This window comes from Nostoc sp. FACHB-190 (genome assembly GCF_014696905.1).
Classification (GTDB): domain Bacteria; phylum Cyanobacteriota; class Cyanobacteriia; order Cyanobacteriales; family Nostocaceae; genus Nostoc_B.
The window spans coordinates 1-57,671 of sequence record NZ_JACJQW010000040.1; the positions used below are offsets into that span (position 1 = coordinate 1).

At 40.4% G+C, this 57,671-nt stretch carries 48 protein-coding genes and 2 pseudogenes; 29 read left to right on the forward strand and 21 right to left on the reverse strand.

What is annotated here, in order from left to right:
- The 3 genes and pseudogenes from H6G28_RS29275 to H6G28_RS29285 all read left to right on the forward strand — a co-directional run.
- Positions 1–144, forward strand: a pseudogene (locus H6G28_RS29275) (photosystem II D2 protein (photosystem q(a) protein)); the annotation flags it as partial.
- A gap of 794 nt (positions 145–938) precedes the next feature.
- Positions 939–1,220: a 4a-hydroxytetrahydrobiopterin dehydratase gene (locus H6G28_RS29280; protein ID WP_190594080.1), complete on the forward strand. Its 282-nt coding sequence runs from the start codon at positions 939–941 to the stop codon at positions 1,218–1,220.
- A 368-nt stretch (positions 1,221–1,588) separates the two neighbouring features.
- Complete coding sequence (locus H6G28_RS29285) at positions 1,589–3,325, forward strand: iron uptake porin (protein ID WP_190594082.1); 1,737 nt, start codon at positions 1,589–1,591, stop codon at positions 3,323–3,325.
- 65 nt (positions 3,326–3,390) lie between these two features.
- Here the strand turns inward: H6G28_RS29285 and H6G28_RS29290 are convergent, their stop codons facing one another.
- From H6G28_RS29290 to surE, 6 genes are all read right to left on the reverse strand, one after another.
- Positions 3,391–3,555, reverse strand: a complete 165-nt coding sequence (locus H6G28_RS29290; protein ID WP_242048602.1) for a hypothetical protein — start codon at positions 3,553–3,555, stop codon at positions 3,391–3,393.
- Positions 3,545–3,799, reverse strand: a complete 255-nt coding sequence (locus H6G28_RS29295; protein WP_190594083.1) for a type II toxin-antitoxin system RelN family antitoxin — start codon at positions 3,797–3,799, stop codon at positions 3,545–3,547. Before H6G28_RS29295 ends, H6G28_RS29290 begins: the two co-directional genes overlap by 11 nt.
- Positions 3,800–3,881: 82 nt before the next feature.
- On the reverse strand, positions 3,882–4,790 hold the full coding sequence (locus tag H6G28_RS29300) for an AAA family ATPase (protein WP_190594085.1): 909 nt from the start codon (positions 4,788–4,790) through the stop codon (positions 3,882–3,884).
- Between the two features lie 108 nt (positions 4,791–4,898).
- Positions 4,899–5,936, reverse strand: coding sequence for a bifunctional riboflavin kinase/FAD synthetase (locus tag H6G28_RS29305; RefSeq protein WP_190594088.1), 1,038 nt, complete (start codon positions 5,934–5,936; stop codon positions 4,899–4,901).
- A gap of 298 nt (positions 5,937–6,234) precedes the next feature.
- A complete protein-coding gene (locus tag H6G28_RS29310; protein ID WP_190594090.1) occupies positions 6,235–7,119 on the reverse strand; it encodes an MBL fold metallo-hydrolase in 885 nt (294 codons plus the stop codon).
- 381 nt (positions 7,120–7,500) lie between these two features.
- The gene (gene surE / locus H6G28_RS29315) at positions 7,501–8,301 is read right to left on the reverse strand and encodes a 5'/3'-nucleotidase SurE (RefSeq protein ID WP_190594093.1); all 801 of its coding nucleotides are present in this window, start codon (positions 8,299–8,301) and stop codon (positions 7,501–7,503) included.
- 342 nt (positions 8,302–8,643) lie between these two features.
- Here surE and pheS point away from each other — a divergent pair, with 342 nt between their 5' ends.
- From pheS to H6G28_RS36450, 5 genes are all read left to right on the forward strand, one after another.
- Complete coding sequence (gene pheS / locus H6G28_RS29320; protein WP_190676203.1) at positions 8,644–9,636, forward strand: phenylalanine--tRNA ligase subunit alpha; 993 nt, start codon at positions 8,644–8,646, stop codon at positions 9,634–9,636.
- Between the two features lie 30 nt (positions 9,637–9,666).
- Positions 9,667–9,882 carry a hypothetical protein gene (locus H6G28_RS29325; protein WP_190594097.1) on the forward strand — a complete coding sequence of 72 codons (216 nt, stop codon included), beginning with the start codon at positions 9,667–9,669 and terminating at the stop codon, positions 9,880–9,882.
- Positions 9,879–10,163, forward strand: a complete 285-nt coding sequence (locus H6G28_RS29330; RefSeq protein WP_190594099.1) for a type II toxin-antitoxin system RelE/ParE family toxin — start codon at positions 9,879–9,881, stop codon at positions 10,161–10,163. Before H6G28_RS29325 ends, H6G28_RS29330 begins: the two co-directional genes overlap by 4 nt.
- 54 nt (positions 10,164–10,217) lie before the next feature.
- Positions 10,218–10,796: a Uma2 family endonuclease gene (locus H6G28_RS29335; RefSeq protein WP_190676206.1), complete on the forward strand. Its 579-nt coding sequence runs from the start codon at positions 10,218–10,220 to the stop codon at positions 10,794–10,796.
- 74 nt (positions 10,797–10,870) lie between these two features.
- Positions 10,871–11,080 carry a DUF4926 domain-containing protein gene (locus H6G28_RS36450; RefSeq protein ID WP_199332970.1) on the forward strand — a complete coding sequence of 70 codons (210 nt, stop codon included), beginning with the start codon at positions 10,871–10,873 and terminating at the stop codon, positions 11,078–11,080.
- Between the two features lie 161 nt (positions 11,081–11,241).
- Here the strand turns inward: H6G28_RS36450 and H6G28_RS29345 are convergent, their stop codons facing one another.
- The 4 genes from H6G28_RS29345 to mnmG all read right to left on the reverse strand — a co-directional run bounded on the left by H6G28_RS29345 (position 11,242) and on the right by mnmG (position 17,479).
- The gene (locus H6G28_RS29345; RefSeq protein ID WP_190676208.1) at positions 11,242–11,589 is read right to left on the reverse strand and encodes a hypothetical protein; all 348 of its coding nucleotides are present in this window, start codon (positions 11,587–11,589) and stop codon (positions 11,242–11,244) included.
- Between the two features lie 119 nt (positions 11,590–11,708).
- Complete coding sequence (locus H6G28_RS29350) at positions 11,709–13,151, reverse strand: RecQ family ATP-dependent DNA helicase (RefSeq protein WP_190676210.1); 1,443 nt, start codon at positions 13,149–13,151, stop codon at positions 11,709–11,711.
- Positions 13,152–13,970: 819 nt separating this feature from the next.
- On the reverse strand, positions 13,971–15,332 hold the full coding sequence (locus H6G28_RS29355) for a hypothetical protein (RefSeq protein WP_313950018.1): 1,362 nt from the start codon (positions 15,330–15,332) through the stop codon (positions 13,971–13,973).
- A gap of 224 nt (positions 15,333–15,556) precedes the next feature.
- Complete coding sequence (gene mnmG / locus H6G28_RS29360; RefSeq protein ID WP_190676212.1) at positions 15,557–17,479, reverse strand: tRNA uridine-5-carboxymethylaminomethyl(34) synthesis enzyme MnmG; 1,923 nt, start codon at positions 17,477–17,479, stop codon at positions 15,557–15,559.
- A gap of 259 nt (positions 17,480–17,738) precedes the next feature.
- On the opposite strand from mnmG, the gene H6G28_RS29365 reads away from it, so the two are divergent.
- Both H6G28_RS29365 and H6G28_RS29370 read left to right on the forward strand, forming a co-directional pair.
- Positions 17,739–18,584: a D-alanyl-D-alanine carboxypeptidase family protein gene (locus tag H6G28_RS29365; protein ID WP_190676214.1), complete on the forward strand. Its 846-nt coding sequence runs from the start codon at positions 17,739–17,741 to the stop codon at positions 18,582–18,584.
- A gap of 394 nt (positions 18,585–18,978) precedes the next feature.
- Positions 18,979–19,707, forward strand: a complete 729-nt coding sequence (locus H6G28_RS29370) for a DUF3800 domain-containing protein (RefSeq protein WP_190676215.1) — start codon at positions 18,979–18,981, stop codon at positions 19,705–19,707.
- Between the two features lie 463 nt (positions 19,708–20,170).
- Here H6G28_RS29370 and H6G28_RS29375 read toward each other — a convergent pair whose 3' ends face one another.
- On the reverse strand, positions 20,171–21,265 hold the full coding sequence (locus H6G28_RS29375; RefSeq protein ID WP_190676217.1) for a glutamate--cysteine ligase: 1,095 nt from the start codon (positions 21,263–21,265) through the stop codon (positions 20,171–20,173).
- 545 nt (positions 21,266–21,810) lie between these two features.
- On the opposite strand from H6G28_RS29375, the gene H6G28_RS29380 reads away from it, so the two are divergent.
- The 3 genes from H6G28_RS29380 (at position 21,811) to H6G28_RS29390 (ending at position 24,226) form a co-directional block, all read left to right on the forward strand.
- The gene (locus H6G28_RS29380; RefSeq protein WP_190676219.1) at positions 21,811–22,470 is read left to right on the forward strand and encodes a Mo-dependent nitrogenase C-terminal domain-containing protein; all 660 of its coding nucleotides are present in this window, start codon (positions 21,811–21,813) and stop codon (positions 22,468–22,470) included.
- Between the two features lie 92 nt (positions 22,471–22,562).
- Positions 22,563–23,591 carry a GTPase ObgE gene (obgE, locus tag H6G28_RS29385; protein ID WP_190594119.1) on the forward strand — a complete coding sequence of 343 codons (1,029 nt, stop codon included), beginning with the start codon at positions 22,563–22,565 and terminating at the stop codon, positions 23,589–23,591.
- Between the two features lie 83 nt (positions 23,592–23,674).
- Entirely contained in the window at positions 23,675–24,226 is a 552-nt protein-coding gene (locus tag H6G28_RS29390) for a Uma2 family endonuclease (RefSeq protein WP_190676221.1), read from the forward strand.
- Positions 24,227–24,236: 10 nt separating this feature from the next.
- Here the strand turns inward: H6G28_RS29390 and tnpC are convergent.
- Positions 24,237–25,687, reverse strand: a pseudogene (tnpC, locus tag H6G28_RS29395) (IS66 family transposase).
- Positions 25,688–25,898: 211 nt separating this feature from the next.
- On the opposite strand from tnpC, the gene H6G28_RS29400 reads away from it, so the two are divergent.
- Positions 25,899–26,918: a glutathione S-transferase family protein gene (locus H6G28_RS29400; RefSeq protein ID WP_190676223.1), complete on the forward strand. Its 1,020-nt coding sequence runs from the start codon at positions 25,899–25,901 to the stop codon at positions 26,916–26,918.
- Here the strand turns inward: H6G28_RS29400 and H6G28_RS29405 are convergent.
- The 5 genes from H6G28_RS29405 to H6G28_RS36605 form a co-directional block, all read right to left on the reverse strand.
- Entirely contained in the window at positions 26,902–27,672 is a 771-nt protein-coding gene (locus H6G28_RS29405) for a hypothetical protein (protein WP_190594124.1), read from the reverse strand. The genes H6G28_RS29400 and H6G28_RS29405 overlap by 17 nt on opposite strands.
- Positions 27,673–28,390: 718 nt before the next feature.
- On the reverse strand, positions 28,391–31,138 hold the full coding sequence (locus tag H6G28_RS29410) for a GAF domain-containing sensor histidine kinase (RefSeq protein WP_190676225.1): 2,748 nt from the start codon (positions 31,136–31,138) through the stop codon (positions 28,391–28,393).
- 324 nt (positions 31,139–31,462) lie between these two features.
- The gene (gene ybiA, locus H6G28_RS29415) at positions 31,463–31,948 is read right to left on the reverse strand and encodes a riboflavin biosynthesis intermediates N-glycosidase (RefSeq protein ID WP_190676256.1); all 486 of its coding nucleotides are present in this window, start codon (positions 31,946–31,948) and stop codon (positions 31,463–31,465) included.
- Between the two features lie 119 nt (positions 31,949–32,067).
- The gene (locus H6G28_RS29420) at positions 32,068–33,093 is read right to left on the reverse strand and encodes a Gfo/Idh/MocA family protein (protein ID WP_190676227.1); all 1,026 of its coding nucleotides are present in this window, start codon (positions 33,091–33,093) and stop codon (positions 32,068–32,070) included.
- Entirely contained in the window at positions 33,090–33,404 is a 315-nt protein-coding gene (locus H6G28_RS36605; protein WP_206758271.1) for a hypothetical protein, read from the reverse strand. Before H6G28_RS36605 ends, H6G28_RS29420 begins: the two co-directional genes overlap by 4 nt.
- A 78-nt stretch (positions 33,405–33,482) precedes the next feature.
- Between H6G28_RS36605 and H6G28_RS29425 the strand changes: the two genes are divergently transcribed.
- The 9 genes from H6G28_RS29425 to serS all read left to right on the forward strand — a co-directional run bounded on the left by H6G28_RS29425 (position 33,483) and on the right by serS (position 46,661).
- Positions 33,483–34,241, forward strand: a complete 759-nt coding sequence (locus H6G28_RS29425) for a DUF928 domain-containing protein (protein WP_190676229.1) — start codon at positions 33,483–33,485, stop codon at positions 34,239–34,241.
- Positions 34,242–34,324: 83 nt separating this feature from the next.
- The gene (locus tag H6G28_RS29430; protein WP_190676232.1) at positions 34,325–36,547 is read left to right on the forward strand and encodes a CHASE2 domain-containing protein; all 2,223 of its coding nucleotides are present in this window, start codon (positions 34,325–34,327) and stop codon (positions 36,545–36,547) included.
- 91 nt (positions 36,548–36,638) lie between these two features.
- Positions 36,639–38,042: a folate/biopterin family MFS transporter gene (locus H6G28_RS29435; protein ID WP_190676234.1), complete on the forward strand. Its 1,404-nt coding sequence runs from the start codon at positions 36,639–36,641 to the stop codon at positions 38,040–38,042.
- Between the two features lie 293 nt (positions 38,043–38,335).
- On the forward strand, positions 38,336–39,832 hold the full coding sequence (locus tag H6G28_RS29440) for a carotenoid oxygenase family protein (RefSeq protein WP_190676236.1): 1,497 nt from the start codon (positions 38,336–38,338) through the stop codon (positions 39,830–39,832).
- A 178-nt stretch (positions 39,833–40,010) separates the two neighbouring features.
- Positions 40,011–41,300, forward strand: coding sequence for a Glu/Leu/Phe/Val family dehydrogenase (locus tag H6G28_RS29445; protein ID WP_190594144.1), 1,290 nt, complete (start codon positions 40,011–40,013; stop codon positions 41,298–41,300).
- A 246-nt stretch (positions 41,301–41,546) separates the two neighbouring features.
- The gene (locus H6G28_RS29450; protein WP_190676238.1) at positions 41,547–43,430 is read left to right on the forward strand and encodes a CHASE2 domain-containing protein; all 1,884 of its coding nucleotides are present in this window, start codon (positions 41,547–41,549) and stop codon (positions 43,428–43,430) included.
- A 251-nt stretch (positions 43,431–43,681) separates the two neighbouring features.
- Positions 43,682–44,056, forward strand: coding sequence for a hypothetical protein (locus tag H6G28_RS29455; protein WP_190595113.1), 375 nt, complete (start codon positions 43,682–43,684; stop codon positions 44,054–44,056).
- 18 nt (positions 44,057–44,074) lie between these two features.
- Complete coding sequence (locus tag H6G28_RS29460) at positions 44,075–44,902, forward strand: FecR family protein (protein WP_190595112.1); 828 nt, start codon at positions 44,075–44,077, stop codon at positions 44,900–44,902.
- A 478-nt stretch (positions 44,903–45,380) separates the two neighbouring features.
- On the forward strand, positions 45,381–46,661 hold the full coding sequence (gene serS, locus H6G28_RS29465) for a serine--tRNA ligase (protein WP_190595111.1): 1,281 nt from the start codon (positions 45,381–45,383) through the stop codon (positions 46,659–46,661).
- Positions 46,662–46,876: 215 nt separating this feature from the next.
- Here the strand turns inward: serS and H6G28_RS29470 are convergent, their stop codons facing one another.
- Positions 46,877–47,683 carry a choice-of-anchor W domain-containing protein gene (locus tag H6G28_RS29470; RefSeq protein ID WP_190676240.1) on the reverse strand — a complete coding sequence of 269 codons (807 nt, stop codon included), beginning with the start codon at positions 47,681–47,683 and terminating at the stop codon, positions 46,877–46,879.
- A gap of 1,007 nt (positions 47,684–48,690) precedes the next feature.
- Between H6G28_RS29470 and patX the strand changes: the two genes are divergently transcribed.
- Together patX and H6G28_RS29480 are read left to right on the forward strand one after the other, a co-directional pair.
- Positions 48,691–48,930: a heterocyst-inhibiting protein PatX gene (gene patX / locus H6G28_RS29475; protein ID WP_190595109.1), complete on the forward strand. Its 240-nt coding sequence runs from the start codon at positions 48,691–48,693 to the stop codon at positions 48,928–48,930.
- A 316-nt stretch (positions 48,931–49,246) separates the two neighbouring features.
- A complete protein-coding gene (locus tag H6G28_RS29480) occupies positions 49,247–50,023 on the forward strand; it encodes a Uma2 family endonuclease (protein WP_190676242.1) in 777 nt (258 codons plus the stop codon).
- 167 nt (positions 50,024–50,190) lie between these two features.
- On the opposite strand, the gene H6G28_RS29485 is transcribed toward H6G28_RS29480, so the two are convergent.
- Complete coding sequence (locus H6G28_RS29485; protein WP_190595107.1) at positions 50,191–51,327, reverse strand: cob(I)yrinic acid a,c-diamide adenosyltransferase; 1,137 nt, start codon at positions 51,325–51,327, stop codon at positions 50,191–50,193.
- 375 nt (positions 51,328–51,702) lie between these two features.
- On the opposite strand from H6G28_RS29485, the gene fraC reads away from it, so the two are divergent.
- From fraC to H6G28_RS29505, 4 genes are all read left to right on the forward strand, one after another.
- Positions 51,703–52,257: a filament integrity protein FraC gene (gene fraC, locus H6G28_RS29490; RefSeq protein WP_190595106.1), complete on the forward strand. Its 555-nt coding sequence runs from the start codon at positions 51,703–51,705 to the stop codon at positions 52,255–52,257.
- A 46-nt stretch (positions 52,258–52,303) separates the two neighbouring features.
- On the forward strand, positions 52,304–53,335 hold the full coding sequence (fraD, locus tag H6G28_RS29495; protein ID WP_190676244.1) for a septal junction protein FraD: 1,032 nt from the start codon (positions 52,304–52,306) through the stop codon (positions 53,333–53,335).
- A gap of 141 nt (positions 53,336–53,476) precedes the next feature.
- Positions 53,477–54,247 (forward strand): ABC transporter permease, encoded by a 771-nt coding sequence (locus H6G28_RS29500; protein WP_190595104.1) that lies wholly within the window; start codon positions 53,477–53,479, stop codon positions 54,245–54,247.
- Positions 54,248–54,439: 192 nt separating this feature from the next.
- Positions 54,440–55,759, forward strand: coding sequence for a 2Fe-2S iron-sulfur cluster-binding protein (locus tag H6G28_RS29505; protein WP_190676246.1), 1,320 nt, complete (start codon positions 54,440–54,442; stop codon positions 55,757–55,759).
- Between the two features lie 221 nt (positions 55,760–55,980).
- Here H6G28_RS29505 and H6G28_RS29510 read toward each other — a convergent pair whose 3' ends face one another.
- The gene (locus tag H6G28_RS29510) at positions 55,981–56,730 is read right to left on the reverse strand and encodes a hypothetical protein (protein ID WP_190676249.1); all 750 of its coding nucleotides are present in this window, start codon (positions 56,728–56,730) and stop codon (positions 55,981–55,983) included.
- A gap of 5 nt (positions 56,731–56,735) precedes the next feature.
- On the reverse strand, positions 56,736–57,638 hold the full coding sequence (locus H6G28_RS29515) for a hypothetical protein (RefSeq protein WP_190595101.1): 903 nt from the start codon (positions 57,636–57,638) through the stop codon (positions 56,736–56,738).
- Positions 57,639–57,671: the final 33 nt, after the last annotated feature.

Here is a 57,671-nt window from a genome sequence, read left to right on the forward strand (position 1 = left end):
GCCGAAGACCCAGAATTTGAAACTTTCTATACCAAAAACATTTTGCTGAACGAGGGTATCCGCGCTTGGATGGCTCCTCAAGACCAGCCCCACGAACAATTTATATTCCCTGAAGAAGTGTTACCTCGCGGTAATGCTCTGTAAGATTTGAAGAAATTCATCACTATCTGACTTTTCATTTATCCTCTGCTCTTGGGCAGGGGATTTTTTTATGTTTAGCAAAGAAGGTGGTTTGTGGAGATTGGGTGTAAGGTTTTTGGATACATACACCCCTATACCCCTACCCTACACCCTTGATTTTTCATCTCACTGCGTTAGTCCTGGCATAAATTCTTTCTTCTTCAAAACACCGCTATCTTTCTAAAATTAATGTGTTATATTGATTCAAGGTAAAAGCCCAGAGTAATTACTCTGCCTTTTTGAAACTAAGTCCGCTTAGGCAATAAGGAGGTGATGCCCATGATAGAAAGTAGTAAACGCATGGGTCATCAGGTTGCAGTTAGCCGGCTGTGCGCCGGGGCTGTTCTCTAAAGTTAGCCATAGTTACATTGAGAAACTAAGTTATCTCAATTAACTAGGTAAGCCTGGGAGTTCCTCCCGGCAGTCTGGTTGCAACCTGAAGACCCGCTAGACCGCTCTGACATTAGGTCAACAGACCTAAAATCAGAGCGGATAGTTTTTTATAGGTACTTTTTGTTGCAGCTTATCGGAATACAGAATGGACTTACGCATAAATATTGTCTGTAAAGAATGAGTGCAGGGGTAACAGGGTATAGGGTATAAGGGTTTGGAAGAAGTACAACCCTACACCCCTAAACCCTCGAACCCTTCCCAAAACCCTGTATTTTTCGTCTAACTGCGTAAGTCATAACAGACTGGCTGGTCAAATCAATTATTTCAAAGTGTCCTGACAAAAATATCAACTGGGATTTTTTGGTATGTCACAACTACTAACTGAAGCAGAAATTCGAGAATGTGCCAACAGTTTGTCAGGTTGGAGTGTTGAAGGTAATCAGTTGCAGATCAAACTGATATTTAAAGATTTTGTGACAGCAATTGAGTTTGTGAACAAATTAGTCGAACCAGCAGAATTAGCTGGGCATCATCCAGATATAGAAATTTCCTATAACAAAGTCAAAGTAACGCTTACCACACATGATGCAGGTGGATTAACCCAAAAGGACTTTGACTTAGCATCTGTAATTTCTCAAATCAGTTAAAACCCTTTGTCCGGCGACATCTGGGGAAGGGAAATTGAGGAATGAGGGGTGCTGGGAAAATTGAAATACCCTAAACCTTACTCTTGCCTAGAAAAGACACAGGTTGGATTGTGACAGTTTAACAGGCGATCGCACCAAGCTTGTCATCTGCGACAAATGCTCTATAATAATAAGCTATAAAGGTATGTTTTTGCATAAGTTAATTACATCAATTTTTAACACTAAGTTAATCAGATGTTAGCTTTTCAAAAACTAAAATTGTAATAGTGGCACCAAACCTCATTAACGAAATTTCCAAAAATATCGTATTTTTGAGAAGAAGTGCAACGAAACAATTCTCTATACAAGGTGTGAGGAGAAAAGTAAAAATGTCTAATCTCTTGTGGAAATCACTCGTGGTTAGCCCCGCAGTTTTAGGAGCAACCCTACTCGTTTCAGCAACAGCGATTGCAGCTCCTAATGCCAGCACAGAAGTTTCAACAACTGAACAACCAGTTGCAGTAGAAGTTGCCCAACCAGAAATTTTGGCTCAAGCAGCACCTACTAACAACGACAGCAAAGTTTTAGACCAAGTTAACCGTTACAGCAACGAAGGCAAAACCAACAATTCGTTGTCTCAAGTAACTTCAGTATCTCAATTCTCTGACGTACAACCCACTGACTGGGCATTCCAAGCATTACAGTCTTTGGTAGAACGTTACGGTTGTATTGCTGGTTATCCTAACGGTACTTATCGTGGTAATCGCGCTCTTACCCGTTATGAATTTGCGGCTGGTTTGAACGCTTGTTTAGACCGCGTTAACGAATTAATCGCTACAGCTACAGCAGATTTAGTAACCAAGCAAGATTTAGCAACTTTACAACGGTTACAAGAAGAATTTTCTGCTGAATTAGCAACCTTACGTGGTCGTGTAGATGCTTTAGAAGCACGCACTGCTGAATTAGAAGCTAATCAATTCTCTACCACCACTAAACTCGTTGGTGAAGCAATCTTCGCTGTTAGCGATGTATTTGGTGGAAACAGTGGTGAAAGAAATAATACTGTCTTCCAAGACAGAGTACGTCTAGGCTTACAGACCAGTTTCACTGGTAGAGACGTATTGACAACTCGTTTGACAGCTAGTAACGCAACTCCCTTTACTCTGCAAAACAACGCTGGTACAGATATTAACAGCGCAGAGCCATTGCAAACTTACAACGTAGGTGGCACTGGTGGTAACAGCATTGTAGTAGATAGATTGACTTACGAAGCGCCTGTTGGCCCAGTTCAAGTTTACCTAGCTGCTGCTGGTGGTAAACACAGCCACTACGCTGCTGTTAACAACCCCTACTTCTTTGACAAAACCGACGGTGGTAATGGCGCATTATCCACTTTCTCCTCCGAAAACCCAATTTACCGTATCGGTGGTGGCGCAGGTATCGCCTTCAACATACCTTTTGGCCAAGGTGGCAGCATTATCAAGCCAAGTTCTATCACCGTAGGTTACTTAGCATCCGAAGCTGATAGTCCTACTTCTGGTGAAGGTTTGTTCAATGGTAACTATGCAGCTTTAGGACAATTGAACTTTGGTATTGGCGATCGCCTTGCAGTCGCTGCTACGTATGTCCACAGTTACAATGGTGCAGGTAGTTCTTTATTTGATAATGGTGAGCAAAATAACATTGCTACAGGTGTAGTAGGTACTAGTTTCGCCAATAATCTTCCGAACGCATCCTCAAGCAATTCCTACGGTTTGTCAGCAGCATTCAGACCTAGTGACAAATTATCTATCAGTGGCTTCATTTCTTACAGTGATGTCACAGGCTTTGGTGCAGGTGATGATAGAGAAGTTTGGAGCTACGGTGGTGGTATCGCACTGCCTGATTTTGGTAAGAAAGGTAACGTTCTGGGTATTTTCGGTGGCGTTCAACCTTATTCTATTGGCCGATTCTCAGTTTCACAGGGTAACAACGATCTGCCATTCCAAGTTGAAGGCTTCTACAAATATCGCGTCTCTGACAACATTTCCATCACTCCTGGTGTAATCTGGTTGTCTTCTCCTGGCCAGAACGACAACAATGATGACGCATTCATCGGTACTCTCAGAACAACTTTCACATTCTAAGAAGTTGAAAATCTTGAGATAGCTTTTACCCCGCCATCAGGCGGGGTTTTTTGTTGGCGCGTGAGTTACAAAATACTTGTAGGTGCTCCGACAATATTTCCTTGCTGTAGTTCCTCAATAATTGGTTGTACATCAGAGCGAATATTGCGAAATCTCTTTGAGAGGTCACGCAAATTTTGTTTATATTCAGGAGTTAAATCAATGAAGACTAATGGCTGTTCATTCGGCATCAATTCCCTCCCACATTTCGGATAGTGGTAGGCGTTGACCCGTTTTAGCTTGCTGTAAGGCTCTCCTTAAGCTGGCTTTAATTTCCTCAACAGGTGTATCATCAGGATCAACTTCTGCTGCTGTGTGTTCTGGAACTAACACAATCACCCGCACTTGATGAGGATAATTGATTTCCCGAATCGGCTGATCTAAGATTAAGTTGCCTTCAGAGTCAATTTTGCCAGTTACTTCGATCGCTTTCATTGCTATCCACCTCATTTGTTGGTGATCCTAACACGGGCAAATCCAAGCAGCGTAAGGAAATCGAAGTATATTGTAACTTTAGCTAAGGAATAGGCAGCGATCGCAATAATCTGTCTACAATAGTTTTGGCATTACGTCCTCCCCTGGGAATGAGGCGATGACAAAGAACGTAAGGCACTAAAAATTTTACATCATCGGGGATGGCATAATCACGCCCAGAAATAAATGCTAATGCTTGAGTTGCTTTTTGTAGAGCTACTGTTCCGCGCGGACTCACACCCAAAGTAATTTCTTCATCATGTCGCGTTGCCCTTACCAATTCCAAAATATATTCTTGTAAAGAAGCTTCTACTTTGACTTGAGAACAGATTTGACGCAATTGTTGTAACTCTGCCAAGCTAATACAAGGTTGTAACTCCGTCACATTTGCCCTTTGTTGGAGATTTTGCAACATTTGTAATTCTTCTTGCGCCGAAGGATAACCCAAACTCAAAGACAGCATAAATCTATCCATTTGAGCTTCTGGTAATGGGAAAGTACCTTGATATTCAATGGGGTTTTGGGTAGCAATCACAAAAAACGGCTGGGGAACTGACCGAGAAACACCATCAATTGTGACTTGATTTTCTTCCATTACTTCTAATAAAGCTGACTGAGTACGAGGTGTAGCGCGGTTAATTTCATCAGCTAGAAGTACATTAGCAAACACAGGCCCAGGCAGAAAGGTAAATTCACCAGTTTTGGGATTCCAAATATTCGTACCAGTAATATCTGTGGGAAGTAAATCGGGAGTGCATTGTAAGCGTTGAAATTTGCCATCTAAAGAACGCGCCAAAGATTTAGCCAGCAGCGTTTTACCCACTCCAGGAACATCTTCTAATAGTGCATGACCACCACTTAATAAGGCGACTAATACCAAGCGAATTGCCTCGGTTTTACCGACAATGGTAAGAGCGAGATTTTGAGTTAAAGCTTCAATTTGTTCTCTCATGCACCACAGAATGATTGAGGAATTGGCGATTAGGAACTGGAATGGAGAATAACCTATGCCTCATTCCCCACTCCCTGTTTTTCAGTATTCCCACTTCATCATCGGAAGTTAGCATTCTCCAGACAAAATTTTTTGAGCAATTTTACAGTCTCGGTGAATTTGTGTTTTCAAGGCTTCTAGAGACGCAAATTTTTGTTCTGGGCGTAAAAATTCGATGAGTTCTACAGTCAATTGTTTGCCGTATAAATCCCCAGACCAATCAAATAAGTGTACTTCTACGGATGAATTTATACCATTTACCGTGGGGCGATTACCAATATTCATCACTCCTAAAATCAATTGCGGAACAGTCGTAGGGGTGGTTTCATTTAAAATATATACCTTGACCGCATAAACGCCGTGACGTGGTAAAAATTTATCGCTGGGTATTTGAAGGTTAGCCGTAGGAAAACCAATGGTTCTACCGAGTTGTTGACCTTGAACCACTGTACCGAAGAGGGTGTAAGGTCTTCCAAGACATAAATTAGCGTTTTTGATATCGCCACTTTCCAGACATTGGCGAATTAGAGAAGTGCTAATTGGAGGTAGGCTGACAAATCCACTGTCTGACAAGTTATCTGTATGGGTTTGTAATGGAACAATAGTAACAGGAATATTGTGTTGAGACGCAAGTAATTGCAAATCTTTAGCAGTACCTCGACGCTGTTTGCCAAAACAAAAATCTTGCCCAACACTAATTCTTTGACACTGTAATTGTTGGACGAGAATTTTATCAACAAACTCTTGCGGCGACAAAGCTGATAATTCCTTGTCGAAGGGTAATAGTACTAGTTGTTCCACTCCTAGCGATCGCAATTGTTGAACTTTTTCATCCAGTGGTGTTAACCAAGTACGGGGTGTTCCCGTAAAAAATTCCTGTGGATGGGGACGAAAAGTCACAACTGTTGAGTATATGAGTTCTGGTGTTGGGGGTTGGTTGGTTTCCCCATCTTTGTTCGCGGCTGGCTGTAGAATCGGCTGAATTACCCTTTGATGGCCAAGATGTACGCCATCAAATTTGCCCAGCGCAACATTAGTTGGCCTGAGAACCTCTGTGGCTGAAGCAGCAACCCATACAGAACATCCATTTTGAGACAAATTTAGCACGTAGATTCTGGAATTTGAGGTTTATTTCGCCATAAATCGCAAGCAACCTGATGGAACACCAATGAGTAGAAGACAAGCTGTGTATGGGTATAGAGGTGTAAGGTTGATGAACGCTTAACATCCCAACCGTTGATTTTTCGTTTTTAGACTATGAGTAGTTTTAACTGGAATAAACACACAACTTTGTCTTTGGTTTTCACAGTGTCCTGATGAGGTAGATTCTCGCGCTTATAGCTCTTGATCACCAATCTAATCTAAAATCTACGATCGCTTGACAGGCAACTTTTACCCAGACAACTTATCTAACAGGAAAAGATTCTGATAACGGGACAGATGTAGACACTTGCAGCACCATTCTTTCCCGTGCCATGATTGCGCCTGGAAATTGTTTAGCCGCTTCTTCCCCGACAGCATCCAAAAAATCATCATTGTGAGCTGGATCATGGTGGAAGATGACCAAGGTTTTGACGTTAGCAGCTTTGGCTATTTTTACCGCTTCTTGCCAAGTGGAATGTCCCCAGCCAATTTTCGGCGATTTTGGCGAATAATATTCCTCATCGGTGTAAGTACAATCGTAGATGAGGATATCGGCATTGCGAGATAGCCTTAGCACATTTTCATCCAATCTGTCCGGAAAATGCTCGGTATCGGTGATATATACAGCAGCACCACCGCGCCAGTTAACTCGATAGCCAACTGCTTCACCGGGATGATTTAATGATGCCGTTTCTATGGTAATGTCATGAATGTGAATGGGTTGCCCTGGTTTGACATCGTGAAAATGCAAATTGGCTTGCATAATCTGTAATGGCACTGGGAAATTTGGGTGAAGCATCTGGTCATTGAGGCGTTGCTCAATGGTCGAACCATCAGGAGCGATCGCACCATAAATGTGAAAATTATTGCCTCTGACAAACCCTGGGACAAAAAAGGGAAACCCCTGCATGTGATCCCAGTGGGAATGAGTAAATAACAGATGAGCTTCTAAGGGCATTTGGCGCAGTAAAGATTGTCCTAAAACATGCAGCCCTGTACCACCATCGAAAATTAAGCGTTTGTCGCCCACTTGCATCTCAATGCAGGGGGTATTACCACCATAGCGGACAGTATGTGGCCCTGGACTGGGGATGCTGCCACGAACACCCCAAAATTGTACGGTAAATTGGTTCTCTATCCTAGACATGGGTGTTGCTTGCTGGACTGAGCGGGCGATCAAGAACAAAAATGTTACTTGTTTGGTTAAGTCTATGCTGTTTTACCACATTTGGTAGAGAATGTTTTTCTTGGTACAACAGCATACCTTGTTTGGGGTAGATTGTGTGAACGTCGAAGAAATCCTGCAAAAGAGTTACCTGAATATTTCCCACATTATATGTATCAGTAATATCAAAACGCTCCTACTTTATAACCTAAATTTTACTGTGATGCCTTTAACTGATCATAAAAAGGCCAAGGGTAGGAAAATGAAGGCTGTGGGCAGCAGGTTAAAATGCTCATCATGACTTTGCCAAATTGGTAAATGAATTTGATTATGTAGTTGCCTTTAGATGAAAAGTATATAAATTTACTTATCTAAAGGAATTTCCCAGTGGGATAATTTATCGAGTCCGGTTGGATAGGTGAGATTATATTGCAACGGCGTAATACTGATATAGTTTTGACGAATCACATGCACGTCAATAGGTATATTTTGCGGTAAATTTAACCCCATTGGGGGTTCGACATCTTCGAGAACTTCACCAGTTAACCAGTAGTAGGTTTTACCACGGGGATCAATGCGCTTGTCAAACACATCAACATAGCGCCTGACTCCTTGTCTGGTAAAAGTGACTCCGGCAATTTCTTCCCACTTCACCGCAGGCACATTAACATTAAGTAACATTAAATCTAGTAAGGGTTTAGCGGCTAGTTGCTCCACTAAAGTTTTGGCAAACTTAGCGGCTGGTTGAAAGTCTTTGTAGAGATGACTAGTCAGGCTAAAAGCAATGCTGGGAATGCCTTCAATCACTCCTTCCATTGCGGCTGAAACAGTTCCAGAATAAAGAATTTCGGTTCCGAGATTGGCACCTTGGTTAATACCAGACAGCACCAAATCTGGAGGAGAATCTAATAAAGCCCATATTGCTAATTTGACACAATCTGAAGGCGTGCCATCACAAGCCCAAGCTTTGATACTGGGATGGAAAACTGATTCAACAATTTCCGCGCGAATTGGCTGGTGTAGAGTTAATCCATGTCCGGTGGCCGATCGCTCCCGATCTGGACAAACTACAGTTACATCATGGCCAGCTTCTGCCAAGCAGTTGGCTAGGGTACGCACACCCAAGGCAAAAATACCATCATCATTACTAATAAGTAATTTCATGGGTCATTTAATTTTCGATTCTGGATTTTAGATTTTAGATTGACTGCACCCATTTTGGGGATACAGTCCGGGGATTTTAGATTTGTTCTGCCCAAAAGAGTCTGGGGTGTGAACGGAAAGAATCATCCAAAATCTAAAATTTGCAGGGTCAAGAGACCATAGTCAACAGTTAAAGCTAAATTGTCAATGCTTGACATCACAAATACCAAAGAAAAAATCCTCCCTGGCGCGATCGCTTATAAAATAAGGTTATTTGTCTTTTGTCATTAGTCATGAGTAAAGAGTTCTTACTATTGACCAATGACTAATGACCAACGACCAATGACTAATGACTATTAACTAATGACTAGCAATTTAGAGACTCAACTTTTAGCATTACAGCAGGAAGGAGAAAATGCGATCGCTGCTGCTGATACCCTAGAACGCCTGGAAGAACTCAGAGTCAATTATCTGGGGAAAAAAGGGCAATTAGGGGCATTGTTACGCAGCATGGGGCAGATGAGTGCAGAGGAACGCCCTAAAATTGGAGCGATCGCCAATACAGTCAAAGAGTCCCTGCAAACTAGTCTAGATAGGCAACGTGCCGCTTTAGAAACTGCAAAAATTCAGGCGCAGCTAGAAGCAGAAACACTAGATGTGACGATGCCGGGAATTTTCCGCCCCCAAGGTCGCATTCATCCCCTCAACGGCATTATTGACCGGGCATTAGATATTTTTGTCGGGATGGGTTACACCGTAGCCCAAGGGTCAGAAATGGAAACCGACTATTACAATTTTGAAGCCCTGAATACACCACCCGACCATCCCGCCCGTGATATGCAGGATACTTTTTACCTGCCAGATGGTAATTTACTGCGGACTCACACTTCCTCAGTCCAAATCCGTTATATGGAAAAAGAAGAACCACCAATTCGCGTGGTCGCACCAGGGCGAGTTTATCGGCGTGATAATGTAGACGCAACCCACTCAGCAGTTTTCCATCAGATAGAACTGTTAGCCATTGATGAGGGACTGACTTTTACAGACCTCAAAGGCACAGTCAAGATGTTTTTACAAGCGATGTTTGGCGACTTACCAATCCGCTTTCGTGCCAGTTACTTCCCCTTTACCGAACCTTCGGCTGAAGTTGATTTGCAGTGGAATGGTCGCTGGCTAGAAGTGATGGGTTGCGGTATGGTTGACCCGAATGTGCTGAAATCTGTAGGCTATGACCCAGAAATTTATACTGGGTTTGCTGCTGGTTTTGGTGTAGAACGCTTTGCAATGGTGTTACATCAAATCGATGATATTCGCCGTTTGTATGCCAGTGATTTAAGATTTTTGCGGCAGTTTTAAACATCTACTGTAATCAAGGCAGAAAGAATAATGACTCAATCTTCTAGATTAGATCAAGTTCTAGACAGCATCGAAGAATTATCAATAGATGAACAAGAAATACTCATTGATCTGATCCGTCATCGATTAGCAGAACAACGACGTTCTGCTATTGCTGCGAATATCGTGCAAGCACAAGCAGAATACCAGTCTGGTAAAGTGTTTCGCGGCAATGTTAATCAAATCATGGATGAGTTAAACAAATGATGACTCTGGTTTTAGCATCATCGTTTAAACGAGCATTTAAGCGGTTGGTGCGACGACAACCAGAGTTGCAAGAGCGAATAGAAGAGCGTTTAACGCTTCTAGCATCTGACCCATTTGATCCACTGTTACAAACCCATAAGCTCAAAGGCAAATTGTCAGGAGCTTGGGCTTGTTCAGTGGATTACGATTGCCGTATTGTCTTTAACTTTGTGCAGAATCCCGAATCTGATCAAGAAGAAATTTTGCTCATCGATATTGGCTCTCATGATGAAGTCTATTAAACCAAAATAGGTGCATTCGTTAAAATACCTATATACCAATTACTGTTATGCGATATGACCTCAACCACGAGCAAAAAACTAACGCTTGAGGAATATTTAAAATATGACGATCGCACTGATAACCAGTATGAACTAGTAGCAGGGGAATTAGTTGCAGTGCCTCCAGAAAGTCCTCAAAATGTGCAAATAGCTTTGTTTTTGCTAGTAAATTTCCTCAAATTTGTTCCCATCAATCAGTTAAGCAACAAAGCTGAAATTGTCATCAGTGGATTTCGTGCGACAACTCGCGTTCCTGATTTAGTTGTGCTAACAGATGAACTGGCAACAATTTTACAAGCCGCAACCAGATCCACAATTACTTTAGATATGCCACCGCCAGCACTAGTTGTGGAAGTTGTTTCTCCTGGTAAAGTTAATGAAGACAGAGACTATCGCTACAAACGTTCTGAATATGCTGCCAGAGGAATAGCTGAATATTGGATTGTTGACCCTCAATCTAATAAAATTACTGTACTGACATTAATTGATGGTCTGTATGAAGAAAGTATATTTGTAGGAAATGCGGTCATCGTTTCTAGCATTTTTTCACAATTAGAACTAACAGCAGAGCAAATATTAAATGCTGGGATTTGAGAGATGCGATCGCTTTCTAAACTTTCATCATTTCGACTAGGTAGATAACCAAAGTACTAAAGTAAAATATATTCATGAAGGTACAGTATCCTCTATTTTCCCAAGTAGCCTTAGCGCAGGACTTACCAGAATATAATCTCAAACGAGGAGATGTTGCAACAATTGTAGAACATTACCCCATGCCTGAAGGGGAAGAGGACGGGTATAGTCTGGAAGGGTTTGACCTGCCTCATGTCACAATTGAAGTACCAGCATATCAAATTATTCCTGTTGCCCAGTGGTAGCAAGAAGAAATGATTTTAGCCAAATTACGCAAGCTATCTGAAGCGAGGCTTTTGCAATTACAAGACTATCTTGATTTTCTCTTGCAAAAAGAAGAATCTGAGCGTCAGAGTGCTTAAAGTTGTTGAAATTTATTGCTGTTCTTGGGATATTGAGAATGAATTTACTGGGGCATTTGACCCTTTAGTGTTATTGTTACTTGTTGGGTCTGGGGGTCATAAGCAAATTTAACAGGTTGTTGATAGAAATTAACAACTTGTCCATGAAGTTCAAAAGGATAATCATCAACCAGGTCATCAAGTTCGACAGGATAATCAAGCTGTCCTAAATAAGTTAATGGCTGACCATTACTAGCTGACAAATTTTCAATAACCTGTTCTAAGTCATTTATATCTATAGCAGGAAGTGAAATTTTTGGTCGGACGGATGGACGATATTCATAATCTATATGGTTTGAACGTTTTAATAGTTGATTAGCTAAATCTTGAAGTGTGCCAGAAAAGACTATCATTTTTGATGTGTAATAAAATTGACATTTATCATGATAACCAAAAAAATTTGGAAGATTTAGTCTGCTTCGTAAAGAAAATCTTAAAGATACTTAATTCATTATTTACTAGTTAAATAGCATCAACGACAATTATCACAATGTCCACAACGCCAGTTAGCGGCTTCTTGAGCAAAACCAAAGGCATTTAATAAAAACTGCCAACGACATTGTTTTGTTGTTAAATATTGCTGCATTTGTTTGACAGCTTGCAGTTGTGTGGCTGGCTGTTTCTGCACATTTGATTCAATTTTGTAATGGAAAGGATCAAGCCATTTTAATTGTCCGCTACTGTGGAGTAAGGCTAATGCTACAGCAGCATCAGGAAATTGTCGCGTGACTGTATTAATGTCGCCTTGTTTGGGCAATTTTTTGACTAATTGCTGTGCTGTTTGCAGTTGCGATCGCATTTTATCAGCAAAAAACTGTTGTCTTTGCTTATCGCCAGAATCTAACCATCCTGTAGGTTCACTCACCAGTGTCAATGCTTCGGCTGGTTTCCCATCTCGTCCCGCACGGCCGATTTCCTGCACATATTCTGATAGTAAATGTGGTGCGTGATAGTGGACAACCCACCTGACATCAGGCTTATTTATCCCCATTCCAAAGGCACAGGTACAAACCACAAATGGTATTTTACCACCTAACCAACTGGCTTCGACGGCGCGGCGTTCGGCTGCACTTAACCCTGCGTGGTAACTGGCTGTCGGATAACCCATCTCGGCTAACCATGCTGCTAATTCTTCGCTATCACGGCGGGTGCGAACATAAATTAACCCAGCTTGTGGCGATCGCTTTTGAATAAACTGGAGTAACTGTTGTTTTCTCCCCCGTGGTGTCCAAGCGATGCGAACACTAGGATGCAAATTAGCACGGTAAGGATTCTGCCGAAAAATTTCAGGTTGCTCTAATTGTAAAACTGTTTGAATAATCTTTTGCGCTAATGGATCAGCTGTTGCTGTAAAAGCAGCAATACTAATTTTCGTTCCTGGTGGTTTTGATTTGAGCAATGCCGGACGTACCGCCCCTAATCTGCGGTAAGCTGGTCGAAATGTATCTCCCCATTGCACCAAACAATGTGCTTCATCTAAAATCAAGCCATTGATTTGCAAATGTGGCTGAGATAATCTTTCCCAAACAGGTGGACTTAATAACGTCTCTGGCGATAAATAAAGTAATCGTAGTTGTTGTTTTTCCAATGCTTGCAGTGCTGCACGGCGTTGAGATGAAGGTAATTCACTATGCAAAAGTGCTGCGCTCAGATGGCGTTGATGTAGTTCTTTTACTTGGTTTTCCATCAACGCTACCAAGGGAGAAATTACTAATGTTAATCCTGTTTGTAATAATGCTGGTAATTGAAAACAAATAGATTTACCGCCACCTGTTGGCATAATAATCAGAGCATCTTGCTGTGCTAATAAAGTTCTGATTATTTCTCCCTGTGGTGGACGAAAATCATCGTAACCCCAAATTTTTTGGAACGCTGCATGAACATCCTGCCAAGTGGTTTTTGTGGGTTGATTCATGCTGAGAAATAGTAGATGCGCCCTTGGTTTTCCACATTGAATATGAGGTTACTATGAATATAACTGCTGCTATTTAGCACCAGCTTCAGTAATTTCCTCATAATTTTATGCCGCGAGCATTTAAAGTCGATTTTAGTTGTCCCGAACATGGTTGGATAACTGTGGAAATGTTATCTGGTTTGATTTTTTAAATTATCTGTGTAGGCAGGGAGTGGGGAGTAGGGAGTAGAGAGTAGAAAAAATATTTTCTAGGGTGTAGTGCGTGTTTTATAAATCAAAGATGAGTTTTATATTCAGTCATTTTTTCCTACCTCATCTTAATTTTAAACTTCCCATTCTATAGCCTATTCAAGGGTACATAAATTTCGTAGTAAGTAAGAAGACACAAATAAGCTTAACTATAAAATTCTTGAACAAAATAGCTAAAAACTTCTTCCCTTCTGCCTCCTACCTGGTTGGTGAATCTCGACTTCGCTCGATTACCGCGAAGCCGAACCACTGCCTCCTGCCTTGCCATAATTACAACTATTTATGTCCCTGTACTTATTACCGTAATTATGAGGGCTACACTCATTTTTATATAAAAATATATTACGGTAATTTTACTGGATAAATAAAAAAAGCATGTTATACTACTAAGCAGGATTACATAAAATAAAAAACCTGCAAGAGCAGGCTAAAAGATGTATTGACGCTAAAGAAAACATAGCGATATTTTTCCATGTTGAAATTAGAGTAGTTGGGTAAAAGAATCTACTCTGAGAAATTTAGGAATTTTTTAATTGTGATATTTGCTGTCAACGAAAATTGGCTTTCAGCTTATAGCTTTTGTCCTGTGTAAATAGAGCGAACTTCACCATTCCGACGGACAATTGCTTCGCCGTTGTTGACTTCTACTAAAGTCCAGCCACTAGTACCAATTGTTTCGCCAACATTGATGCGCCGAGTTACGCCATCAACTTGAAATAAAGCCGCAGATTTCTTACCTAACTCCAGTACACCTTCTAAGGTATGACTGGGTGCAGGTTGAGGGTTGGAGGCTAAATATACCTGTTGGGGGGTTTTTGGTGATGCAGCCACACTCGCTACAGGCGCTGAAGCAGCCCGCAGTGGTGCAACTGGTAAGGCGGGAAGGGGACTGGCTGATTGTCTGACAGTAATTGGGGCAGTACGTACAGCTACAGGTTTAAGATCGGTACGCACAGCAGCAGCTAACATATTTACACTGACAGGTTTGCCTGGTTGCTTGGCAGTGTTTAAAGCTGTTTTGACGGCATTCGGCTGAGTTGTTTGTCTGGCGTTGGCTATGGGCGGTAGAGTTAAGGGAGTTCCGGGAAGCCGTGGTAGCCCGTAGCGCATGGGTGAAGGCGCTTGATAAACAGGAATATAAATGCGTTCAACAACATTGTTTGCTGAACGGTTAGCGGTGGGGGCTGTATTGTTAGCGGTGAGTGGAGATGGTAAGTTACCGATGGGGGAACTACCAGCATAAGCAATGGTATTCGGGTTAGAGGTTATGCGATTGCTGATGCCGGTGCGAAAAGATGCTTGATTAGTTTTTCCGCCTTGTTGGTCGATAATGGCTAACGAACCCAGCATGTAATCGGCTAAATCTGCCTCAATTTCTGCTTTGGTGGGTAATTGAGTTCCTGACATGGAGGCGGTTTGCTGTGTCCATCTGCCAGTGATCAAAGAGAGAACTTCTGCCCGTAGTAGATAAATCGTACCAGCGATCGCAATCCCGATGGCTGTTCCTAAAATCACCAGCTTGCTGAAAGCCCGTTTGATTTTCGGTCTTCTGATTCCCGAAGCCATTGCGGGAGTATCCACTACAACTGTACTGGCGTGCTGATTTCTGACTTGAGGAACGCCTTGTACAGTGCTGACCATATTGGGCAGGATAATCTGCGGTATGTTCAGCGTTTGCAGTGGCTCGTAATCTGAGTAATACCAATCGTTTACAGATGTTTCTTCTCTAGAACGCTGTGGTATGCGGCCACCATACCTCACAGTATGGGAAGATAAACTGCCACTGCCATCTAAAATGTCGTCAATATCGGCAAACAAATCATCCATCAAGCCATCAGCATAAATTTCGATTGACCAAGGCTCGTTGCTAATTAATTCTTCTGATGGTTCCGGAACGATGAGATGGTTGTTGAATTCTTGTAACATAGGCATGATTTTGGGTTTTGTTTGCCAGGATTAAGTAATGCTCTTAACGCCTGGAAATCAGGATTTTGCAAAAATATCAAACTGCCAGCCTAAACTTGACGAGTTTATTTTTATGTGGTATTAAATTCAACGTAGTCTGAAGATTGCTGTTGATGCCAGGAAAAAATTCGTGTCATCAATCATACCAATCCCCTCCCTTCTACTATACTCACGCTTGTTAAAACTTTAACTTACGTTAATGCCGGAAAGTCTGTCTGGTGTTTGGTTTTACGCAATTCCAAATATATTAACAGTGCGTTAATATCCGCAGGATTCACACCCCCGATACGGGCAGCCTGGCCAATAGTCAGTGGTTTTACTTGAGTTAATTTTTCCCGTGCCTCTTTAGAAAGAGTATCAATTTTGCCATAATCTAAATCCGCAGGTAGCTGGCGGTGTGCTTGTCGGGCGGTTTGTTCAATTTGGTTTTGTTGTCTGGCGAGATAGCCAGAATATTTGATATCGATTTCTGCACCTTCTCTCTCCGCCTGGGTGAGACTGGAATTACCCAAGCCGTATTTATGCAGGTCAACATAATGAAATCCTGGTCGCCGCAGCAAGTCAGCGAGGGTGATAGAACCTTTGATGGCTTGTTGGGTGTCAGAGGTGATCGCTTTTCCGACTTGATCATGTTCTTTAATGCGGGTAGTGTATAATCTTTCTTTCTCTGCTGTAATTTGGGCTTGTTTAGTGGTGAATAATTGCCAACGGCGATCGTCAACTAAACCAATTTCCCGTCCTAAAGGCGTTAAGCGTTGGTCTGCATTATCCGAACGCAACAACAGACGATACTCAGACCGACTAGTTAACATCCGGTAAGGTTCTCGTAGGTCTTTTGTACACAAATCATCTAGTAACGTGCCGATGTAACTTTGCTCACGCGGAAATACAATCATTTCCTGACCACGCACAAATCGCGCCGCGTTAATTCCCGCCACAATTCCTTGGGCTGCGGCTTCTTCATAGCCCGTTGTGCCATTAATTTGACCAGCACAAAACAACCCAGCAATTTTCTTCGTCATCATTGTGGGATAACACTGAGTCGCAGGTAAATAATCATATTCAACTGCATAAGCTGGACGCAGCATCACACAATTTTCCAACCCTGGTAGACTCCGCAGCATTTGTAATTGCAGAGTTTCTGGCAACCCCGTGGAAAAACCTTGAATATATAATTCTGGAATATCCCGCCCCTCTGGTTCAATAAAGATTTGATGGCTTTCCTTATCCACAAAGCGCACAATCTTATCTTCAATACTGGGACAATAACGCGGCCCTTTCGCCTCTACCCAACCACCATAAACGGGCGATAGGTGTAAATTCTCTCTAATTAAACGGTGGGTTTCAGCAGTAGTGCGGGTCATGTGACAAGGCATTTGTTCCCGTTCTACCCACACTTCTGGGTCAAAGCTAAACCAGCGAACTTCCCCATCTCCTGGCTGAATTTCCATCTTACTGTAGTCAACCGATCGCTTGTCTACTCGTGCCGGTGTCCCAGTTTTTAATCTTCCCGTTTCAAAACCCAAACGATTTAAAGTTGCAGTCAAACCTTCAGCCGCAAATTCTCCCGCGCGTCCCGCCGCCATTGATTTGTTACCAACCCAAATCTTGCCACCCAAAAAAGTACCTGTGGTCAAAATCACTGTTTTACATTTAAACGCCACACCGAAATAAGTTTCCACACCAACAACTTCATCGTTAGCGCCCAAAACTAAATCTGTCGCCATCCCTTCACGAATGGTCAAATTTTCTTGATTTTCCACAATGGCTTTCATTACCGCCGCATATTCGCGCTTGTCTGTTTGGGCGCGTAATGCCCAAACCGCAGGCCCCCGTGAAGAGTTAAGGACACGCTTTTGCAAATATGTCCGGTCTGCCATTTTGCCAATTTCCCCACCCAAAGCATCTACCTCGTGGGTTAATTGAGATTTAGCCGGGCCACCTACGGCGGGGTTACAAGGTTGCCAAGCAATTTTATCTAAATTCAGTGTTAATAGCAGAGTCCGACAACCAAGACGGGCAGCGGCCAAGGCGGCTTCGCAACCAGAGTGACCTGCACCGACGACAATCACATCATAAGCGTCTTGGAATTCAATGGAATTGTGCATGGTCATACTTATACAACAGCAAGCTAAGAGTCATTGATATTTTAGCTGATCCAGTGCTTTCCAGGATGCGCCTTGTTAATAAAAAAGCTATCAAAAGAGCTAGGCATATAGTAGTAGAGAAAATCTCAATTTTAGGAATTATAATTATTAACTAAGTTCTGCTTAAGAATTTAGTTAAATTTAGCTTATATGTTCTGAATGCAACTATTTTTACAATGCTTGCACAGGATAGACTATTCAGTATATTTACAAATTTAAGTAATTAATGAAACGTCTAATTAAACCAGCAAAATTTATCTTGACTGCTATTTTTATTTGTTTGGCATTGGTAGCTAGTAACAGTCTGCAACGCTATCAAACAGTTAATAATTTACAGTCTGAAAATCAATGCGTAGTTGCATCTGTATCTGGCTGTAGTGCTAATGCCCAAGAACCCAACTTACCTCATCAACCTGTTACTAGTGAACCATTAAGCCCACAAGAAAATTTTGTGGCTGCAATTATGCAAAGCTTAAAGGTAATGCCCGCACCAGGAACTTATGAATATACTTTACTCCGTTCCTACGGTGCAGCATTTATCAATTCAACTAGTAATGTGAAATTACCGCCAAAATTGATTTTTGATAATGATACCGATACTCAAGAATTTCAGTCACAATTAACACTAGAAAGAATTGTTAATACCAAGGATTGTTACTTACAAAAGTCAGCCGCCGATGCCTTAAATAAAGCTAGATTACAGTTTAATATTCCTCTAAAATCAGGCTATGGTGCGAGTGATTGTCTGCGTAGTTACGCTACAAATTTAAGGTTTTGGCATAAATATGCTAACAATAAAACTTTAGAAAAAGTCAAAGAAGGTAAAGAAACAGCAATTCTAGGCGTAGTTGCACCACCGGGAACATCGCAACATCTTTGGGGGTTAGCAATTGATTTAGGGGTATCTAATACAAAACAAAGGCAAATTCTGAATCAAAATGGCTGGTTTCAAACTGTAGTTAAAGATGTACCACACTGGACTTATCTTGGTGTCTCAGCAGAAGATTTGCCTAAGTTGGGTTTTAAAAATCAAGTTATTCAAGGAATTACTTATTGGTTAACACCTTTGTAATTACAGCAGTTTGCATATTCGTGAAATACTGTAGATACACTAAATGTAATGTTTCTACATGGTTTTGGATTCTACCTTTGTACTTCATTTATCCTAAACATGCTGTATGTCTGATAAATGCAATATTTATCTAAATTTTCAGTTTTTGTTACGAATGAATTGTCAAAATAAATCTTCATATTTAAAAAAAGACTGAATTTACGCAAATATAGTAATTTTAAACTAAAATATTTTATTGTTCTCCTAGCAGATTAGCCTATTGTTAATTCAGTCTAGTAAAAATATTACTAGATTAATAATTATTAGTTTCTTATCGTCTACTAATATTATGTATAACAGGGCTTTCTAGCAAAAGACAGGAGATCCTTATGTATTCTTCAATCAGCACTGCAATATGCTCCTGTTTTATGTTGACGAAAGTGGTACTTGTTCAAAAGATGATCAGACAAATTTTTTTGTATTGGCTAGTGTTGCTATTAGTGAACATGATTCATCGCAAATTCACACAAAAGTTTTATCACTAAAACAAAGCATTTTTCCTAGTAAAGATCATGATACGTGGGAGTTAAAAGGACGTGAAATTTATAGAGGAGAAGGTACTTTCAAAAAACATAAACTGGAATCGCGTATTCGTATTTTTTTGGAGATATCAACAACTTTAAATCAGCTACCATGCCACATATTTACGGTTGTGGTTAATAAGAAAGCTTTTTATAAAATGAGAGAAGATATGAAAGATGACACGATGCTTTATCGCTTAACTTTCAATAGATTACTACAAGAGTTAGATGGTTTTATGAAGTGTTCAAATGAAAGCGGAATTCTGTTGATGGACTCGCGCTCAACTCACAGTAGTAGTGTTCAGGATGGTCGTTTAGTAAAAGCTTACCGAGATTGGATTAATTCACAGAAATATGATTGCTGCTTTGTAGAACAGCCTTGGTTTGGTGTTTCACAATTTTGCCTTGGTTTACAATTGGCAGATTATGTTGCCTACTTAATCAATTTAAGTACACAACAGATAGAGGGAAAAAGTCACACAGTTGAATGCCTCAAAGCTTTCGACATTCTTCAGTCGAAAATACACTTAGTTGAGATACCTCCATCTGAAATAATAACTTAATGGCGAACCCACGACTGTAAGAGTCGTGGGTTCATCCCTATATAGGCGCTCACAAAGTCGCCTTAGCCAAGATATGGCTTTTGGTTACTTTCAATTAATCCTTCTTAGGAAATCTTTTTGTTAGTTATTTTTGCCTCCAAGAAGGTGACAATTTGTTACTTTTGTAGATAGGCGCACGGTATCTCAACCGTACCATAACTTCCCGTGCTGTTCGGGACACCTTATCTTCTGACAGGCGCACAGTATTTCAACTGTGCCATAACTCCCCGTACTGTTCGAGGTACCTTATCTATAATATATTATAATGCTGTTTTGCATTTCAGTTGTATAGTTCAGGCTTGCAATATGCTCACCTTCTAGGAATGTTGTAAATTCTCATCCCAGAAAGCGGATTTTCGTCTGTGTTATTCTTGCTTGTAACTCACTAGAATGAGAACCGCTATATACTGGTTAATTTCTTAACTCAATAAGTTTGGCGTAGCACTTCTTCTATTGAACCTAGCTTGTGAAACTTCTCTATTAATTCATGGGATTTACTTTTTCGCTGTTCTAGCATTATTTTTAATGGTGTAAGCAAGTTAACATCTGGATCATCATTCAAAGCAACCTCAGATGCTTGTAAAACTTCTAGGGCATTAGCAAAAATCTCTTCATTATCAAAACCTTCCCTAGCCGAAAGCTGGTGCAAAGCTGCATCAGGTACAGTTAATCTCCCCTGTAAAGTTTCATCTAATATCAAACCTTTTAATAATGCCAATAAAGCTGCATAAATATTAAAATCATCACAACTGTCAAAAGCTTTAAATTCTATACGTCCGATTTCTGCGGGAATGCGAGCAACTTTGGTTAATGATGGGATGCTAGGAATTAATTGTTCTGCTTTTTCCACGAAAACCAGTGTTGCTGAACGTTTACCTGTTCTAATAAAAGTTCTGACTGATAATCCTTCCCACAAACTACCATTGTAAAAAGGTGAACTATAAGTAAAAGGGACGATATAAGGACTGTAATAAGTTAACTTTTGACCAATATCAATTAACTTTTCTGTAGACATATCTGCTACAGAAATATTTAAATCTGGCCCGTAACTGACCATGTAAATATTAGCAGTTTGCTCATCAGGATAAGCTTGTAGTTGTTTGATTTCAAAATCATTTAATGGTGGTTGGGGTTCAAAAACTGTTTTGTAAGGGTTAAAACTAGCTAAAACTGGTGTGTAACCAAAGCTAACCGCTAACTCTTGCAGTAAACGAAAACTTTCTGATAATTCATTCACCGCACCTTGAATATCAGTATGTATGGTGGTTCTAATTTCAATACCTTTGGCTAAACAATCTATTGGTTGATCAGAATCAGCAAATCTTTCAAATCCTTCAATGTACCATCGTTTCTTTTTAATTCCGGCATCACCTACACGTAGTTGAGGATAATCATTAGGGTATATGGGTAATCTGTCGACAATTTGAGCAAAATCGGTAAATTTGGTGTGGGTAAAATCGGCAAATTTACCTTCTTGGTTTAAGAACGCGACTTCATGCTCAATCCCAAAATAAAACATAGCTGATACCTGAAATTGCTAATTATGTGTTGGGCTATATATAGCAGTCATGTTTGATATGTCAACAACAGAGATAAGGGAGACAAGGAGGAGAGGGTAAACAAGGTAGAGAGATGTTGATAAATCATTTAGGATTGTTCTGGGAATATTGTTGAACAACCCTTACTGATGGTGTAGAAGGTGGATGTCTGTTGACCTATTGATGATGATTCTTGATGAATTTCTACATATTTGATATTTATTATCAATAATAGATGTTTAATACTTGACTATTTGAGTGTGCTGTGAGCAGCATTTAAAGGTCATAAGTTCACAATTGCTGAGTACCTCCGCTATCTAAATTCATTATCTTAGTACAAGTTTAAATATAAAAATTCTCAAGATTATTTTAAGAGTAGTTTAACTTGCAATGTGATCAGGAAGCGATCGCACCTTACTTGTAGTTAACAAAACAGCAAATCTTAAAAAGCCTGGGAGTTAACTGTGCAATCAGTTGCCTTCAAGTTAGCCTAGTAATCATCGAGAGAAGCTTGAGGAGTAAATGTATGACTAGTGTTGTACAATCCCCATACAGTAGCGAACAAATAGCCGCTTGGTTGCGTGGACTGCTAACCATTGCTTGGGCAGATGGCAACTTTGATGACCATGAACAGCAATTTATTGCTAGTCTGACCAAAGAAGAATTAGCACCGAGCCTAAAATGGGAGTCTTTAGAGGTAATTACACCAGAAGACTTAGCCACAGCCTTGGGTAAAGGTACGCCAGCAGCTGAAAATTTTTTACGTACAGCTGTGATGGTAGCGATCGCTGATGGTACATATTCTTCGAGCGAAGATCAAGTACTACACCAATTTTGCCAAGTTTTAGAACTCCCAGAAGATATTATCCAAGCCCTACGACATACCCTAGAAATTCAAGACCCGCTAGTTTCATCCAAAACGCCACCCCACTTACCACTTAACTCACTACGCGACTGGTTAGATGGGCTAGATGTACAAGACCCCAGAGTTGCTCGGTTTTTATGTAAAATGATTCCCTCTCAATGTCCGTTTGAACGAGATGTCACCTTATTTGGACGTAAAATTGTCCACATCCCGCCCTTGTGTAAGATTAATCCACTTTATGAACAATTAGTTGGGTTACGTTTCCGCGCCCTCTCCTATTTAGCAGATGACTGCGGTGAGGATGTTACGCCATATATTTGAGTGCTGAGTGTTGAGTTAAAAGTAGAGAATAAAGATAAAGCATTGATTAAAAAACTTATAATTTAGAACTCACAACTCAGCACTGTAGAAATATGCAATTCATTGATCAAGTAGCAATTGAAGTTGAAGCTGGTAAAGGTGGCGATGGTATTGTCGCTTTCCGCAGAGAGAAATATGTGCCGGCTGGCGGCCCCTCTGGTGGAAATGGCGGACGCGGCGGTTCTGTGATATTCCAGGCTGTAGAAAACCTCCAAACCCTACTTGACTTTAGATACAACCATCTATTTAAGGCGGAAAATGGTGGTCGAGGCGGCCCTAATAACCGTACTGGCGCATCTGGGAAAGATTTAATCATCGAAGTTCCCTGCGGTACAGTGATTTATGATGCCGAGACTGATGAAATTATCGGCGATTTAATTGCACCAGAACAAACTTTAGTTATTGCTGAAGGCGGTAAAGGTGGACTAGGAAATCAATATTTTTTAAGTAACCGCAACCGCGCCCCAGAATATGCACTCCCTGGTTTAGAAGGGGAAAAAAAGTCTCTCCGTTTGGAGTTGAAACTATTAGCAGAAGTCGGAATTATTGGTTTACCAAATGCTGGTAAATCTACCTTAATTTCTTCTTTATCAGCAGCTAGACCAAAAATTGCTGATTATCCCTTTACCACCCTCATACCAAATTTGGGTGTCGTGCGAAAACCCACGGGTGATGGTACAGTTTTTGCCGACATTCCCGGACTCATTGAAGGTGCAGCCCAAGGTGCCGGTTTGGGACATGATTTTTTACGTCACATTGAACGCACACGAGTACTATTACATTTAATTGACGCAACCAGCGATGATGTCATCAGAGACTACAATACTATTCAACAAGAATTGCAAGCTTATGGACGCGGTTTAACAGAGCGTCCGCAAATTTTAGCACTGAATAAAATTGAGGTAGTTGATAGAGAAGAAGTTGATTTAGATGCGTTGGCTACTCAATTAAATCACCTTGCTTATGCTCCAGTTTTCTTGATTTCTGCGGTCACTCGTACTGGGTTAGAACCAATGTTACAAGAAGTTTGGAATGTTATTGACCAAATTAATACCATTGAAGCAGAGCAAGTATTGAGTTGAGTTAACTTAAAATAAAACAACAGATATACCCAGATAAATTATTTGTGTTTATCTGCGGTTAATTACTGATTATTTTGGTAGTTATGCAGTTACCAGAACAACGCTACTATTCGCCGGAAGAATATTTAGAATTTGAGGTTAATTCAGAGGAAAAGCACGAATATATGGACGGGCAAGTTATTCTTCAGGTAAGTGAAATACCAAACCATAATACAGTTGTTGGTAACTTTGGTGCTAATTTACTAATGGCTTTGAAACGCCAGTCTTATCAAGTCTTTATGCTCAGGCAACGTCTTTGGATTCCTCAAAAAAGAATGTATGTGTATCCTGATGTAATGGCGATCGCAGATCAACTAGAGTATGCAGAAGGAAGACGGGATACTTTAATTAACCCAGTGTTGATTGCTGAGGTGTTATCAAAATCTACTAAAAGTTATGACCGCGATGAAAAGTTTGCTGCTTATCGGACAATTCCTAATTTTCAAGAATATATTCTGATTGACCAATATAAAATCCACGTTGAGCAGTATTACAAAACAGATAATAATAAGTGGATATTTTCTGAATATGAAGATGCAAATCTGTTGTTGAATTTATCTTCTATTCCTTGTCAGGTTTTGCTGGGGGATATGTAAGGATTCAGGTCTAATATTGCGGAAGTAAAGAAGGGCGAGAGTGAGAATTATTAGAATCAGCAATTAGAGCTTGCACAAAAAATCAATCACAGACCGACCTTGGCGGCGACAAGTCTGTACCACTGTCAATAAATTAGCGGTGTGTTGAAACCGCTCCATTGAACGGGAGCCACCACTAACCTTACGTTTTGTCACAGCCAAACGCAGCGATCGTTCGGCCTGATTATTATCAGGAGGGACTTCAGGATTATCCAGGAAATACCACCATTGATGAGCCTTGTCGCGTAAAGAACGTAAAAGCTGTCCTGCGGTAGCTCCTGCCTTATCAATCCATTGATCAATTGAGGAATGCAACTTAGTTTTGAATTTATTGACCCAATCGTTGTAACTAGCGCACTCAAGAGTCTGGAACCATTGGGCGTAATGTCTAAAAGCTTCATCAATTAAATCAACAAATGCTTCAGCAATAGCTTGGTTGTGAAGACCGGGAAGTTGAATTAATTTTTTGAAATGACGACGTAGATGCGCCAAGCATTTCTGTTGGGCAAAAGCTTGATAGCCGTTATAAACACTAAAATCGTCGCTGATAATTACGCCTTGATATTGAGTTCCTAAAATTGCTTCTAATTCTGCTCTGGAGCGAGTATCAGCCGCAGTAAACAGGCAAAATTCTGAATTGGCAACTACCCACAACCATTCTTTAACTCCCTTAACTGGCCAGGGCGTTTCATCCACATGGATGTTAGGTTGTGTCTGTTTTATCCAATCACTTAACTCAATAACGCTCGGTTCAATTGCTTTTTCTACTCGTTCATTGGTGGCGACTAAAGTTCCTAACCCAATTTCAATTTGACCTAATTCCCACAACATTTCCTGCTGTTTTTCATAGGGCATATGTGCATAATTATTTGCCCACCCTAAAAATGCTTGTAATTTAACCCCTAAATCTTGTCCTGGGATAATATCTGCTGCCCAAGAGGCTGTTTGTACATTTCCACAGCATTCACACACACAGGTTTGGCGTTGATACTCAACTATTTCTATGGGTCGTTCCACTAATTGCGCTACCGCGTGTTTTTCTACTTTTACTGCCACAGACGCAAATGCTTTTTGACCACAGTAAACACAATCAAGAGGGCGTAAGATTTCATAACGGTCTACTCTGCCAAAACCTTTACGAGTCTTACCTTGATGTCCTGGCTGCCCACCTGGTTTCTTTTTCGGTTGACTTGATTCTTCAAGGTGTGGTGCTTTTTTGTTTTCGCTCTTTTTGTGGATGTCTTGTGATGGTGGTTTCGACGAATTAGAACTGTCTAAATCTCGACTGACTTTTAAACGCTCTATTTCTTGCTGTAGTTCACGTATCACCTTGCTCTGCTCAATGATCATGTTTACCAGTTCTTCTTTGGATAACTGGCCCAAACTTTCTCTCTCTAGTTCTTGAGGCAGGTTTTCGTTCATATTTGTGATACTCCACCTCAACTGTCCCCTTTGTCAATACTCTGTTACCTGAATCCTTACGGGGATATTTACGATCAGGTTGATTTTAGTGTAGAGGCGTAAAAACCTCACGCCAAGGCTCAGAGAAGAGAAAGAGCGTTAGAGTTGTAATTGAGCATAAATGCGTAGACGCAATTAGTAGCTTGTCCTAGACATCGGTTTCTACTCAACTATGACTGATACCAAAATTAAGAAAAAAGGCAAATCTCTACCGCCAAAGCTCATTATCGGTTTAGGTAAGTTTGTCTGGACGACTCTTTGGCAGATTATGATGTCTCGACTCGCCCCCCGCAGTCAATCAGGGGAATATATTCGTCCCGACAGTCAGTTTAGAAGTGTTGTGAGTCAAGCTGAGGGTAACATTTACCAACCAGCAGCAGGACGTTATAAACTTTACGTTGGCTTGGGTTGTCCTTGGGCGCATCGCACACTAGTTGTCAGGGCGCTCAAAGGATTGGAAGATGTGATCTCAGTTACTACTGTTGAACCTTCGGCGGAGTCTGGGGGTTGGGTATTTACCAGTGAAGATGAAGGTTGTCAAACTCTCGCCCAATTGTATCAGCTTGCCCAACCTGGTTACACTGGGCGCTGTACAGTTCCAGTTTTATGGGATAAACAAACCAAAACCATTGTCAATAACGAAAGTGCGGAAATTATTGTCATCTTGAACTCAGAATTTAATCAGTTAGCGACAAATCCCACACTCAATCTCTACCCAGCCGAACTGCAAGAAAAAATTGACTGGTGGAATCAAAAGATTTACACAAATGTTAATAATGGTGTTTATCGCTGTGGCTTTGCCCAAACTCAAGCTGCATACAACCAAGCTTGTGATCAATTATTCGATACTCTGGATGAAATTGATGCAGCGTTGAATAATAGCCGATATCTTTGTGGTAACAATCTCACTTTAGCGGATGTACGTTTGTTTACAACGCTATTTCGCTTTGACATTGTGTACTATGGGTTGTTTAAGTGTAACCGCCACCGCATTCAAGATTATCCCAATTTAGGAGGCTACTTACGCGACTTATATCAGTTACCAGGTGTGGCTGGAACTTGTGATTTAGAAAGTGTCAAGCAAGACTATTATGGCAATCTTTTCCCGCTTAACCCTGGTGGAATTGTGCCGACTGGCCCTGATATGGCATTTATGTTAAAACCACATGGGCGTTTTAGTAAAATAACTTAAACCTTGCTAACTGAACTTCTAAGGTTTTAATCAGGGTTTTATTGAGTTCGGTACTATTTTTGAATTGCAGAATTTGTTGTGTTGGTAAATCAAAAGGAATTTTACCTTCTAAATCTGGGCGCTGCATGTGTGCTAATAAAATTTGTTCAGAGCGTTTACTTTGAATTGCATAGCCAATTTCTACGCAAACATTAGGACTAGGAATTAATTGCTGATTTTCTTGGCTGTCAATGCTGGCGATGGCTGTAGTGTCGGCTATAAACAATAAACTCTTGCGGATTTTTCGCATCATGGCTTTATTTAAGCGCAGAATGCCATCACTCGGTCTATAAGATTCTACTAATGTTAAAGGCAGACGCGATCGCAGATTCAAAATTTCCAAGCTTTTTTGCAACCCCTCGCGCAAGGCTTCACTGGCTGCACTATACTCAGTTTGATAGCAGAAAAAAATGGTTGGATCTAACTGCGCTAACAATGCTTGTTTGGTGAAATAAATTTCATGACTAATCAAGTCAATATTAGCTACACAATAACCACCACTACCTTCAATATAAAATTCAATATTTTCCCCTTCCAAATAACGCTCAAACCACACAGATTTTTTCACGTCATCACTATCTTCTAAAAAGTCTGCTCGCAAAGCCGAACGCAGTAGACTTTTTTTACTGAGACGAATATCTGCTGGGCGTTTTTCCAATTGTGAAATTGGTTCATAATCTTGAAGGTACCATGCTCTGAGCGCAATAATTGACATAAGGCGCTATTTGAATTATTTAACTGTTTATTTCATGAGAATTCAGAATTTGCTAGGCGAATTGCCATTTGAGCTTACAGAAGTTATGAGTTTGAAGAAGTTGAATTACCCACACTCAATAACTTACTGCTGAATTCTGGATTCTACATTCTACTGCAATTAGCTGGCTACTAGCTTACACTGTTTTACCTAAATACAACAACACCCAAGCATCTACTAGCTAAAATTATTTCCTCCTCTTGTTTCTTCTAGGCAGGGATGTAATCTCTTTCACTACTCAAAACAAGCAATGAAAACCAGTTTACAGCGCCCCCTGATTTTCAATATTTGAGGAAATATCAGCGATCGCGTTGGGTGTTGTTGGGTTTGTACGAGACAGACATAAATTCAACAGCGTTTTACCTCTTCTTTTATTGCACTCTAGCTGTTTTATCTGCCAGGGAAGCTAAGTAACTTCATTTATTAGATTAACATCAGTAGATTAGTATGAATATTTCTGCAATTAAACTTTACTTTGAAGAGGAGAATATATAGCTGAACAGTCGGAAGTCATTCATGATAAATATTAGGTTGACATGAATGAAATGACTTTTGAATTTTTGTTTTCAAAATGACACAAATAGTGAAATTGTTTTGAGAATTATTACACTTTGTTGAGGAAAATAAAACTTCTTCAGCCATTGTAAATCTATCTCTATATCGATTTTACTGCCTACTTTTATTTATTATTTAGATGACGTAACAACCTAATGGGAACTTCAATCCAAAACTCTGTTCCTTTACCGATTTCAGAAATACAGTCCATCATTCCACCATGTTTTTCGACAATAATTTGGTAACTAATAGCTAATCCTAACCCTGTACCCTTCCCTACAGCTTTGGTGGTGAAAAATGGATCAAAAATTCGCTTCCTGACATCTTCCGTCATTCCTGGCCCATTATCAGCAATGCGAATCAATATGCGTGATGTATCTGTAGCTAGTCTCGTAGAAATTGAGATTTTCGGCTTAGGAAGCTGAAATTTATCTTGCCCTAAATCTCCTTGATTTTCCAAGACATCAATAGCATTTGTGATAATGTTCATAAAGACTTGATTGATTTGTCCGGCATAACATTCTATCAAGGGTAAATCACCATAATCTTTGATGATGTCAATACCTGTGAAATTAGCTGTAGATTTCAGGCGATGTTGCAAAATTAATAAGGTATTATCTATACCTTCATGTAAATCGACTGGTTTATTTTCAGCTTCATCTAAGCGAGAAAAATTGCGTAAAGATAAAACAATCGAACGAATGCGATCGGCTCCAACTTGCATGGAAGAAATCATTTTTGGTAAATCATCTGCCAAAAATTCTAAATCAACACTCCTCGCAGTAGAAATAATCTCAGCATGAGGTTGAGGATAGTGCAGCTGATAAAGCTCGATCATTTTTAACAAGTCTTGAGTATACCGATTCGCATAGTGTAAGTTACCGTAGATAAAGTTAACTGGGTTGTTAATTTCGTGGGCTACGCCTGCTACTAGCTGACCCAAGCTGGACATTTTTTCAGTTTGAATTAATTGCGTTTGTGCTGCTTGCAGTTCTATTAAAGTTTGTTCTAATTGTGTAGCTTTTGCTCTGGCTTCGGCTTCAGATAAACAACTTTGTTCATAAAGTTGAGCTTGCTGAATAGCGATCGCAGCTTGATCAGCCAACTGTTGAAGTAAATTTATTTCTGTATCTTGCCAATCTCTGGGCTTGGCACACTGATGCACAATCAGTAAACCCCAAAATTGCAAACCGATATTGATGGGAACAGTTAAGTTAGCTTGTACTTGTATATTCTGCAAAAATTCTCTGTGACAAGCATTAATAGAATCTGTATTGACATTATTAATAGTTCTAACTTTACCCTGTAAGAATACAAATGTTGATTCATCGGGTATACAGCCTGCTGGTGTGGGAATTCCCAGAGTTGATAACCAAGAACCGTTGATTTCTTCAACAATTACCTGACCCTCAGATTCACCAGTTCTTTGATAAATGATCACCCTGTCAGAATTTAGCAGTGAACGAACTTCATAGACTATAGTTTGTAAGGTAGTTTTCAAATCTAATGAACGGCGAATTTGTTCGGAAACTTGCTTAATTACCTTAGTAAACAATAAGGATTTTTCTAGTTCCGCCGTTTTCTCTTTTACCCACAGTTCTAAATTGCTATTGATTGCCTGTACTTCTTGGTACATTTGTTGTTGCTGAACAGCAATCGAAAAGCTATGAGACAAAGCCTGGGCGAGGGAAATGTCTTCATCTGTCCAAGCAATCGCTTGCCCCTTTTTTTCTTCTCGCCACACATCAAAAGAAATTTGCGGTAATTGTTGTTGGGGATTGTGTTCACGTCGTCCAGCCCACAAGATTTCGGTGTTGAATTCTGGGCGAAACACACTCAATACACCGATTAATTTTTGTCGGTAATGCAGAGGAATGACTAACATACCTCGAATTTGGGTTAACTGAAACGCAAATGCTAAAACACGCAAATGTGCTTCATGGTAAAGGTTGGTGGTCATCCAAATTTGACCTTGTTTGCATTCATCCATCCATTTTTGCCAAACAGGATGTTGTTCGATGATGCTAGTTTCTGGCTCGAATGGGATGGTTGGTTGTTCGCCAAAGGTGTAAACTTCTGTTGCAGATTCAATGTAAAGGCGGCCACTCATACCATTTAAGGCGATGACAGTTTCTTCTAAAGCGGCCTGTAATTCCAGTTTTGGTAATTGATGCAGTAGAGTCGTAACACGATTAATCGTCTCTTCCCGCTTTTGTCTTGCTAAAGTTTGGGCATAAAGAGTGCTTTGAGCGATCGCGATCGCTACTTGATCAACAACTTGCTGGATTAGGGTCAGTTCTGCTGGGGACATCTCTCGTGGTTGACTGTGATGTGATACCAATAGTCCCCAAAGTATGGGTTTGAAAGAATCACCTTGGACTTCGCTATGTACAATCGGCACCACTAGCGAAGACTGTACCCCCATTGCTGTTAAATATTGAATATGGCAGGGATCTACTTGTTGATAGTAGGTATTTTCGCTTTCGCTTTCTAGAAGTTCTGCTGTAGTGTTGGGCGCTGGCAAAGATAACCCTAATTTACCCTGAGATACATCCACAATTATCCGTGGCTGTCCTAATAACAGCATTTTTCTGCTTTCCAGAGGAATATCAGCAGATGGAAAGTGCAACCCAATTAAGGATGGTAGTACTTGATCATTGAGAGATTCAGCAATCACTTCTCCACTACCATCAGCATCAAACCGATATACCATCACTCGGTCTGTAGCCAAAAACTCACGGACTTCGGCAACGGTAGCTGTTAAAATATCTGTCAGTTCCAGCGATCGCCTAATCCGGTTGATGATCCGGTGTAATAGACCCTCTTGACTAAAGGGAGGCTGCGAACCGCTTGGGTTATCAGTATATTCCATTGCCTACTAAACCTATAAAAATAATTAAACTATGTTAGAAAAATGCTGCTATACCCAGAGCCGCCGTTTTTATCTTTGACTTTTAATAACAACGAGGAAATATTATTTGTCAACTAATTTTATACCTACTACAAAATGATGTATTCGGTAGGATTATGTAAATCCACCAATTCCTAAATTGTCTCTATGAATCTAGTTTTTTTTATGATTTTTTAATTTTTAACCACATTAATTCAGTAAATCTAGTGAGATAGCCTCTCAATTTTGTTTATTTAGGGAATGTCAGCATTCCCTGTGCCAGTACCAAGTTACTTTTATATGTATCTACTCTTGGCGATAATTCCTGGTAGTTACGGAGTAAAGGCGTAAGTGACGAATTTCTTCGCGCACGTTCATCAGAATTTTACCTAGATGGTTATGACCAGTTTTATCTTGACCACAACCCCAAAAATAGTCAGTCGGAGAATTTTCCACAAGCGTCTCATCTCCTGTCGCTAGTAAAACTTCTCGAATATCAGTATGAGTGAGAAATTTTTTGAGTACTGCTTCACGCATCACTTGAGTTTTCACCAAATCCCAATCTAAACGTAATGTCCTTGAACTACAGCGTCCTAGGGCGGCGGCTTCTTCTGGTGTGGCAGCAGCATGAATCACAGGTATAATTGCTGCATCTTTGCTACCCACAAACTTTTGGGCTTGATAATAATGCTCAACTGTTGACCAATAAGTACCTTGGATTTGGATGGGATGGCAAGAAAAGTTAGAAAAACAACCGTAAGGCTGCCACACTTTGTAAAAGTAAATAGTCATTTGAAAATTTATGTTCATATATATTAAATCTATAGCAGTCCTCAAACTTTCTTGAAAAATCAAGATCCCCAACCACTTCAAAAAGCCGGGGATCTGAGTAGAGCGATTTTCAGGAAATTTTAAATATTGCTTATAAAAATAGGTTTTCCACCTTGATTGAGAGATGCGGTTAAAGCTGCCAAAATTTTGACTAACTCTGTACCTACCCAACCTGATGACACAAGCGGCGGTTGATTTTGGAATATGGATTGAATAAAGCGATCGCACACTTGTTGTAAAGGTTCACCAGGGTTTAAGTCAATCACTTCTCGGCTTTGATTTACCGGAATAAAAAGATTTTCCTGGCGTTCAAATTCACCATGTAATAAAGTCAATGGTGCATTCGGTGACATTTCATCAAAAATTAAACTCCCCAGACTACCCACCACAGCCAAACGCCTTTGTTTATCAGGGTTTAGCCAACACAAATGAATGTATGCTTGAAAGTTATTCGGGTAGGTCAACGTTACCCAAACTAAATCTGCTAAATCAGATGGTGAGTTTTCTGCTGTTTGCAACCACACTGTCCCCGTTGCTTGCACTTTTACAGCTACTTGTCCCAGCCAGTTGTTAAAAATCGCAATATCATGAATCGCTAAGTCCCAGAGTGCATCAACATCTTGGCGGACTGGCCCCAAGTGGGTGCGAGAAGCATAACCATAACGTAATTCACCTAATTGATTCGCCTCAACTACCGCTTTTCCGGCTGTAACGGCTGGGTGAAATAAATAAGTATGGTCAACCATCAAAATTAACTTTTGTAACTCTGCTAAATAGCAAAGTTCCTCACATTCCTTGGGGTCTAAAGTTAAAGGCTTTTCCGCTAAAACATGGTATCCCTGCTGGAGAGCATCTTTGATTAAATGATAGTGAGTTGTGGCTGGTGTGGCGATCGCAACTGCGGCTAAATCTGCTATTTTCTGTAAATCCGTCCACTGGGTTGTTAATAATACATTTTCATCTAAATTAAATTGCTGTTTGACTGCTGTTAATCTTTCTGCGTGGGGATCTAATACTGCTACCACACTGACTTGGGGATGTGCTAAAAAATTCCGCAGTAAATGTACTCCCCAACGCCCAACCCCAATAACTGCGATTTTAATCATTGGTGAACCGTCAAAAGTGAATAGTCAATAGTCAGCGTTAAAAGTGCGATCGTCAACAGTAAAGATGCCAAATTTCTGATTTCTACTAAATATCTTAAGTATTGGTTTATACAAAAAAATACTAGTAATTTTTGGCGAGTGCAAACTTCAAGGTGATTTTTGGGAACACTTAAATTTAGCTGACTACCAGGCATATAGCAGTTCTTACTTGCTTGTAATACAGTTGGAACCCCACCCCGTATTTGCTGACGCAAGCGGGGAGGGGTTGGGGGTGGGGTTGAAATGTACCTCATCCAACCGAGAACCGCCATAACTAAATTCCTGGAACAAGCCAGTAAGTAAAAATTTATGAGTTTTGGTCAATCTCAAACCAAAGCAACATCATCAATATGAAATGGATTAAGTCATCTGTATATTTTGCCGTCTTGTCCATACTGTGCTTAGATGTTCTGCCAATTTCTAGTCTCAACGCACAGGTAAAAGCTGAATCTATCTCGAAAACACAAGGATGGCAAATTAGCCAAGCATTTAAGCCACCAAAACGCGGAGATCCACCCGCCAGTGCTGGTGGTTCAACTCGCGGTTCTAGTTGTTTGAAAAATAAGAAACAAATAGTCCCTCTCTTACCTGCAAACAAACTAGGTTTGACATTAGCTGAACGTCCTACATTGTTCTGGTTTGTACCGGAATCTTCAGTCAAAACAGCCAAGTTTGTGCTGTTAACTGATAAAGATGAGAATTCTGTTTATGAAACAACTTTGACGCTGCCGAATAAATCTGGAATTATCAGTTTTACCTTACCTAAGACTGCCCCAGAATTAGCAGTGGGCAAAACTTACCATTGGTATTTGACTGTTATGTGCAACTCTCAAGATGCCAGCACAAATCCTTGGGTAGATGGTTGGGTAGAACGCACTGAAGCAGAAGCCTCATTATCAGCAGCATTAGCCAAAGCCCAACCTCGTAAATTACCAAGCCTTTATGCTGAAGCTGGGATTTGGTATGAAGCACTAGCGACTTCAGCACAATTACGCCGCAGTGAGCCGAAAAATGTGCGAGCCAGAGTTGATTGGTGGACATTATTGAAATCAGTCAATTTAAATGCACTGGCTTCTGAGCCATTTGTTGATTGCTGTAAGAGCGACTAAATAGGTAGCAAAGAATACGGATAGGTAACTGGAGAGTGCGAATTGAATGAAATACTAACTTGCTCTACCCAGTACCTAAAATTATGATGTGGTCAAAACTTAAGCCGCAAATTTGGCAATGGCGGGGTGTTTTATTTGCTGTTCCTAGTATGACAGCCTTAGTGATTGGCTTAAGGTTGATGGGCTGGTTGCAACTATTAGAGTTAGTGACGTTGGATAATTTTTTCCAAATGCGTCCTTCAGAAGCAGTTGATAGCCGCATTGTGATTGTGGAAATTAATGAAGCAGATATCCGTCGGCAAACGCAATGGCCTATGACTGATACTGCTTTGGCTAGTGTGTTAGAGAAAATCAAGCAACAAAAACCCAGAGCGATTGGTTTAGATATTTATCGTGATTTACCTGTTAATCCTGGTCATCAAGCTTTAGTTAAGGTATTTAAATCGACACCTAATATTATTGGAGTCCAAAAAGTTTCTGATACTGTTGATAGTTCGGCTGTGAATGCGTCGCCTGTATTAAAGCAACGCAATCAAGTTGGGTCTAATGATTTACCGATAGATATTGATGGCAGAATTAGACGTGGATTGCTCTACGTTAATTTAAAAAATGACGAAGTTTTAGAAAGTTTTGCTTTGAAACTGGCTTTGTTATATTTAAAGCCTGAAGGAATTACCGAGAAACCATCAGCAAATAACCCCAACTATTTACAGTTGGGTAAAGGGATTTTTCCCATTTTTGAAGCTAATGATGGCAGTTATATTCGGGCGAATGCTGGTAGTTATCAAGTGCTGCTCAACTATCGAGGACGAATCCAAAAGTTTCAGAGAGTCTCTTTAACCCAAGTCCAAACCAATCAAATTCCACCAGATTTGCTGCGGGATAAGGTGGTATTGATTGGTGCAACATCTGAAAGTTTAAAAGATTTATTTTATACACCATATAGTAGTACTGTGTTTGCCATCCCAGAGCGAATGGCTGGTGTGACGATTCATGCAAATTTGATCAGTCAAATTTTGAGTGCTGCTCTTGATGGTCGCCCACAAATTCAGAGTTTACCTGAGCCTTTAGAATATTTGTGGATTTTGAGTTGGTCGATCGCAGGTGCAACTTTATGTTGGGTACAACGCCACAATAGTCATCAAAAAATCCGCTTACCTATTAATGTGGTGTTAACGACTGGGACTTTAGTCGGGACAGGTTTTGCAGCTTTTTTAGCTGGTTGGTGGATTCCGATAGTACCATCATTTTTAGCATTGGCTACCTCAGCGATCGCAGTTACTTACTACATTGCAGAAACCGCCAATGGAATGCGGAAAACCTTTGGGCGCTACCTGACTGATGAGGTAGTGGCTAATTTACTGGAAAATCCCACCGGCTTAAACATCGGTGGCGATCGCCGCAAAGTCACACTGCTCTTTTCTGACTTACGTGGCTTTTCTGCGATGTCGGAACAGTTACCACCTGAACAAGTGGTGTCAGTTCTCAATTATTACCTAGAGGCAATGACTGATGTGATTAATCAGTACAAAGGTACGATTAATGAGTTTATGGGTGACGGGATCTTTGTGATGTTCGGTGCGCCTGTGAATCGTCCTGATGATTCTCAAAGAGCGATCGCTTGTGCAATTGCTATGCAATTAGTAATGCAGCAAGTCAATGAACATAATAAAAAAATGAATCTCCCAATTCTCGAAATGGGTATTGGAATTAATACAGGTGAGGTTGTTGCTGGTAATATCGGTTCCCAAAAACGCGCTAAATATACAGTTGTTGGTAGCCATGTCAACTTGGCTTCTCGTGTCGAAACTTATACAGTTGGGGGACAAGTTTTAATTTCCGAAAATACCCTCAAAGATGCCAACATTGAATTACACATCGGCAGCCAAATGCAAATCCAGCCTAAAGGTATCAGAGAATCAGTCACTATTTATGAAGTTCACGGTGTTGGTGGGCAATATAATTTGTTTCTGCCCAACGAAGATGGGGAAATGGTGACTTTAACTCAGCCAGTTTTAGTCGAGTATATAATTTTACAAGGTAAACAAGCCGTTGGCGCAGCATTTCCAGGGGAATTGATTAGCCTTTCCCCCAAGATTGCACAGATGCGATCGCTCAATTCCTTAGAAGTCTTAAATAACCTGAAACTGAAATTACTCAATACCGAACTCTCCACAGAAGAATTTATCTACGCCAAAGTCATGAAAAAATCTGACCTTGACGAACATCTGGTGACAATTCGTTTTACATCTGTACCACCAAAAGCGATCGCAGTTTTGGAATCCAGCATTAATGCTAATCATTGATTCCTACTCCCTATTCCCTACTCCCTACTCCCCAATTCATAAGAAATCGATATTATAGAAAAGTAGACAAAACTTAAAAAATATTTATCAAATGCTCATTGACTCGTCTGGCTTGTCCAAGGTCAAAGACTCGATAACCGAAAAAATCTTCTTCGGCCATGAACCCAGTGCCGAGTTAATTGCTATTCTTAGTGTTTACTTTGTCCAAGGGATTTTAGGACTGGCGCGTTTAGCTGTTAGCTTTTTCCTCAAGGATGATTTAATGCTGAGTCCGGCGCAGGTATCAGCATTATTTGGCGTTGTCGCCTTACCTTGGATGATTAAGCCGCTATTTGGCTTTATGTCTGATGGCTTGCCGATTTTTGGTTATCGTCGCCGTCCATATTTAGTATTGTCTGGGATATTAGGTGCTGTTGCTTGGTTGAGTATGGCCACAGTAGTTCATAGTAGCTGGGCAGCAACCGCCGCGATCGCCCTCAGTTCCCTAGCCATAGCTGTCAGTGATGTCATAGTCGATTCCCTGGTTGTCGAACGAGCCAGAGTCGAATCCCAAGCCGATGCAGGCTCACTACAATCTTTATGTTGGGGCGCATCGGCTGTTGGTGGTTTAGTAACAGCATACTTTAGTGGTATCTTGCTCGAACATTTCACCACCCGCACAGTATTTTTTATTACAGCTTCTTTTCCATTAATTGTCTCTGTGGCGGCTTGGTTTATTGCTGAATCTCCCGTTAATCAAGAAACTAACGATACTAATAACACTCAAGACCTAAGTATCAAACATCAACTTAAACAACTACGCCAAGCAGTCAGCCAAAAAACAATTTGGCTACCAGCAGCTTTTGTCTTTATTTTACAAGCTACCCCAACCGCCGAATCAGCCTTTTTCTACTTCAGTACCAACGAACTCCACTTTGAACCAGAATTTTTAGGCAGAGTCCGCCTAGTTACAAGTCTCGCCTCCTTATTAGGTATTTGGATTTTTCAACGTTTTCTCAAAAGCGTTTCATTCCGGCTCATATTTGGTTGGAGTACCGTAATTTCAGCAGTTTTAGGCATGACAATGCTGCTTTTGGTAACTCACACTAACCGAGCTTTAGGTATAGATGACCACTGGTTCAGTTTGGGAGATAGCCTCATCCTCACCGTAATGGGACAAATCGCCTATATGCCAGTATTGGTATTAGCCGCTAGACTTTGCCCCCCTGGAGTCGAAGCAACCTTATTTGCCTTATTAATGTCCGTCTTTAACTTAGCCGGGATGGTCTCTTATGAATTTGGAGCCATCATCATGCACTGGCTGGGTATTACCGAGAGTAACTTTGACTCACTGTGGATTTTGGTAACTATCACCAATCTCAGCACCTTGTTACCACTAGTATTTCTTAATTGGCTACCAAAAGACAACACCCAAACTGAAAACTTACCAACTAACAGCGAACCATTCATTCAAAATTTAATACTCCCAGAACAAGAATCACAAGTGATTGAATAAAATCAGAATTCGGAATTCAGAATCCAGAAGTCAGAATTGATCGGAGTTTGTTAATTAATAATATCCATGATTAGCATTTCTATCTATAGCAATCCTAAATAATTTGTGAAATCTCTTTCTTTGTGTCCTTTGCGCCCTTTGCGGTTCGTTAAAAAAAATACTTTTTCACAACTCAGATAGGATTGCCATAGCAGAATCATAATGAATTTATAATTCTGTCTTCTGACTCCTGAATTCTTACAAATAAAAATCTCTTTGCGCCTTTGCGCCTTTGCGTGAAAAAAATCAAAACTATGCAGAATTTAAAAAATCAAGAATTACAAAAATCCTACACACTTGAAGATTGGCAGAAAGGATATGAATCTCTACCCCAAGAATATGACTATTGGATTGATGAGATAGAAGGACAAATCCCTCTAGAACTCCAAGGTACACTTTTTAGAAATGGCCCTGGATTATTGGAGATAAATGGACAACGTATTCATCATCCCATTGATGGCGATGGGATGATTAGCCGCATTATATTCAATCAAGGTCGCGCTCATTTTCGTAATCGCTTTGTGCAGACTGATGATTATTTAGCAGAACAAAAAGCCGGGAAAATTTTATATCGCGGTGCATTTGGCACTCAAAAACCCGGTGGTTGGTTAGCGAATCTTTTCGACTTAAAAATTAAGAATACTGCCAACACCAGCGTTATTTATTGGGCAGAAAAACTTTTAGCATTGTGGGAAGGTGAAGACCCTTATCGCCTCGACCCCTACACACTAGAAACCTTGGGGAGAGAAAATTTTCATGGTTTATTATCAGAGCGTCAACCCTTTAGCGCCCATCCCCGCATTGACCCCAGTAGTTATCAAGATGGCGGCGCACCTTGTCTAGTGAATTTTTCCAGTAACCCAGGACTATCAACTAAACTGAGTGTTTTTGAACTTAATCAAATCGGTAAAGTTCTGAAAAAGTATGATTACACTATTCCTGGTTTCTGCTTTATTCACGATTTTGTCATTACACCCAATTACTATATATTCTTTCAAAATCCTGTCACCTTTAATCCCCTATTATTTACCTTGGGTATTAGTAGTGCCGCAGAAAGTATCAAGTTTCAACCCAACAAGCCGACGCGGATTTTAGTAATTCCCCGCACTCCCCAAGAGGGACAACAAAACATCCAAGTTTTAGAAACTCAAGCAGGTTTTATTTTCCATCACGCCAATGCTTTTGAGGTGGGAAGTGAAATATTCATTGATACTATTTGCTATGAAAATTTTCCCGAACTAGAACCAGCCAGTGATTTTCGCCAAGTTGATTTTGAGCAGTTTCCCCCCGGTAATATTTGGCGGTTCCACCTGAATCTTGATAGTCAAACGGTACAAAAGAAATTAATCACAAATCATAGTTGTGAATTTCCGAGTGTAAATCCCGGTAAAGTTGGGCGTTATTATCGCTATGTGTATGTAGCTGCGGCTCATGCAGAGACGGGACATGCTCCTGGACAAGCAATTCTCAAACTCGATTTAGAAACAGGAGCAAAACAACTGTGGAGTGATGCACCCCGTGGTTTTGTGGGCGAACCAATTTTTGTACCCCGTCCTGGTGCTGAACAAGAAGATGATGGTTGGATACTCACTTTAGTTTATGATGCGGCTCATCACCGTTCAGATGTGGTAATTTTAGATGCTAGTGATTTAACCAAAGGTGCGATCGCTCGTCTACACCTCAAACATCACATCCCCTATGGCTTTCATGGTCATTTCACTTCTCAGGTATTCTGCCCAATTGATCCCTGATGTGTAAATATTGATTCTTCACTGTTGATCAAGCACATTTCACCAGAACTGTGCTTTTTTTAACAAAAAATAAAATTGTAACAAAAACTACAGAAATTTATTCATTTTTGAATATAGAGGATAAGCTAGGCATATATGTATCCAGTTCGCAAAGATACCGCGATGAGGAGAAACTTTTATGATTGCAACACCGACAATGCCTCTGGAAGCTGCTACACCAGCCCATATATGCCCATTCGATCAAGCTTGTAGCTACTTAGAAGCAGCCGGGAAAGAATTAAGGTTAGACCAAGGTGTACTGGAAATTCTCAGTCATCCGCGCAAGGTGGTAACAGTTTCCATTCCCGTGAAACTAGATAATGGCGAAATACGGGTATTAGCAGGACATCGGGTACAACACTCTGATATTTTAGGCCCCTACAAAGGCGGGATTCGTTATCATCCGGCGGTCACATTGCGGGAAGTTTCCGCACTCGCTATGTTGATGACTTGGAAATGTGCGTTGTTGGGTATTCCTTATGGTGGTGCAAAAGGAGGAATTGCCATTGATCCACAACAATATAGTGTGGGAGAACTAGAACGCATTACCCGGCGTTACACCAGCGAATTAATTAAAGATATCGGCCCTTCCGTAGATATCCCTGCGCCAGATATGGGTACTTCTGCCCGTGAAATGGCTTGGATGATGGATACTTATTCTGTGAATGTTGGTCATGCTGTCCCAGGGGTTGTGACTGGTAAACCGCTTTCTGTGGGTGGTTCCCTTGGTAGAGAAAAGGCCACGGGACGCGGCACAATGATTATTGTGCGGGAAGCTTTAGCAGACCAAGGTAGAACCTTAGAAGGAGTGCGAGTTGTTATTCAAGGTTTTGGTAATGTTGGTGGTGCAGCCGCCGAACTACTTCACCAAGCAGGCGCGAAAGTTATAGCAGTTTCCACCGGGACAGGCGGGGTATATGCGGCTGATGGGTTGGATATTCCCGCTTTAAAAGCTTACGCCGCCGAAAATCGTCACCATTTGGCTGGTTTCCCCAACGCTACAGTTATCACCAACGCCGAATTACTGACTTTACCTTGCGATGTCTTGATTCCGGCTGCTTTAGAAAACCAAATTACAGCAGAGAATGTCCATCAAATACAGGCGCAAATTATCGCCGAAGCCGCTAACGGCCCTGTAACTCTAGAAGCCAACCGTGTTCTAGAAGCACGGGGTGTAACTGTGCTACCAGATATTTTGGCTAATGCTGGGGGTGTGGTGGTGAGTTATCTGGAATGGGTGCAAGGTTTGTCTTACCTATTTTGGGATGAAGAAAGAGTCAACCGCGAAATGGAACATTTGATGGTGCAAGCTTACCGTCAAGTGATGCAACAGTCCAAAGTGCGCCAAGTTCCTCTGCGGTTAGCCGCGTATACTTTGGGTGTAGGAAGAGTAGCACAGGCATTGAGCGATCGCGGTCTTTATCCTTAATCATTTAACAAAGTAGAGATGTTGCAATACAACGTCTCTACTTTCTCTTCTGTTTCTCAAGCTCTCAACTCAGATATAGGAATCCGGTTTGATTTCTGAATTTATTTGTGTAGGTAGGGAATAGGGAATGGGGAGTCGGGAGTAGGAAAGAAGCCTGATCTGAGTGTACTGATTTTTTTCCCAAATCAAATATGAGTCCTATAAATACCAATATGATCAAAACATCTCTGACAAGACTCTCATAAAATGGCTTTAAACTTCCGAGTACAATTTCTCCGAAATGCTTACAAATCCCTCAAAAATTCTATCTTAGAAAAATATCCACTTTTTCCGGGGATGCTGACGGCATTCTTATCAGTGGGATTATGGCAAGTCAGTGCTTGGAATAGCTTGGAATTATTAGGATTTAACTTAATATTTCGCACCCGTAACTATCTACCGCATTCTAGTTGGGATCAACGTATAGCCGTAATTGGTATTGATGATCGGACTTTACAACAATATGGGCAGTTTCCCTTATCGCGCGATCGCTATACTCAATTATTAGAAACTCTAGAGGCTACCCCTCCCGCCGCGATCGGCTTTGATATTCTGTTTACCGAACCCACAAATCATGATGCTAAACTAGCAGAGGCAATGGCAATTAACGGTACAGTTGTCTTAGCAGTCGCCCCTAGTTTACAGCAACAAACCCTGCATCCTGTGGAAATTTTCGAGCGTGTCACGAGCATAGGACACATAGTCAATCATGCTGATTTTGACGGCATCACTCGGCATTTTTTTCTCTACATCGATCACGTTCCTTCTTTAAGCATCAAGCTACTAGAAACCTACAACAATACTCTACAGCACACCTTCACCGCAAACACAAATAAAAGCCAACAATCCTTAATTACCATTCCATCTCTGCAATCAGGAATGAGCAAAAAATCCGTCTGGCTTAACTGGGTAGAACCAACAGAAAAAATCCTCACCTATTCCTTTGCCGATGTTTTACAGAAAAAAATAGATATAGCCAAACTGCAAAACAAAATTGTCTTAGTTGGGTTAACTGCTACTGGTACAAACGATTTTCTCAAAACTCCCTTCCTACAAACAGCACCTACTTCTGGTATTTATCTACACGCCGCAGTCCTAGATAACCTACTCAACCAACGGTTTCTGCGAAGAGTCCCCTGGCAATTTGAACTGTTGCTACTACTTTTTATCAGTATTGCCGTAAGCATCTTACTAACTTCCCAAAAATTTTACCAACGAATTTTGCTACTAGGACTACTACCCCTAATTTGGTTTGGTTTATCAGTATTAGTCCTGACAATCGCTAATCTTTGGATACCCACTGCTGCACCCATTGGTACTATTCTCTTGGCAGGCTTAAGTGTGCAGTGGCAAGAACAAAAAGAAAAACAACAATTAATGAGTTTATTTGCTAGTCACGTTTCTCAAGATACCGCTAGATTAATCTGGCAAAATCGTGACGAAATTTTCCAAAAAGGACAACTAGATGCCAAAGAAATGGTAGTAACGGTGTTATTTAGCGATATCCGCAGCTTTACCACAATTTCGGAAGATATGAAACCACGAGAGTTACTCAACTGGTTAAATACTTATCTGGGAGCAATGGCTGAATGTGTTCACAAGCATCATGGAGTAATTGATAAATACATTGGTGATGCCGTTATGGCTGTTTTTGGCATTCCCTTTCCTCACACTCAAACCGAAGAAATTCAGCAAGATGCCATTAATGCTGTCTCTGCCGCTATAGCCATGCAAGCAAGATTAATACTATTAAATCAAGAACTCCAACAGCTTGGCCTGCCTGCTATTCAAATTGGCATCGGTATTCATACAGGTTTAGTAGTTGCGGGTAGTATTGGCGGATCTCAACGGTTAGACTATTCTGTACTAGGAGATGCTGTAAATATTGCGGCTCGTTTGGAACAACTCAATAAAAATACGCAAGAAGGCAACCCTCATAGCATCTTAATTAGTGAGACCACACACCATCTAGTCAAAGATAATTTTTATACACAAAAATTAAAAGAATTAACACTGCGCGGAAGGCAAACACTGACTATGATTTATTCTGTGACTAAGATGCAAAGCCCTGTTAATCATACAGATAAATAGTAAAAAGCAATACTATAGGACTCATATTTGATTTATGAAAAAAATCAGTACACCCAGATCAGCTGTCTTTCCTACTCCCTACTCCCCATTCCCTACTCCCTACCTACATAACTAGATTCAGGAATCAAACCGTATTCCTATATAAACTTGAAACTTTACATTAGTCATATATAGTCTTCGACCACCAGTTTTTAATTGGTGAAAAATTAGGAAAATCAGGAGATGAGGATACCTTAGCTATCTAAAAGTACGTGAATAGATATTTAAATGTAGGAATAGTCATAACTGTATTAGCAAACACACTGTTATGTAAGGGTTGGACACAACCATCCCCATGTATTTCTCAAAGCTTGTCAGAAGTTAGAAATTCTGTTGACAGTTTCCGACAGAGTGATGTTATCGTCATTGGACAAGTACCAAATCATCCTTACGTAGTAGTAGTTCCCGGTGAATCAGAGCGGTTATTAAACATTGTCAGACGCTATGTTACCGACGCATTTTTAGCACAGCATAGGCTTGGTGCTTATGTCTATGCCGGCGGCTTTGCAAAGAGGTATGAAGCGGAATGCTTATCTTCTGTACTAAGATCCCACGGTTTAGATGCCAGAGTCGTCTATTTCCATTGAGTAAAGGTAGAAAGTTTTATGAAAGCTTGGTGGGCAGGTTTGATGGTGGTTATAGTTGGGTTAGTTATTGCTTTTCATGCCCTAGCATCTGAACCACTAAAAGTCAAGAGCAATCAATGGCTAGAAGTACGCCGCCCCATTGGACAAGTTATTTATTCCCGTGGACAAACATCTCAAGCAGTCCGTAATGGAATGCGATTAAAATCAGTTGGTGATACCATCACCACTAAACAAAGTTCTAGTGTAGTGCTGGGAATTGACACAGGTGCGGGTTTCGTTAAAGTTGCGGAAAACACAACTGTAACTGTACAAAAGCTGGAAACAGGTAGTAAAGGCCAACGCATTACACAATTACAAGTCTTGTCTGGCCAAGTAAACCTACAAGTTCGCCCCCTAACTCATAATACATCTCGTGTGGAAATTAAAACCCCGGCGGGAATTGCTGGAGTCCGAGGCACAGAGTTTGGTGTGAGTGTTCAAAATGACGGTAAAATGGGTGTTGGAACTAAAAAAGGAGCAGTAGCCACCTCTGCTCAAGGACAAGCAGTACTGGTAAAAGCTGGATTTCAAAATCTGACTATCCCTGGACAACCACCCTCACCAGCAGTCCCGTTGCGAGAAGATACTCGTTTGAATGTGAGTCAACTTCGAGCTAGAGATAGACAAGTCCAGATTATTGGTACTATTGATCCGGTAAATATACTGTCAATTAATCAACAGCCTCAAAATGTTGATTCAAATGGCAGATTTGATATTACTTTGCCTTTACCTTCTAACCGCAAAGTAGAAGCTTCAGTGTTAACACCATTAGGGACAAAACAACTATACCAACTGGTAGTTCCTTAAACTGATTTTTGAAATATATGTAGTGGAGGCAATACGGTTCGGATAAGAAACTTACTTGTGTAGGCAAGCAAGGGTGCAGGGATGCAGGGGTGAAAGGGGGAACGAAGGTACGCTCTCCCCTGCACCTGAAGCTCCTCCGCCCCCCTGCTCACCTCAACAGATACATTTGTTAACCGAACCGTATTGGTAGTGGAGGGGTATAGAGGTTAGAGGCTAGGATGCTCAAGACTAGATGAATGTACCCCATTGGGATGAAAAACGCTGTAAGCCTCAAATGTTGTATTAAACAATCAATTTCATCCGCGTCCATCTGCGGTTAATTTTTCCAATCTAATGCACTACTTTAGCCTTGCCGCGCCAATAGTTTAAAATAACAATGATTTTTCAGTTCTAGTCAGCCAAAATTAATATATGCTGAATCCTTGTATGTTAACTGTATTGATCAAGAAGATTCTAGGCTAAAAACTGAGAAAAATCTGTGCTGGATATCAAGCAAATACGGGAAAATCCCCAATTAGTGCAAGAGCGGTTGAACGGTCGTAGCGGTAATTATGACATTCAACCGATATTAGAGTTAGACAAGCAACAACGAGAACTGGAGATGAGCCGCAGTCAACTCCAAGCTCGGAGTAACGAAATTGGTAAACTTGTCGGTCAGAAGATCAAATCTGGTGTTAATCCTCAAGACCCAGAAATTCAAGCTTTGCGTGATGAAGGTAACTCCATTAAAGCTCAGTTGAGTGAACTGGAACCAAAAGAAAAAGAACTGAAAGCTGAAATTCACAGGCTGGTACTCGCTCTACCCAATTTACCGAGTGACTCTACACCTGTTGGCAAAGATGAGGAAAATAACGTTGAAGTTCGCCGTTGGGGTGATGAGTATATTCCACAAAACCCCAACATTCTGCCGCACTGGGAAATTGGCGAAAAACTAGGTATTCTCAATTTTGAACGTGCTGTTAAAGTTGCCCAAAGTCGCTTTACTAGCTTAATTGGGGCTGGTGCAGCACTAGAAAGAGCATTAATTCAATTTATGCTCGATCGCCAAATTCAGGCAGGATATATAGAAGTTAGTCCGCCATTGTTAGTTAACACTGACTCACTGACAGCAACCGGTCAACTCCCGAAATTCGCTGAAGAAAGCTTTAAATGTGCTGATGATGATTTGTGGCTAATTCCCACAGCAGAAGTACCCGTGACAAACCTCTATCGTGGGGAAATTCTCGCTGCTGAAGACTTACCTATTTACCACTGTGCTTATACTCCCTGTTTTCGTCGGGAAGCTGGCAGTTATGGCCGCGATATGCGGGGGTTAATTCGCCTGCATCAATTTAACAAAGTGGAACTGGTAAAATTTGTCCAGCCTGAGACATCCTTTGACGAACTAGAAAAATTGGTGGGTAATGCCGAAGCAATTTTACAGGCATTAAAGCTACCTTATCGGGTAGTAAATTTATGTACTGGCGATTTAGGATTTTCCTCAACCAAAACCTACGATTTAGAAGTTTGGCTACCTTCGGCTGGCAAATACCGCGAAATTTCTAGCTGTTCTAACTTTGTAGACTTTCAAGCACGACGAGCTGATATTCGTTTTAAGGAAGCAGGTAAAAAAGGTACACAGTTTGTCCATACCCTCAACGGTTCCGGTTTAGCAATTGGACGTACTATGGCTGCGGTTTTGGAAAATTACCAACAACCAGACGGGACAATTTTAATACCGGAAGCACTGCAACCTTATTTGGGGCGCGAGGTGTTGTAATCAACCCAGGACTTACACACAAAGGTTGTCTGTGGAGATTGGGTTTAGGGGTGAAAGGGTTTTGGATAAATACACAAGCCACTTGGCTCAAGTTAAGATACTTTGTTGGGTTACGCGATCGCTACACCCAACCTTACTATTCTCTTAACTGAACCGTATTGCCTTATACCCAATTTCTACAGACAATCTTGATTAGCCTAAATTACATAATCAATTTAAGCTTTTTGAGCAGCTATCTTTTGTTTTTTTAAAGTTGCTGCACCTGTCATAGTCGCCAAGAAGATAGCCGCAAGAGTACTAGGTTCTGGAACTGATTGAGAAGTACCGACTTTGATTTGGAAGGCCAAGTTAGAACGACTAGGTGCTGCACCAACCCAGCTAAATGCTGTTTTACCAGTTAGTGTAAAGGGTGCAGCAAGACCAGTGAGATGGAGATAATCTAAGTCTTTTGTAGTATTTGTACTTGCCGATGCTAAACTGCCTAACGCTGTACCATTAAGAACTAAATTAGTTAAAGAAACAGCGTTTTGAAGGTTGTTACCACTACCTTTATTAGCAAAGGTGCGGATAAAGATATCTGTGACAGCACCGCTAAATTCTTGAGTTATTAATTGGAAAGTTTGGGAAGTATCAAAAACTTTGTAAGTTACTTTACTACCTGTATATTCCAAACTAAAGTCCCAAACTTTACCATTACCCCAGACTAAATCTGCTTTAGCCACAGGTTGCCCTGGATTTACAGTTGCTCTCACATCTCGATTAATCCCTAATTCCCGCTCACCGTTGCCACCAAATCCATTGTTACCAATTCGAGCTTCTGCAACAAACAACTCCTTAAAATCTCCTTGGTCTAGGAGTAAATTAAAGTCCGTGTCATCAAAGCCTGGGTTAGCATCTTGTGATGTTAGAGGCGTAAGTGTAACCGCTTTTGCTGGGTTGGGTAATATCAATAATCCCGATATCATTAACCCTAAAGTTAACAATAATTGACTATTAGCTCGATATTTGGTTAAAAATGACATAAATTCTCCACAAATAGCTATTTTTAACAATTTAGTAGTCTGCACCCGATTAATTTAGTTCGATTTTTTACTCAGTAAATAAATATAGTCCACATCAATTTTTAGCTTTGCTATTTACTGAATATTTTGATAGGCAAAATCTTTTATATACCAGTAATAGAGCTAGGTGATGTTTTGTGTTTTTAGAGTAAAACAAAGTCACCTATACTGTCGATAACTATTGGCTGATTTTGATTGAAACTTTATATAAGATAAAATTTTAACTTTTTAGTTAAATATACGTACGTATACAATTTACAGCTTGATATAGCGTTTCTCGGTTGAGTGCAGTACAAGTAGATGGAGAAAAGAGGCTAGATAAATGTACTTCACTGGAACGAGAACCGCTATATATGCCATCCGCGTTCATCCAGGAACTTCCAAAGCCAATCAATATTCCATAACTATGAGTAAGCCAGGGGAGAAAGAGCCTGCTTGCACTTTGTAAATTGAATCATTCAATTTCTGGAATTACCCAACTGACAGCTTGTAGCTAACAATTAAAGTTAGGACTTACGCACCAAGATTGTCTGTGGAGTTTGGGTATAGGGGTGAAAGGGTATCTGACTGGTGTAGGTTTTTTACGTTATGCCCCAAAAACCTTGATTTAGGGTGTAGGGGTGTAAGGGTGTGAAGGGGTGGAACTCTGATTAAATCGTGATTTTTAGAGTCGCTACTCATCACTCTGTTAAAAACCTACACTTGTGAGTGAAAGGGTATGGGGTGTAAGAGTTTTAGATATATACACCCTTAAACCCTTGATATTTCGTCTTACTGCGTAAGTCCTAATACCCACTCCTGGCGATGAACATGATTGGTTATGCTGGTATCTCTTGGACTCAGGAGTAGTTGCCTAACGTCAAACTCAATTTCTTTCTGTCAAACAGAATACTATTTTATAAACTTTCCGGATACACATTCAGAAACTCAGTAGCAGTGAATATAAGAGTTCACAAGAAATATCTGCCATGCGTGTTACATTTTCGCTTTTAGTTTCTAGTGTGGTTCTCGGTTCTTTGGTATTTAACGGTTCAGACAGTTTAAATCGCTCATATATGCTAATTGGTGATACAGGAGGCAAAATGTTGTTATCAGCAAAACCAAAACCTAAGCCCAAATCAAATGAGCCAGAAAATCCGGCACCTCATCGTGGTAGTGGACGCAGAGATTTAATTGAGTCTCTAAATAATGCTTTTCCCGTTGGTTAGAGTTCTTTTAGGCTAAAAAAAAGAATCTAATAGAAATAAAAGCATTTTCCAGAATTTCTGGCGTTCAGATCACATTTTATCCTCAAAGAAATTTAACATTTTCGTAGTATTTCTGCTGCTCGTTTCTTAAAAGCACCTATTCCTTCAATCAGATAATTTCTTGTTTTTTGAAAATTTTTTGAGATTTTAGATTTTAAAATCCAAGAAGTCTCATTGAGATATTTTGAACTTGGCATCTACCCGTTTCTAAGTACGATCGCATCATCTTCGTGCTGGGAGGGGTAACATAAGAAGAAACTAATATTGATGCTGTGTTATGGCAACCCAACTCAGTGCAGCTAAATCGCCTACTGACATGGTAATCTCTTGGGAAGCATTGCCCAATGATTATCAATTAGAGGATGAACCTGTGGAGAATACCAATCAGCCAATTTTGGCTGGTGCGTTGCGTGAAAGCCTAGAAATTAGCGGTTTTATTCAACCACAGATGTTGATAGCCTCGAATTTTGGTCTTTGTGCAACTGTCAATGGACAATTGATTTTAAAAGCACCTGATTGGGTTTATGTTCCAGCAGTAAATCAAATTTTAAGCGATCGCAAAAGTTATACTCCTAATTTAGAAGGTGAAGTACCTGCGATCGTGATGGAAATTCTCTCTGACACCGAAGGCGGGGAATATTCTGTTAAACGCACCTATCCGCCAGGAAGATGGTTTTTCTATGAACAGATTTTACAAGTTCCCATCTATGTGATTTTTGAACCAGATGGGGGTTTATTAGAATTTTACCAACTGAAAAATCAACGCTATGAGTTGCAGCTACCCGATGAAAATGGTCGTCATTGGGTAGAGTCGATGAATTTATTCTTAGGAACTTGGCAAGGTACTAAAGAAGCCCGGACTGGTTATTGGTTGCGCTGGTGGGATGCCAATGGTAATTTGTTACCTTGGGCTGTGGAACAAATTGAACAGGAACGCCAACGTGCTGAACAAGAACGCCAACGCGCTGAACAAGAACGTCAGCAAAAAGAAAGATTAATGGCTTATCTGGCATCTCAAGGCATTGACCCGAATAATTTACCTGCTTTGGAGTAGCTGTACTAACATCATATAAGCTGGGTAGACCCTAGAGCGGCGGTATTGGTGTAAGGTAATCATTTCTTGGTGGTCAAGATAGTTGAGAACATCATTAACATACCACCAAGCAAAATAGTGATCGCCAATCCGCCAGTTGCTAAATCCAGCACGTTAGTATTATCCATTTAAAAATCAACTCCCCGCTTGAGTTCTACGCCGTGATTAGCATAGTGCTTGTGACAATATACCTCAGAGTGGATACTGGCTAAATCAAAATAAGCGGGTTGTTGTTGGCAACGGCCAGTAATAATAACTTCTGTGTCACGGGGTTTGCGGAGTAAGGCTTGGACAATTGGTTCAACTGGGAGGAGTTCTAAATCAACTGTGGGGTTGAGTTCATCTAAGATGATCGTTTTATACAACCCAGATGCGATCGCAGTTTTGGCAATTTCCCAACCGCGTTCAGCTTCGACATAATCTAATTCTTGCCGGGAATTGCGCCACACGATCGCATCTCTGCCACAACGTTGATGATCTACCACTTCTGGGTATGATTGTTGCAAGGCGGCGATCGCTGCATCTTCGGTATAACCGCTACCACCTTTGAGCCATTGCATAATTAACACGCGAGTAGAACCGGGATGGTTAATTCCCCTACCAATAGCTTGTAAAGCTTTCCCCAAGGCGCTGGTTGATTTACCTTTCCCTGCACCAGTATAAATTTCAATCCCTTCAATTAATAGCTGTTGGGCGATGGGGTGATGTTGCGGCTTCATTTCCGAGTGTAAATCGGCAATTTCTAGCAATTTTTCGGGTGCGCCGCGTCCGGTAGCAATGATTTCTAATTCTTGGGGTTTGGATTTTAACGTGCGTACCACTTCATCTACAGGTAGCAAACCCAAATCGAGAACGGGGTTAAGTTCATCTAATACTACTACTGAATATAACCCAGAGGCGATCGCACCTTTGGCGACATCCCAACCCCGTGCTGCTTCTTGTCGGTCGTAGGGGATAATTTCTTCAGCACTAAAAAATTCGGCTCTTCCCGTCCGTACCTGATCAATTAAATGAGGAAATCCACGCTGTAGGGCTGCGATCGCTCCATCCTCATCATAATCACGTTCTGGCCCTTTTAAAAAGCGCAGCAGTAAAACGCGATTGTAATTATTTTGAGTATTTATCCCTAAACCAATTGAGCGCAGTACGACCCCTAAAGCCGCTTGGGATTTGCCTTTACCCAAACCATCATAAACGTGAATTTGACCTGTGAGTCGCTCAGAACGTGCTTGTGCTGTGCGAATTCCAATGCCGTTCCTTGTCATCTCTCAAAAACCTGTAACGTGGCAGTCTCTAATCTTACCTAACCTCTTGCACTTCCAGATATAAAAAATCTTGGTTGGGTACTTCCATACAAGAGTTAGCAGGATATATTAACAGGGTAAATAGGGGTATACTGGCACACCAAGATGGTAAATCCAGGGGAGTAGGGAATCGGGAGTCGGGAGTTGGGATACAGCATTGATGAAGGCTTGAAAACCCCACTCATGCTATCACCCTCAAAGGTGGTGCTTCCCACCGACGGGTTGTTGATTCCTCTCTCACTCTCTACTCCCGCCCCAACGGGACTTAGTGATTGACTATATCAGCCTGATTATCCCCATTTTGTCCTTACCCTTTCACTACAAACCTACCTGACTATGCTCAACGACATTTTTACCCTACCTAACCCGCCGCGACTGTTGCCGATTGGCGTGATGTTGTTTAATTTATTATTTTTCCTGGTGGCGATTCCGATTGAAGCTTATATTTTCCATTGGCGGTTAAAGTTTGACAAAAAAACGAGTATTTTTTATGCGATCGCCACTAATCTTTTTTCGGGAACTATTGGTTGGGTAATATTTTTTATCTTAGAACCGATGCTGCCCCCAGACTTTAAATCGGAATTAATTAACTATGTATTTTTTAATAATTTTCGCTCTCCCACTACCCAAGCAACGTTAATTTTTACGACTTCGATTATTTTCTTTGCTACTTTTTTAATGAAATTTGTCCTGTTACAGCTTTTGGTATTTACCTTAAGAGACGATGGTTGGAAAAAACCAGAAATTGCCGAAACATCCCAGCGCCGACAGTTACGCCGTGAGATTCCGGGAATCAAATTGCAAACTACTAATTTGGTGACTGCTACATTAATCGCCAATTCTCTTAGTTATACAGTGATTACGATCATTTTATTGATTCGCAATCGCTAAATACTGTTAGTTATTTGGACATATCTATAACGTTAGAGGTGAAAAAATGAATGTTTTGTTTAAAGATTTGTTTGGCATATTTAAAATTTTTGAAGATGTCTATACCAGGGTCAAAAAAATCTTAGTTCCTACTCAAGCCTATGCTTGGCAGACGTTTATTTATTTGAGTGTATTTTCAGGATTTTTATCTTATTTTGCCAATGGTTATATCAGAGATATCATTGCATTTTGTGGCTGGTTATTTTTAATTGCTGGCACAGCTTGGTATACCACTGATGATCCCATCAGAGTTCCTGGCACTTTTATGCCTGTGGGTGCATTGATTACAGGATTTTTAGTGAGTGTTTTTGCGTTTGGTAATCAGCAGGATGTAATTACGCCCAGAACCATTGTGCTTTGGCCGACGATATCTTCTTTAATTACAGCAATTCCCGAATTTTTTGAAGGTACAGATACAGATTCTAAAGCGCAAATTCCTAAGCCAGAAGTCAGGCAGAAAATTCTGATTTTAGTAGCCAGTTGTATGATTTTAAGTTGCTGGATACAATTTTACTTTGTCATGGATAAATGGTTACAAGAATATCCTAGTTTGCTGGCCGATAATTTTCAGCGCAGTACCTTTGTCAGAAGAACAGACATTAGCGAAAAAGTGCCAAAAAATGGCGTGATTATTTTAGATAAACTACAACCACTAGTAGAACAGCAAATTGATGAAAGACCTTGGTCACAGGTAGAAAAATGGCTACTAGATGCCAAATTACAAGTAGGCAATTTAGGTAATCGAGTTATTGATAAACAGCTAGGAAAGTATGAAGAAAAAGCTTTGTGGCGAGTTGAACCGCGTGTGACAAATACAAAATCAGGGGGATATGTTTTAGATTTGCTGAGTATTTGGCGTGGCCCCAGTTCTAGTCAAAAAGGATATTATCTGAAAAAATCTTGTCGGATTGATCCGGTAGCAACTTCAGGTAAAAAAGCTATTACAAGCACAAACCCAGAAGACAAAATTGCAGTCGGGGAAATAGAATGCGATCGCGTCAGTAAGTTTGTTGCTGGTTCACCACCACCGCAACAGTAGTTTTGTGGGAGTGGGGAATGGGGAGTAGGGAGTAGGAGAGGTAAGGGGGACAAGGGGGACAAGGAGGAAAAGGGGGAAAATTAGAATCTTTAACTCAGCACTCAACACTCAGCACTCAGCACTCAGCACTTTTAAGAACAGATGAGAACTTTTGTAATTGCGAAAAATGTATTTCAGGAAGTAGTACGCGATCGCATTTTATATGTGATTGGATTTTATACGTTAGTGCTGGCGATCGCGTGGCGAGTACTACCGGAATTTGCGGCGACTACTGAAAACAAGATGATCTTAGACTTTGGGATAGTGGCGATTAATGTCATTAGCTTAATTGTCGCCGTTTTTATCGGTACAGGACTGGTGAAAAAGGAAATTGATAAACGCACTATTTTAGTGTTAATTGCAAAACCAGTCAGCCGCAGTGAAATTATTGCTGGCAAATTTTTGGGTTTGTCAGCAGTTTTGGCTGTGTTAATCAGCACGATGACGGCCATTTATCTGGGATTTTTGCAAATAGAGAATATCCCTCATCCTACACTTAGTATTGTGATTGCCGCAGTTTTTCTGTTTTTACAGATATCTTTAATCAACGCTGTGGCGATTACACTGGGTGTTTTCACTAATGCTTTACTGGCGATAACGTTAACCTTTGCTGTGTATTTAATGGGGAATATTAGCCAAGATGTAGTTAAATTCGGGCGTTTGAGTCAAAACCCCACAATGGAACGCATCACCCAAGGGTTGTATCTGATTTTGCCAGATTTATCGCGCTTAGATTTAAAAAACGATGCGGTGTATGGAATGCAGGCTTTACCGAATGCAACTATATTAATTACCAATGCTGCTTATGGCGTACTTTATTGTATTATGCTGCTGGCGATCGCTAGTTTCGTCTTCTCTAAGCGGGAGTTTTAAATGTTAGTCACCATCAGAAATTGTTTGTAATTCTTAATTAATTCACGCGGTATTTCTAAAGTAAATCTAAAGAGAACCAAAGGTCATAAAAACGAACGCTAGGATGCTGATAATCTTTTTTAAAAATGACTGAAACCAGAATCTTTGCAAGTACATACCAACATAACTAAAAGTCTGAGGTAGGAAATAACAATGCTGGAAAGTCTGGGAAGAATTAACCATCCATTAGTCAGAAGCGTTGCCGCAGCAGCTACCGTTGGTTCAGTAGTTACTTTGTCTACTGCTATTATTATTGGGTTTGCCAACCCTAAAGATAAATCTGCCCATCAATTTGGTGTGTATTCTTCACTATTTGGCGCGGCGGCTGGGGCTGTATTTGGCTTGGTTTACACAGGTAAAGATAGTGAAGATAAATCCACTCCCGACATTTCCACAGCAGACAGCAATGTTTGGCAAGACTGGCGAAATTTTGTTGTGGTTCGCAAGGTAAAAGAAAGCGAAGAAATCACATCTTTTTATTTACAACCAGAGGATAAAGGTGAAATTCCCAACTTTCAACCAGGGCAATTTCTGACGATTAAACTTGATATTCCTGGACATAATAAGCCTGTAATTCGGACTTATTCACTGTCAGATTATTCTGAAACGAGTGAATATTATCGTCTTTCTATTAAACGCGAACTTGCACCCAATGGATTAGATGTCATGCCTGGTGTAGCATCTAATTTTATGCACGATCGCATTCAAGAAGGTGCAGTTATTCCCGCCAAACCACCAAACGGTAAATTTGTGCTGGATGTGCATAAATCTACCCCCGCAGTCTTGATTAGTAATGGTGTTGGAATTACACCGATGATCAGTATGGCGAAAGCTTGTACTCGACTGAATCCTCAGCGTCAGGTTTGGTTTATACATGGTGCAAGAGACGGACAATTCCATGCTTTTCATGATGAAATTATGGAAATTGCCCAACAAAATTCTAATTTAAATGTACATATTCGCTACAGTCGTCCTAGAACAGAAGATGCAGGTAAATATCAAAGTGTAGGATATGTTGATGCAGCTTTAGTGCAGGAATTATGTCAACAAGAAGCGGAATATTTTTTATGTGGTTCAACTCCATTTATTCAGTCTGTTACTGAAGGACTCAAAGCTGCTGGAGTACCTAATAATAAAGTTTCTTTTGAATCCTTTGGGAACCCGATAAAAACTGAGTCGCCAAAATCAACTCAGGCTGCAACTCCAGGTGAAGAATTTGCAGAAATTGTCTTTGCTAAATCTGGTAAAACTTTAACATGGCAACCGAGCGATGGCACTATTTTAGAATTTGCCGAAGCTAATGATATTGATGCGCCTTTTAGTTGTCGGATAGGAGTTTGTGGTACTTGTATGTGTAAACTCCGCGAAGGGGAAGTGAGTTATCAAGAAGAACCAGGCGCAACCATTGATGAAGGTTCGGTGTTGATTTGTATTTCTCAACCCGGTAGTTCTAAATTGGTGTTGGATATTTAATTAAGGTTGATACCAGATTTAAACTCCATCTCTTTATAGCAGGACTTACGCACAAAGATTATCTGTGGAGATTGGGTGTAAGGATTTTGAATAAGTACACCCTATACCCCTGTACCCCTACACCCTCACCAAAACCCTTAATTTTTTGTTTTTATGCGTAAGTCCTATATGGGTGGAGTATTCACCAATTCTGCATTCTGTCTTTTGACTCCTTTTTATGTTCACAAATTAGGGCGATCGCCAACGAATTGATCGTAAAACTGATATTTTAGTTGGTATGCGTTATTTTCAATATTGATGCAGTAAAGTAAGGCATCTTCAGAGGTAATTAGTTTTTGTAAGTGAATTGCCAACTCTTGAGCATGAGTGAGTCCACCTAGAAAGCTTTCTTTACCAATATCAGAGTTTCTGCTGTCATGGATCATGTGGAAATAATAAAATTCTGATCTAATTTTGTGGTTTGATTGTCCATTTGATAAACGTTCAGAAATTCTTTCCCACAAACAGGAATACTCAACTGAAACCAGTACCTCTGCCCAAAAACGCAGAAACGCTACAAGCCCCAGTTGAAAATGCTTTTTCTCTAGACAACCAACCATTAGTTTATAGCTTTCATCTCTGACCATTTTAGTATGAGGCGTTTCAGGCATGGTTAAAATCATTTCAGAGGTAGCGCCTAGATTCAGCAAATCTTGGAAAAGTAACTCTCGATGGGAAGGAAGTGGAATGCCTTTTGTATTACGAGGAAATTCTTCATTTAGAATGCCTCTAACAGTTTTTTTAATCTGCTCATCGGTAAGAGCATCAATCACAAATTCGTAGATATTGACAATAGAAAGTGATAAAAAGCGGCGCTGGATGAGGATTTCTAGGAAATTCTGCCAAGAGATTGTATCAATTTGAATAAATAGTGGATGTGATTTAAATTCCTCAATCAATGAAATCTCAAAACTATTGATTTTTTCCATCATAATTTCTAGGTTGTAAATAGAATTTTGAGGTCATTTCTCCAATTTATATTGGGATCTGGATAAAATCGGCGAGCAACTTGCCACATCAATTCAAAATCGTTTTGTAAAGTATGCGTTATAAATTGATTAGAAGTATTCAGTTTCATTTCTAACTGAAATGTATTAACAGCAAGGGAACCATGTAGGAAAGGTGCAGCTAACATATAATCACCAGCCCGATAAATTGCCAGAGAAGGAAGTGTATCATAAAGCTTAATGTTGAGCAGTTGAGAATTATCGGAAATTCTGATGATTTTTTCTAGCATCTCCAAATTAGCAATTACATAATCACAAATATTGAGTTCATCATTAATACTAGTATTAGCATATTTTCTCAGAACATCTTCTCTCAGCTTGGCAGCATTGGAATAAGGCCAAGCAAGTAAGATTCTGATTCGGACATGATTTTTAACGCACTCAGTTAAATGCTCAAAATAATCATTTAAATTAGGAGCAAAAGTCTGAAGAATATCTACATATTTCTGCTCTGGATTATCTGAATAAATCAATTTCTCAAGTTCCTTGCCAAAGGTATCCCTAGGAAAATTTGGATATATATAATTCAAACCTATCTGAGAAAAAAAGATATCTTTGTTTTGATATTGAATATATTTTTCCGTCAGATACTTATGAAGTTGTGGAAGCTTATATCCTTTTCCATAAATTTGAAATTTTCTATAGATATTTTTGAGCCTTTGGGTAAAAGCTTCTTCTTCAATTAGCGAATAGGATTTAATGTAAGTGTCTAATAAATCTTTTTTTGTAGGACAGTGGCTTTCCCCTAAACACATTAACACTTCTATTTCCAGAGGTGTAAGTTCAGATTCTCTAGAATTGCATAGTGCTTCTAAAAAAGAATTCCAATTCATAAAATATTTGCCAATTAAAAAGCACAGAAAAAC

Bases quoted from the DNA above. Each gene is read 5' to 3' on its own strand.
- H6G28_RS29440 (WP_190676236.1), top strand. From the start codon at position 38,336: ATGCAGAATTTAAAAAATCAAGAATTACAAAAATCCTACACACTTGAA.
- H6G28_RS29500 (WP_190595104.1), top strand. From the start codon at position 53,477: ATGAGAACTTTTGTAATTGCGAAAAATGTATTTCAGGAAGTAGTACGC.
- patX (WP_190595109.1), top strand. From the start codon at position 48,691: ATGCGTGTTACATTTTCGCTTTTAGTTTCTAGTGTGGTTCTCGGTTCT.
- H6G28_RS29355 (WP_313950018.1), bottom strand. From the start codon at position 15,332: ATGCCTATGTTACAAGAATTCAACAACCATCTCATCGTTCCGGAACCA.
- H6G28_RS29350 (WP_190676210.1), bottom strand. From the start codon at position 13,151: ATGAATCAACCCACAAAAACCACTTGGCAGGATGTTCATGCAGCGTTC.
- H6G28_RS29345 (WP_190676208.1), bottom strand. From the start codon at position 11,589: ATGATAGTCTTTTCTGGCACACTTCAAGATTTAGCTAATCAACTATTA.
- H6G28_RS29380 (WP_190676219.1), top strand. From the start codon at position 21,811: ATGACTAGTGTTGTACAATCCCCATACAGTAGCGAACAAATAGCCGCT.
- H6G28_RS29480 (WP_190676242.1), top strand. From the start codon at position 49,247: ATGGCAACCCAACTCAGTGCAGCTAAATCGCCTACTGACATGGTAATC.
- H6G28_RS29470 (WP_190676240.1), bottom strand. From the start codon at position 47,683: ATGTCATTTTTAACCAAATATCGAGCTAATAGTCAATTATTGTTAACT.
- H6G28_RS29515 (WP_190595101.1), bottom strand. From the start codon at position 57,638: ATGAATTGGAATTCTTTTTTAGAAGCACTATGCAATTCTAGAGAATCT.
- H6G28_RS29510 (WP_190676249.1), bottom strand. From the start codon at position 56,730: ATGATGGAAAAAATCAATAGTTTTGAGATTTCATTGATTGAGGAATTT.
- H6G28_RS29460 (WP_190595112.1), top strand. From the start codon at position 44,075: ATGAAAGCTTGGTGGGCAGGTTTGATGGTGGTTATAGTTGGGTTAGTT.
- H6G28_RS29450 (WP_190676238.1), top strand. From the start codon at position 41,547: ATGGCTTTAAACTTCCGAGTACAATTTCTCCGAAATGCTTACAAATCC.
- H6G28_RS29335 (WP_190676206.1), top strand. From the start codon at position 10,218: ATGACCTCAACCACGAGCAAAAAACTAACGCTTGAGGAATATTTAAAA.
- obgE (WP_190594119.1), top strand. From the start codon at position 22,563: ATGCAATTCATTGATCAAGTAGCAATTGAAGTTGAAGCTGGTAAAGGT.
- H6G28_RS36450 (WP_199332970.1), top strand. From the start codon at position 10,871: ATGAAGGTACAGTATCCTCTATTTTCCCAAGTAGCCTTAGCGCAGGAC.
- ybiA (WP_190676256.1), bottom strand. From the start codon at position 31,948: ATGACTATTTACTTTTACAAAGTGTGGCAGCCTTACGGTTGTTTTTCT.
- H6G28_RS29420 (WP_190676227.1), bottom strand. From the start codon at position 33,093: ATGATTAAAATCGCAGTTATTGGGGTTGGGCGTTGGGGAGTACATTTA.
- H6G28_RS29405 (WP_190594124.1), bottom strand. From the start codon at position 27,672: ATGTCAATTATTGCGCTCAGAGCATGGTACCTTCAAGATTATGAACCA.
- surE (WP_190594093.1), bottom strand. From the start codon at position 8,301: ATGAAATTACTTATTAGTAATGATGATGGTATTTTTGCCTTGGGTGTG.
- H6G28_RS29505 (WP_190676246.1), top strand. From the start codon at position 54,440: ATGCTGGAAAGTCTGGGAAGAATTAACCATCCATTAGTCAGAAGCGTT.
- H6G28_RS29410 (WP_190676225.1), bottom strand. From the start codon at position 31,138: ATGGAATATACTGATAACCCAAGCGGTTCGCAGCCTCCCTTTAGTCAA.
- H6G28_RS29300 (WP_190594085.1), bottom strand. From the start codon at position 4,790: ATGAGAGAACAAATTGAAGCTTTAACTCAAAATCTCGCTCTTACCATT.
- H6G28_RS29430 (WP_190676232.1), top strand. From the start codon at position 34,325: ATGATGTGGTCAAAACTTAAGCCGCAAATTTGGCAATGGCGGGGTGTT.
- H6G28_RS29325 (WP_190594097.1), top strand. From the start codon at position 9,667: ATGACTCAATCTTCTAGATTAGATCAAGTTCTAGACAGCATCGAAGAA.
- H6G28_RS29375 (WP_190676217.1), bottom strand. From the start codon at position 21,265: ATGTTTTATTTTGGGATTGAGCATGAAGTCGCGTTCTTAAACCAAGAA.
- H6G28_RS29365 (WP_190676214.1), top strand. From the start codon at position 17,739: ATGAAACGTCTAATTAAACCAGCAAAATTTATCTTGACTGCTATTTTT.
- H6G28_RS29485 (WP_190595107.1), bottom strand. From the start codon at position 51,327: ATGACAAGGAACGGCATTGGAATTCGCACAGCACAAGCACGTTCTGAG.
- H6G28_RS29370 (WP_190676215.1), top strand. From the start codon at position 18,979: ATGCTCCTGTTTTATGTTGACGAAAGTGGTACTTGTTCAAAAGATGAT.
- pheS (WP_190676203.1), top strand. From the start codon at position 8,644: ATGACTAGCAATTTAGAGACTCAACTTTTAGCATTACAGCAGGAAGGA.
- H6G28_RS29390 (WP_190676221.1), top strand. From the start codon at position 23,675: ATGCAGTTACCAGAACAACGCTACTATTCGCCGGAAGAATATTTAGAA.
- H6G28_RS29295 (WP_190594083.1), bottom strand. From the start codon at position 3,799: ATGAAAGCGATCGAAGTAACTGGCAAAATTGACTCTGAAGGCAACTTA.
- mnmG (WP_190676212.1), bottom strand. From the start codon at position 17,479: ATGACCATGCACAATTCCATTGAATTCCAAGACGCTTATGATGTGATT.
- H6G28_RS29280 (WP_190594080.1), top strand. From the start codon at position 939: ATGTCACAACTACTAACTGAAGCAGAAATTCGAGAATGTGCCAACAGT.
- fraD (WP_190676244.1), top strand. From the start codon at position 52,304: ATGAATGTTTTGTTTAAAGATTTGTTTGGCATATTTAAAATTTTTGAA.
- H6G28_RS29445 (WP_190594144.1), top strand. From the start codon at position 40,011: ATGATTGCAACACCGACAATGCCTCTGGAAGCTGCTACACCAGCCCAT.
- H6G28_RS29425 (WP_190676229.1), top strand. From the start codon at position 33,483: ATGAAATGGATTAAGTCATCTGTATATTTTGCCGTCTTGTCCATACTG.
- H6G28_RS29310 (WP_190594090.1), bottom strand. From the start codon at position 7,119: ATGTCTAGGATAGAGAACCAATTTACCGTACAATTTTGGGGTGTTCGT.
- H6G28_RS36605 (WP_206758271.1), bottom strand. From the start codon at position 33,404: ATGGCGGTTCTCGGTTGGATGAGGTACATTTCAACCCCACCCCCAACC.
- H6G28_RS29400 (WP_190676223.1), top strand. From the start codon at position 25,899: ATGACTGATACCAAAATTAAGAAAAAAGGCAAATCTCTACCGCCAAAG.
- H6G28_RS29330 (WP_190594099.1), top strand. From the start codon at position 9,879: ATGATGACTCTGGTTTTAGCATCATCGTTTAAACGAGCATTTAAGCGG.
- H6G28_RS29290 (WP_242048602.1), bottom strand. From the start codon at position 3,555: ATGCCGAATGAACAGCCATTAGTCTTCATTGATTTAACTCCTGAATAT.
- H6G28_RS29435 (WP_190676234.1), top strand. From the start codon at position 36,639: ATGCTCATTGACTCGTCTGGCTTGTCCAAGGTCAAAGACTCGATAACC.
- fraC (WP_190595106.1), top strand. From the start codon at position 51,703: ATGCTCAACGACATTTTTACCCTACCTAACCCGCCGCGACTGTTGCCG.
- H6G28_RS29285 (WP_190594082.1), top strand. From the start codon at position 1,589: ATGTCTAATCTCTTGTGGAAATCACTCGTGGTTAGCCCCGCAGTTTTA.